General features: G+C 59.2%; 56 protein-coding genes (2 of these 56 cut by a window edge). 36 read left to right on the forward strand and 20 right to left on the reverse strand.

The annotated features are described in order from the left end of the window. From N2601_RS25715 to hppD, 5 genes are all read right to left on the reverse strand, one after another. A protein-coding gene (locus N2601_RS25715) for a beta strand repeat-containing protein (protein WP_260304182.1) crosses the window boundary here: on the reverse strand, window positions 1–1,285 show its 5' end (the start). Its footprint begins 5,984 nt before the window's first position; only the first 1,285 of its 7,269 coding nucleotides appear in the window; the start codon lies at window positions 1,283–1,285; its stop codon lies beyond the left edge, outside the window. 314 nt (window positions 1,286–1,599) lie between these two features. Beyond that, the gene (gene maiA / locus N2601_RS25720) at window positions 1,600–2,232 is read right to left on the reverse strand and encodes a maleylacetoacetate isomerase (RefSeq protein ID WP_260304183.1); all 633 of its coding nucleotides are present in this window, start codon (window positions 2,230–2,232) and stop codon (window positions 1,600–1,602) included. Continuing rightward, the gene (locus N2601_RS25725; RefSeq protein ID WP_260304184.1) at window positions 2,229–3,254 is read right to left on the reverse strand and encodes a fumarylacetoacetate hydrolase family protein; all 1,026 of its coding nucleotides are present in this window, start codon (window positions 3,252–3,254) and stop codon (window positions 2,229–2,231) included. Before N2601_RS25725 ends, maiA begins: the two co-directional genes overlap by 4 nt. A 37-nt stretch (window positions 3,255–3,291) precedes the next feature. Next, entirely contained in the window at window positions 3,292–4,653 is a 1,362-nt protein-coding gene (hmgA, locus tag N2601_RS25730; RefSeq protein ID WP_260304185.1) for a homogentisate 1,2-dioxygenase, read from the reverse strand. A gap of 58 nt (window positions 4,654–4,711) precedes the next feature. Next, on the reverse strand, window positions 4,712–5,821 hold the full coding sequence (hppD, locus tag N2601_RS25735; RefSeq protein WP_260304186.1) for a 4-hydroxyphenylpyruvate dioxygenase: 1,110 nt from the start codon (window positions 5,819–5,821) through the stop codon (window positions 4,712–4,714). Window positions 5,822–5,952: 131 nt separating this feature from the next. Here hppD and N2601_RS25740 point away from each other — a divergent pair, with 131 nt between their 5' ends. Further along, entirely contained in the window at window positions 5,953–6,453 is a 501-nt protein-coding gene (locus N2601_RS25740) for an Lrp/AsnC family transcriptional regulator (RefSeq protein ID WP_260304187.1), read from the forward strand. 34 nt (window positions 6,454–6,487) lie between these two features. On the opposite strand, the gene N2601_RS25745 is transcribed toward N2601_RS25740, so the two are convergent. After that, on the reverse strand, window positions 6,488–6,949 hold the full coding sequence (locus tag N2601_RS25745) for an Lrp/AsnC family transcriptional regulator (RefSeq protein ID WP_260305249.1): 462 nt from the start codon (window positions 6,947–6,949) through the stop codon (window positions 6,488–6,490). A 121-nt stretch (window positions 6,950–7,070) separates the two neighbouring features. Between N2601_RS25745 and N2601_RS25750 the strand changes: the two genes are divergently transcribed. The 6 genes from N2601_RS25750 to ku (N2601_RS25775) all read left to right on the forward strand — a co-directional run bounded on the left by N2601_RS25750 (window position 7,071) and on the right by ku (N2601_RS25775) (window position 15,952). Beyond that, window positions 7,071–7,862 carry a phenylalanine 4-monooxygenase gene (locus N2601_RS25750; RefSeq protein WP_260304188.1) on the forward strand — a complete coding sequence of 264 codons (792 nt, stop codon included), beginning with the start codon at window positions 7,071–7,073 and terminating at the stop codon, window positions 7,860–7,862. A gap of 430 nt (window positions 7,863–8,292) precedes the next feature. Beyond that, window positions 8,293–9,564 carry an MFS transporter gene (locus tag N2601_RS25755; RefSeq protein WP_260304189.1) on the forward strand — a complete coding sequence of 424 codons (1,272 nt, stop codon included), beginning with the start codon at window positions 8,293–8,295 and terminating at the stop codon, window positions 9,562–9,564. Between the two features lie 19 nt (window positions 9,565–9,583). After that, the gene (nirB, locus tag N2601_RS25760) at window positions 9,584–12,034 is read left to right on the forward strand and encodes a nitrite reductase large subunit NirB (RefSeq protein WP_104827223.1); all 2,451 of its coding nucleotides are present in this window, start codon (window positions 9,584–9,586) and stop codon (window positions 12,032–12,034) included. Window positions 12,035–12,038: 4 nt separating this feature from the next. Then, window positions 12,039–12,374, forward strand: a complete 336-nt coding sequence (nirD, locus tag N2601_RS25765; RefSeq protein ID WP_260304190.1) for a nitrite reductase small subunit NirD — start codon at window positions 12,039–12,041, stop codon at window positions 12,372–12,374. 46 nt (window positions 12,375–12,420) lie between these two features. Next, entirely contained in the window at window positions 12,421–15,078 is a 2,658-nt protein-coding gene (locus N2601_RS25770) for a nitrate reductase (RefSeq protein ID WP_260304191.1), read from the forward strand. 70 nt (window positions 15,079–15,148) lie between these two features. Beyond that, window positions 15,149–15,952 (forward strand): non-homologous end joining protein Ku, encoded by an 804-nt coding sequence (gene ku / locus N2601_RS25775; RefSeq protein ID WP_260304192.1) that lies wholly within the window; start codon window positions 15,149–15,151, stop codon window positions 15,950–15,952. Window positions 15,953–16,058: 106 nt separating this feature from the next. Here ku (N2601_RS25775) and N2601_RS25780 read toward each other — a convergent pair whose 3' ends face one another. The 3 genes from N2601_RS25780 to N2601_RS25790 are packed head-to-tail and all read right to left on the reverse strand — an operon-like array spanning window position 16,059 to window position 17,562. Then, window positions 16,059–16,643: a TlpA disulfide reductase family protein gene (locus tag N2601_RS25780; protein WP_260304193.1), complete on the reverse strand. Its 585-nt coding sequence runs from the start codon at window positions 16,641–16,643 to the stop codon at window positions 16,059–16,061. 16 nt (window positions 16,644–16,659) lie between these two features. Then, a complete protein-coding gene (locus N2601_RS25785; protein ID WP_260304194.1) occupies window positions 16,660–17,157 on the reverse strand; it encodes a DsrE family protein in 498 nt (165 codons plus the stop codon). 21 nt (window positions 17,158–17,178) lie between these two features. Beyond that, window positions 17,179–17,562: a DoxX family protein gene (locus N2601_RS25790; RefSeq protein ID WP_311319445.1), complete on the reverse strand. Its 384-nt coding sequence runs from the start codon at window positions 17,560–17,562 to the stop codon at window positions 17,179–17,181. Here N2601_RS25790 and N2601_RS25795 point away from each other — a divergent pair. After that, window positions 17,495–18,550, forward strand: coding sequence for a LysR family transcriptional regulator (locus tag N2601_RS25795; RefSeq protein ID WP_260304196.1), 1,056 nt, complete (start codon window positions 17,495–17,497; stop codon window positions 18,548–18,550). The genes N2601_RS25790 and N2601_RS25795 overlap by 68 nt on opposite strands. Here the strand turns inward: N2601_RS25795 and ligD are convergent. Both ligD and ku (N2601_RS25805) read right to left on the reverse strand, forming a co-directional pair. After that, entirely contained in the window at window positions 18,547–21,087 is a 2,541-nt protein-coding gene (gene ligD, locus N2601_RS25800; protein ID WP_260304197.1) for a DNA ligase D, read from the reverse strand. The genes N2601_RS25795 and ligD overlap by 4 nt on opposite strands. Window positions 21,088–21,090: 3 nt before the next feature. After that, entirely contained in the window at window positions 21,091–21,930 is an 840-nt protein-coding gene (ku, locus tag N2601_RS25805; protein WP_260304198.1) for a non-homologous end joining protein Ku, read from the reverse strand. Between the two features lie 203 nt (window positions 21,931–22,133). Between ku (N2601_RS25805) and N2601_RS25810 the strand changes: the two genes are divergently transcribed. Continuing rightward, entirely contained in the window at window positions 22,134–22,307 is a 174-nt protein-coding gene (locus N2601_RS25810; RefSeq protein ID WP_260304199.1) for a hypothetical protein, read from the forward strand. Between the two features lie 153 nt (window positions 22,308–22,460). Next, window positions 22,461–22,745 (forward strand): Sf3a2-prov protein, encoded by a 285-nt coding sequence (locus N2601_RS25815; protein WP_260304200.1) that lies wholly within the window; start codon window positions 22,461–22,463, stop codon window positions 22,743–22,745. A 169-nt stretch (window positions 22,746–22,914) separates the two neighbouring features. Here N2601_RS25815 and N2601_RS25820 read toward each other — a convergent pair whose 3' ends face one another. The 3 genes from N2601_RS25820 to N2601_RS25830 form a co-directional block, all read right to left on the reverse strand. Next, window positions 22,915–23,889: an alpha/beta hydrolase gene (locus N2601_RS25820; protein WP_260304201.1), complete on the reverse strand. Its 975-nt coding sequence runs from the start codon at window positions 23,887–23,889 to the stop codon at window positions 22,915–22,917. A 208-nt stretch (window positions 23,890–24,097) separates the two neighbouring features. Then, window positions 24,098–24,553 carry a hypothetical protein gene (locus N2601_RS25825; RefSeq protein ID WP_260304202.1) on the reverse strand — a complete coding sequence of 152 codons (456 nt, stop codon included), beginning with the start codon at window positions 24,551–24,553 and terminating at the stop codon, window positions 24,098–24,100. Between the two features lie 117 nt (window positions 24,554–24,670). Next, entirely contained in the window at window positions 24,671–25,360 is a 690-nt protein-coding gene (locus N2601_RS25830) for a DJ-1/PfpI family protein (protein ID WP_260304203.1), read from the reverse strand. Window positions 25,361–25,446: 86 nt separating this feature from the next. On the opposite strand from N2601_RS25830, the gene N2601_RS25835 reads away from it, so the two are divergent. Together N2601_RS25835 and N2601_RS25840 are read left to right on the forward strand one after the other, a co-directional pair. Further along, window positions 25,447–26,397: a GlxA family transcriptional regulator gene (locus tag N2601_RS25835; protein WP_260304204.1), complete on the forward strand. Its 951-nt coding sequence runs from the start codon at window positions 25,447–25,449 to the stop codon at window positions 26,395–26,397. Between the two features lie 261 nt (window positions 26,398–26,658). Further along, on the forward strand, window positions 26,659–27,096 hold the full coding sequence (locus N2601_RS25840) for a hypothetical protein (protein WP_104827235.1): 438 nt from the start codon (window positions 26,659–26,661) through the stop codon (window positions 27,094–27,096). A gap of 446 nt (window positions 27,097–27,542) precedes the next feature. Here N2601_RS25840 and N2601_RS25845 read toward each other — a convergent pair whose 3' ends face one another. Continuing rightward, window positions 27,543–27,767: a DUF982 domain-containing protein gene (locus N2601_RS25845; RefSeq protein ID WP_158704596.1), complete on the reverse strand. Its 225-nt coding sequence runs from the start codon at window positions 27,765–27,767 to the stop codon at window positions 27,543–27,545. Window positions 27,768–28,005: 238 nt separating this feature from the next. Between N2601_RS25845 and N2601_RS25850 the strand changes: the two genes are divergently transcribed. Continuing rightward, window positions 28,006–28,500, forward strand: a complete 495-nt coding sequence (locus N2601_RS25850) for a BON domain-containing protein (RefSeq protein ID WP_260304205.1) — start codon at window positions 28,006–28,008, stop codon at window positions 28,498–28,500. 22 nt (window positions 28,501–28,522) lie between these two features. Here the strand turns inward: N2601_RS25850 and N2601_RS25855 are convergent, their stop codons facing one another. Both N2601_RS25855 and N2601_RS25860 read right to left on the reverse strand, forming a co-directional pair. Continuing rightward, entirely contained in the window at window positions 28,523–29,173 is a 651-nt protein-coding gene (locus N2601_RS25855) for a UdgX family uracil-DNA binding protein (protein ID WP_260304206.1), read from the reverse strand. 112 nt (window positions 29,174–29,285) lie between these two features. After that, complete coding sequence (locus tag N2601_RS25860) at window positions 29,286–29,564, reverse strand: DUF982 domain-containing protein (RefSeq protein ID WP_311319446.1); 279 nt, start codon at window positions 29,562–29,564, stop codon at window positions 29,286–29,288. Window positions 29,565–29,795: 231 nt separating this feature from the next. Here N2601_RS25860 and N2601_RS25865 point away from each other — a divergent pair, with 231 nt between their 5' ends. Then, window positions 29,796–30,197 (forward strand): response regulator, encoded by a 402-nt coding sequence (locus N2601_RS25865; RefSeq protein ID WP_260304207.1) that lies wholly within the window; start codon window positions 29,796–29,798, stop codon window positions 30,195–30,197. Here N2601_RS25865 and N2601_RS25870 read toward each other — a convergent pair. After that, window positions 30,185–30,889 (reverse strand): transcriptional regulator NanR, encoded by a 705-nt coding sequence (locus tag N2601_RS25870; RefSeq protein WP_260304208.1) that lies wholly within the window; start codon window positions 30,887–30,889, stop codon window positions 30,185–30,187. The genes N2601_RS25865 and N2601_RS25870 overlap by 13 nt on opposite strands. 183 nt (window positions 30,890–31,072) lie before the next feature. Between N2601_RS25870 and oiaX the strand changes: the two genes are divergently transcribed. The 16 genes from oiaX (at window position 31,073) to N2601_RS25950 (ending at window position 49,438) form a co-directional block, all read left to right on the forward strand. Continuing rightward, entirely contained in the window at window positions 31,073–32,332 is a 1,260-nt protein-coding gene (gene oiaX / locus N2601_RS25875; RefSeq protein WP_260304209.1) for a 3-oxo-isoapionate-4-phosphate decarboxylase OiaX, read from the forward strand. A gap of 5 nt (window positions 32,333–32,337) precedes the next feature. Next, the gene (locus tag N2601_RS25880; protein ID WP_260304210.1) at window positions 32,338–33,672 is read left to right on the forward strand and encodes a four-carbon acid sugar kinase family protein; all 1,335 of its coding nucleotides are present in this window, start codon (window positions 32,338–32,340) and stop codon (window positions 33,670–33,672) included. Window positions 33,673–33,766: 94 nt separating this feature from the next. Further along, window positions 33,767–34,594, forward strand: a complete 828-nt coding sequence (locus tag N2601_RS25885; RefSeq protein ID WP_260304211.1) for a phosphogluconate dehydrogenase C-terminal domain-containing protein — start codon at window positions 33,767–33,769, stop codon at window positions 34,592–34,594. Window positions 34,595–34,673: 79 nt separating this feature from the next. Beyond that, window positions 34,674–35,615 (forward strand): D-ribose ABC transporter substrate-binding protein, encoded by a 942-nt coding sequence (locus tag N2601_RS25890; protein ID WP_260304212.1) that lies wholly within the window; start codon window positions 34,674–34,676, stop codon window positions 35,613–35,615. A 77-nt stretch (window positions 35,616–35,692) separates the two neighbouring features. Next, window positions 35,693–36,337 carry a DUF2291 family protein gene (locus N2601_RS25895; protein ID WP_260304213.1) on the forward strand — a complete coding sequence of 215 codons (645 nt, stop codon included), beginning with the start codon at window positions 35,693–35,695 and terminating at the stop codon, window positions 36,335–36,337. Continuing rightward, window positions 36,334–37,884, forward strand: a complete 1,551-nt coding sequence (locus N2601_RS25900) for a sugar ABC transporter ATP-binding protein (protein ID WP_260304214.1) — start codon at window positions 36,334–36,336, stop codon at window positions 37,882–37,884. The genes N2601_RS25895 and N2601_RS25900 overlap by 4 nt, the downstream gene beginning before the upstream one ends. Beyond that, the gene (locus N2601_RS25905; protein ID WP_260304215.1) at window positions 37,881–38,945 is read left to right on the forward strand and encodes an ABC transporter permease; all 1,065 of its coding nucleotides are present in this window, start codon (window positions 37,881–37,883) and stop codon (window positions 38,943–38,945) included. The genes N2601_RS25900 and N2601_RS25905 overlap by 4 nt, the downstream gene beginning before the upstream one ends. A gap of 2 nt (window positions 38,946–38,947) precedes the next feature. After that, on the forward strand, window positions 38,948–39,982 hold the full coding sequence (locus N2601_RS25910; protein WP_260304216.1) for a Gfo/Idh/MocA family protein: 1,035 nt from the start codon (window positions 38,948–38,950) through the stop codon (window positions 39,980–39,982). Then, window positions 39,979–41,862, forward strand: a complete 1,884-nt coding sequence (gene apnL, locus N2601_RS25915) for a D-apionate lactonase (protein WP_260304217.1) — start codon at window positions 39,979–39,981, stop codon at window positions 41,860–41,862. Before N2601_RS25910 ends, apnL begins: the two co-directional genes overlap by 4 nt. 58 nt (window positions 41,863–41,920) lie before the next feature. Continuing rightward, a complete protein-coding gene (locus N2601_RS25920) occupies window positions 41,921–42,940 on the forward strand; it encodes a dihydroxyacetone kinase subunit DhaK (protein WP_311319447.1) in 1,020 nt (339 codons plus the stop codon). Next, window positions 42,937–43,581 (forward strand): dihydroxyacetone kinase subunit DhaL, encoded by a 645-nt coding sequence (dhaL, locus tag N2601_RS25925; RefSeq protein ID WP_260304219.1) that lies wholly within the window; start codon window positions 42,937–42,939, stop codon window positions 43,579–43,581. The genes N2601_RS25920 and dhaL overlap by 4 nt, the downstream gene beginning before the upstream one ends. A gap of 84 nt (window positions 43,582–43,665) precedes the next feature. Then, complete coding sequence (locus N2601_RS25930) at window positions 43,666–44,919, forward strand: ABC transporter substrate-binding protein (RefSeq protein WP_260304220.1); 1,254 nt, start codon at window positions 43,666–43,668, stop codon at window positions 44,917–44,919. A gap of 95 nt (window positions 44,920–45,014) precedes the next feature. Further along, window positions 45,015–45,914, forward strand: a complete 900-nt coding sequence (locus tag N2601_RS25935) for a carbohydrate ABC transporter permease (RefSeq protein ID WP_260304221.1) — start codon at window positions 45,015–45,017, stop codon at window positions 45,912–45,914. Further along, complete coding sequence (locus tag N2601_RS25940; protein WP_260304222.1) at window positions 45,911–46,798, forward strand: carbohydrate ABC transporter permease; 888 nt, start codon at window positions 45,911–45,913, stop codon at window positions 46,796–46,798. The genes N2601_RS25935 and N2601_RS25940 overlap by 4 nt, the downstream gene beginning before the upstream one ends. Window positions 46,799–46,836: 38 nt before the next feature. After that, entirely contained in the window at window positions 46,837–48,351 is a 1,515-nt protein-coding gene (locus N2601_RS25945) for a DUF5060 domain-containing protein (protein ID WP_260304223.1), read from the forward strand. 22 nt (window positions 48,352–48,373) lie between these two features. Further along, window positions 48,374–49,438 carry an ABC transporter ATP-binding protein gene (locus tag N2601_RS25950; protein ID WP_260304224.1) on the forward strand — a complete coding sequence of 355 codons (1,065 nt, stop codon included), beginning with the start codon at window positions 48,374–48,376 and terminating at the stop codon, window positions 49,436–49,438. Window positions 49,439–49,462: 24 nt separating this feature from the next. On the opposite strand, the gene N2601_RS25955 is transcribed toward N2601_RS25950, so the two are convergent. After that, window positions 49,463–49,825, reverse strand: coding sequence for a hypothetical protein (locus tag N2601_RS25955; protein WP_260304225.1), 363 nt, complete (start codon window positions 49,823–49,825; stop codon window positions 49,463–49,465). 225 nt (window positions 49,826–50,050) lie between these two features. Between N2601_RS25955 and N2601_RS25960 the strand changes: the two genes are divergently transcribed. The 3 genes from N2601_RS25960 (at window position 50,051) to N2601_RS25970 (ending at window position 52,320) form a co-directional block, all read left to right on the forward strand. Next, a complete protein-coding gene (locus N2601_RS25960) occupies window positions 50,051–50,443 on the forward strand; it encodes a hypothetical protein (RefSeq protein WP_260304226.1) in 393 nt (130 codons plus the stop codon). Window positions 50,444–50,581: 138 nt separating this feature from the next. Next, on the forward strand, window positions 50,582–51,562 hold the full coding sequence (locus tag N2601_RS25965) for a mannonate dehydratase (RefSeq protein ID WP_260304227.1): 981 nt from the start codon (window positions 50,582–50,584) through the stop codon (window positions 51,560–51,562). Window positions 51,563–51,645: 83 nt separating this feature from the next. Beyond that, a complete protein-coding gene (locus N2601_RS25970; protein ID WP_260304228.1) occupies window positions 51,646–52,320 on the forward strand; it encodes an HAD family hydrolase in 675 nt (224 codons plus the stop codon). 19 nt (window positions 52,321–52,339) lie between these two features. On the opposite strand, the gene N2601_RS25975 is transcribed toward N2601_RS25970, so the two are convergent. Continuing rightward, window positions 52,340–53,362 carry a LacI family DNA-binding transcriptional regulator gene (locus tag N2601_RS25975; protein ID WP_260304229.1) on the reverse strand — a complete coding sequence of 341 codons (1,023 nt, stop codon included), beginning with the start codon at window positions 53,360–53,362 and terminating at the stop codon, window positions 52,340–52,342. Between the two features lie 94 nt (window positions 53,363–53,456). Here N2601_RS25975 and N2601_RS25980 point away from each other — a divergent pair, with 94 nt between their 5' ends. The 3 genes from N2601_RS25980 to N2601_RS25990 form a co-directional block, all read left to right on the forward strand. Then, window positions 53,457–54,650 carry a phytanoyl-CoA dioxygenase family protein gene (locus tag N2601_RS25980; protein WP_260304230.1) on the forward strand — a complete coding sequence of 398 codons (1,194 nt, stop codon included), beginning with the start codon at window positions 53,457–53,459 and terminating at the stop codon, window positions 54,648–54,650. Between the two features lie 92 nt (window positions 54,651–54,742). Beyond that, window positions 54,743–55,564 carry an SDR family oxidoreductase gene (locus N2601_RS25985; protein WP_260304231.1) on the forward strand — a complete coding sequence of 274 codons (822 nt, stop codon included), beginning with the start codon at window positions 54,743–54,745 and terminating at the stop codon, window positions 55,562–55,564. Window positions 55,565–55,719: 155 nt separating this feature from the next. After that, window positions 55,720–56,492: the 5' portion of a nickel-binding protein gene (locus N2601_RS25990; RefSeq protein WP_260304232.1), read on the forward strand. The gene runs 55 nt beyond the window's last position; 773 of the gene's 828 nt are visible here — the first part of the coding sequence; it begins with the start codon at window positions 55,720–55,722; its stop codon lies off the right edge, out of view.

The raw sequence follows: 56,492 nt of genomic DNA on the forward strand, positions 1-56,492 counted from the left end.
TGACGTCCGCGCTCAAGCCCGGGATCGCTTTGTTCGTGATTGCCCCGATATCGGCGGAGGAAAAGGTCGCCATGTCCTCCGCACTCAAGGCCGCAAGCTGCGTCGAACTCAATACCTTGACCTGCGCCGATGACAGGGCCTCGACCTGAGCAGTACTCATGGCCGCAATCTGTTCGGTCGTAAGACTTGCGACCGCATTGGTGTTCAAGGCAGCAATCTGATCGGTCGACAGCGCTGCGATCATATCCGTATCCAAGCCGAGAACGGCCCTGTTCGTGATCGCGGCGACATCATCGGTCGAGAATGTCGCTATGTTATCTGCGCCAAGGACCGCAAGCTGCGTCGAGCTCAACACCTTGACCTGCGTCGACGACAGGGCTTCAACCTGATCAGCACTCAAAGCCGCGACCTGATCGGTCGTCAGGCCAGCGACCGCGCTGGTGCTCAGAGCGGCGATCTGGTCGGTGCTCAGACCTCCCACAATGTTGGCAGCCAAGCCCAGGATGCCCTTATTCGTGATCGCCGCCATATCGGCGGTCGAGAATGTGGCTATGTCATCCGCACCAAGGACCGCGAGCTGCGTCGAGCTCAGCGACTTCACCTGTGCCGGCGTCAGAGCCTCGACCTGAGCGGTACTCAAGGCCGCGATCTGATCGGTGCTCAGACCTGCAATCGCGCCGCTGTTCAAGGCAGCAATCTGATCCGTCGACAGGGTCTCGAGCTGATCGGTATCCAAGGCCTGGAGTTGCGTCGTCTTGAGGGCGCTGACCTGGCTTGTCGTCAGCGCGGCAACCTGATCGGTAGAAAGCGCCGCGACGGCGTCGGTGCCCAGACCCGAGACGGCTTTGCTGGCAATCGCCGCAATATCGGCGGTCGAGAACGTTGCTATATCGTCCGCACTCAGGGCTGCGAGTTGCGCCATCTTCAGGGCGCCGACCTGATCCGTTGTCAGAGCCTCAGCCTGATCTGTCGTCAGAGCATGAAGCTGCGTCGTGGTGAGCGCGGAAACCTGGCCTGAACTCAGACTTTCAATAGAAATCTTATCGAGAACGCTCAGTTGATCCAGCGTCAAACCAATTATGGCGCCTTGCGAAATGGCGCTCAATTGCTCGGTATCGAGGACGTCAACATCTTCCGTATCCAAAGCTGCGATCTGAGCCGAAGAAAGCGCTTGGATCTGCGCTGTGGAAAGCGATGCCACATCTTCGGTGGACCACGCCGCGACCGACGCTGTCGAAAGAAGTCTGATTTGATTGACAGTCAGGGAAGAAGCGATCGTAGTCATGCCCGCAAATCCTAAACGTTAAGTCCAGCGTCTCAACAACCAACAGGCGGCATGTTTGCCCAAGCTCTGAATGAGCATCGGCCACTCGATTCCGCCATTCTTTAAATGCTGGGTACGAAAAGGGGCTTGCCTGAACCTGAAGTTGGCTGGCTTCGCAGCCTCTCGTTCAGACGTCCTCTGGAGGATTCTTCATCGCGAAATCAAACGGATGGTGGCATTTCTCGATGCCAGCCCAGCCTTGACCCCTCTGGGCGCGCCAAGAGGCCCTTTAGTTTAGTGATTCTTCAGACTTCGTCATGAGTCGGGATTTGCCGTTATGATCTCACGCGGTCAGGATGCGCCGCCTGAAAGGCGGGCAGTTTGGCGCACTTGCCATCGATATCGGCTATGCGCCTGAAATCGGTCATGTCCACCCCCCAGCGGCGGGCGTTGTAGACCTGCGGAACAAGGCAGAGATCCGCCATCGTCGGCTGATCTCCAAAGCTGAACTCTCCCTTGCTCTCGCCCAGCATTGCTTCCAGTTTGCCAAGTCCGCTCGTGATGAAGTGCTTCATCCACGCGTCGCGGGCGTCAGCGTTGTCCGTTATGGTCATGACATGCGCCGCGACATGCGTGTTGCAGATAGGATGAATGTCCATAGCGATCGCGTAAGCAAGCGCCCGCACGTGCTGCCGGTCCGCAATGTCCTGTGGCATCAATCCGCACCCCGGCCGAAGCTCGGCGAGATATTCGATGATTGCGAGCGACTGCGTCAGCGTCCTTCCATCGATCACCAGCGTCGGCACGAACCCCTGCGGATTGAGCGCCAGATAATCCGGGCTCCTCTGCTCGCCTTCCAGCAAGTTGATCGACACGGTTTTATAGCCGATCCCGAGCATATTGAGCGCAATGCGGACACGGTAGCTCGCCGATGATCTCCAGTAGTCGTAGAGAACGACCTCATTCATGGCCCCTTCGATCCTTCATATTTTTCGACCGTCTGCTCGATCGCTCCGAAGATCGAATGCCCAGTCCGATCCTTCATCTCGATGCGGACCTGGTCTCCGAACTGCATGAATGGAGTTTTCGGCGATCCGGTTTCAATGGTCTCGATCATCCGTATCTCGGCGATGCATGAATAGCCGTCTCCTCCGTCGTCGATCGGCTTGCCCGGCCCACCATCGAGCTTGTTGGAAACCGTTCCCGAGCCGATGATCGTGCCGGCCACCAGATTGCGGGTTTTGGCGGCGTGGGCGATCAGTTGGCCAAAATCAAACGTCATGTCGATACCGGCATTTGCCTTGCCGAACGCCTTGCCGTTCAAGCTCACGAGCAGTGGAAGATGCAGCCTGCCGCCATCCCACGCTTCCCCGAGTTCGTCCGGGGTCACGGCGACCGGAGAAAATGCCGATGCGGGCTTGGACTGGAAGAAACCAAATCCTTTTGCCAGTTCTTCGGGTATGAGGCCGCGCAGCGACACGTCATTGACGAGCATGACCAGGCGGATGGCGCTGCGGGCAGCCTCCGGACTGGACCCCATCGCAACATCGCCGACGATGACGGCAACCTCGCCTTCCATGTCGATCCCATAGGCCTCATCAGCCATCACGATAGGGTCGCGTGGACCAAGGAAACCGTCCGAGCCGCCTTGATACATCAGCGGATCGATCCAGAAGCTGTCCGGCATCACGGCGTTGCGCGCCTTGCGCACCAGCTCGACATGGTTGATATAGGCCGAACCATCAGCCCACTGATAGGCCCGCGGCAAAGGCGACGCGGCGTCATGTTCGTGGAACCGGATCGTCGGCTGCGCTCCCGTCTCGATACCCTCAGCAATCAGCGCGAGCCTCGGGGCCACATGCTCCCAATCGTCGAGCGCTGCCTGCAGCGTTCGGGCAATGTGACCGACCTCGGAGCAGCGCGTAAGGTCGCGGGAGACGACGACAAGCCGACCGTCCCTTGTGGAATCTTTCAAAGTCGCAAGCTTCATGTCCCAATCCCAATGTCAGAGGATGTTCGACCGGACTTCACTTGATGCCGGGAGTACCGTCGAAGCGGCGTTCCAGGCCGTCCCAGCATTCCAGGTAATTGTCCTGCCGCGTTTCGAGCTCGGCCGCGTATTTCGTCACCTGCTGTGGAAACCTCGTCTCGAACATGAACGCCATGGTGTTCTCCAGCTTTACAGGTTTAAGCTCGGAATTGGATGCTTTTTCAAAGCCCGATGCGTCCGGCCCGTGGGGAAGCATCATATTGTGCAGGCTCATGCCACCCGGCACGAAACCCTGCTCCTTCGCATCATATTGGCCATGGATCAGGCCCATGAACTCGCTCATGATGTTGCGATGGTACCAGGGCGGGCGGAAGGTGTGTTCCGCCACCAGCCAGCGCGGCGGAAAGATCACGAAATCGACGTTCGCCGTGCCGGCACTTTCGGTTGGGGCGGTCAGCACAGTGAAGATCGACGGATCGGGATGGTCGAACAGGATCGCGCCGACCGGGGAAAACGTCCGCAGATCATACTTGTAGGGAATATAGTTGCCATGCCAGGCGACCACATCGAGGGGCGAGTGGCCTATTTCCGTGACGTAGTATTTGCCACACCATTTGACATGCACGCGGCAGGGCGTCTCCTTGTCCTCGAAGGCGGCAACCGGGGTCTTGAAGTCGCGCGGGTTTGCCAGGCAGTTTGCGCCTATAGGCCCCCGATCCGGCAGCGTGAATTTCGCGCCGTAGTTCTCACATATATATCCGCGCCAGACTTTCTCATCGCCCTTGCGCGTCACCTTGAACATCATGCCACGCGGGATGACGCAGATTTCCAGGGGCTCGATGTCCATGATGCCCATTTCGGTGAACACCCTGATGGCACCGACCTGGGGCACGATCAGCAGCTCGCCATCGGCATTGAAGGAATAATCGTCCACCATGTCCTCGTTGAAGACATAGGCGTGTGACGCCATGCCTGTCTGGGTCATGACATCGCCGGCGGTCGTGATCGTGCGAATCCCGTCCAGGAAGGTCAACCTCTCGTTTGGCACGGGCACCGGGTCCCAGCGAAGCTGCCCCAAAGGAAGCGAATGTTCGTCAAGGCAGGGTGCGGATTTCCAGAGAGGATAGGAAGCGTTCGAAAAGCGGCGGGTATGACGCACGCTCGGGCGAATGCGATAGAGCCATGATCTTTCATTCGTCCCGCGGGGAGCGGTGAACGGTGAACCCGAAAGCTGTTCGGCATAGAGACCGTAATTGCATTTCTGCGGGCTGTTCTGGCCTTGCGGCAAAGCGCCGGGCAGCGACTCGCTTTCGAAGTCGTTGCCGAAGCCGGGCATATATTGCAGCGTCTCCGCCGCCGCAGACCGGCGATCGGAACCCCGGGTTCTCGTCTGGTCCATCGCTCAATTCCTCCCGAAAATTGGGGCGACCCCACCTGTGCGCAGGGTCGCCGAAAGATCACTCTGCCGCGGTGCCGATGACGCCGCGCTTGATCTGATCCGCCTCGATGGACTCGAAAAGAGCACGGAAGTTGCCTTCTCCGAAGCCTTCATCGCCCTTGCGCTGAATGAACTCGAAGAAGATCGGACCAATGACGGTTTTGGAGAATATCTGGAGCAGGATTTTCGTCATGCCGCCATTCACCACACCTTCGCCGTCGATGAGGATACCATGTTTCTTCATGCGTTCGATGGGTTCGTCATGGCCGTTCACGCGCTCATAGGACATGTCGTAATAGGTCTCCGGAGGACCCGGCATGAAGCGGAGACCGTTTGCGGCAAGCCTGTCGGTGCCTTCGTAGATGTCTTCCGTTCCGACGGCGATGTGCTGGATGCCTTCGCCCTTGTACTTCTTCAGAAACTCTTCGATCTGACTCGTATCGTCCTTCGATTCATTGAGCGGAATGCGGATCTTGCCGCAGGGTGACGTGATGGCCCGGCTCACCAGACCGGTGATGCGCCCGTCAATATCGAAGAAGTGGATCTGCTTGAAATTGAACAGCTCGCGATAGAAAGCCCACCACTTGTCCATGTTGCCGCGGAAGACATTGTGCGTCAGGTGGTCGAGATAATAGAAACCGACCCCTTCGGGGCGCGGGTCGCGCTGGCCAAACCAGTCGAATTCGGCATCGTAGGCCGATCCCTTCTCACCGTAGGTCTCGATGAAATAAAGCAGCGAGCCGCCAATGCCGACAATCGCCGGGACGTCGAGCGCCTTGTCATCCCCTTCATAGGGAACGGCACCTTTTGCCACCGCATGTTCGAACGCATGCCTGGCGTCCACGACGCGCCAGGCCATCGACGGAGCGCAGGGACCATGATCGGCAACGAAACGAGCGGCATGGCTGCCGGGTTCGGCGTTCAGGAGATAGTTGATATCGCCCTGCCGCCAGACGGTGATGTCTTTCGTCCTGTGCTTGGCGACCGGAACGTACCCCATGCGCGTGAAGAGCTCGCGCAGCTTCTCAGGCTCGGGATGAGCGAATTCAACGAATTCGAAGCCATCGGTGCCGGCCGGATTGTCGGCGGTTATTTCCGAAGGCGGCGCATCGTGCGGGAAAGGACCCATTTTCTTTCTCCTTCAGAGACGATGAATTTGATATGCAAAGTGTGGCCCAAAACACGCGCAAAGTTCTTGCATTCTTCATGCCTGAGGAAGATATTATGCACGGATCGTGAGAGTTTTTGAGATTTTGCGCAATGGATGAACAGCTCGACAAATTGGATTTGCGCCTGCTGCAGGAATTGCAGAAAGACGGTCGGTTGACGAACAACGAATTGGGCGAGCGGATCGCGCTTTCGCCCTCGCAATGCTCGCGAAGGCGGACCAGATTGGAGTCCGAGGGATATATCCGCAGCTACCAGGCCAACCTGGACCGGCAGAAGCTGGGTTTGGATATGCTGGTGGTCATTTCCGTGACCCTCGCAACGCACAACAGAGACAATGCCCGCAGATTTTCCCAACTGATCAACGGACTGCCCGAAGTTCTCGAAGCCTATGCGCTGACGGGTGAAATGGATTATCACCTGAAGGTGGCGACCCGCGGGCTCAATGACCTTTCAAGGTTCGTCAACGATGTCCTGCTGCCCCACGAGTCGGTGCAGCACGTGAAGACCTCGATTGTCCTCGATACGCTGAAGACATTTGAAGGATTTCCGGTCCTCATGCCGCACAGTTGGCATGGCGATAGTGCGCGCTGAGTTGTCAGCATGCGCGAATGCGGCGCGACAAGCGCTAGATCGGCAGTTCGGTCGAGAATTTCAGCTCGCGCAGCACAAAACTTGATACGACCGTGCGCACATGCGGGTTGCGCATGAGGTATCGGGTCATGAAAGCCTCATAACTTTCCACATCCTTGGCCCGGATCTTCAGCATATAGTCGAAGGCGCCGGATAATGCGTAGCACTCCATGATCTCCGGTCGCTCCAGCACCACCGAGGCAAAAGACGCCACCGCCTCTTCGTGATGATCCTCCAGCGTAACATGCGCGATCACGCAGAGCTTGAGATCGAGTTTTCCCGGATCGAGCAGCGTCACACGCTTACGGATGACGCCGTCACCTTCCAGCTCCTGGATCTTCCGCCAGGCCGAACTCTGCGACATCCCGGCTTTTTCCGCCAGGTCTGCCAGCGAAAGGCTGCCATCGGCCTGGATGAGTTGCAGAAGCTTACGATGAAAATTCCCAGGTTCTTTCATTTTCAGCGCCATATTCGAGAATATTTGCCACCAATATGGCAATAGCCAGCATAAAAGAAAAGAAAATCCTCCCCGCTCGGAGCACAATTGCAGGAAAGCCGCACTGGCTGGGAGGATCAGCATGACCAAGGAAAGCAGCTACACCGCCAAACTGCCCGGCCCGGACGGTTTATACGATTACACCGCCGAAGAAGACGCGATCTGGGGCGAACTTTATGAGCGTCAGATGAAGCTGCTGGCCAATATGGCCTGCCGCGAATATCTGGAGGGCGTCAAAACCCTGGGGCTCAAGTCGGGCAAGGTGCCTCAGCTTCTCGATGTCAACCGGCGGCTGAACGAGACCACCGGCTTCGGCGTCGAAGGTGTGCCGGCGCTCATTCCGCCCTCGCGCTTTTATGAACTCCTGTCGCAGGGCAAATTCCCGCTCGCAACTTTCCTGCGCCGTCGCGAGCATATCGACTATATCGAGGAGCCGGACCTGTTCCACGAGGTATTCGGCCATTGCCCGCTGCTGACCAACCAGAGCTATGCCAATTTCGTTCGACATTTCGGCGAAACCGCCGTGCGCCTCGGCAAAGGCTATTCGTGGCATCTGTTCCGCATCTTCTGGTTCACCGTCGAATTCGGCCTGATCAATACGCCGCAAGGCCGCCGTTGCTTCGGCGCGGGCATCGTCTCATCGCCAAGTGAAGCGAAGGCGGCAATGGAGGGCAAGGCCTGCGAATTCCGGCCGTTCGATCTACTGACGGTCCTCAGGACGCCCTATCGGATCGATATCGTCCAGCCGATCTACTACGTCATCGACAGCTTCGCCGACCTTGAAGCGATCGTCGAGCAGGATATCGAAGGCTTGATCGTCAAGGCAAAGTCGCTGGGTGATTTTCCGCCCACTTTCGAAGCCAAGGCTTCGTGAACCGTCGAAAGGCGCGTGGGACTGATCGAACGCGTTTAGGCCCCAGCGGCCAAGCAACACAGCGCAACTCGCCCAAAATGCCGCCACCTGGCGGCATTGTTTTATCGGCTTTCGCCAGAGCGCCTTGCTCGATTAATGTGCACCGCAGCAAAGGCCGCCCAAGATTTGACCATGCCGTCAGCGGGTCAACAATTTCCTTCCCCTTTGATAATACTAGATTTTCTTGGCGTCATGAATTTGGCACGCAACTTGCTTCCTTATTTTTGAAGCCGATAAGGCTCACACATTGGCGTCCAACGTGGGGCGCCCCAAGCAAAGCTGCTGATCAGGATTGACGAACGCGCTCCCAGCGTGCGCGAACCCTGGCCGGCAGCTTTTTTGTTTCAACTTGAACCCAGGAAGGCGCGACGTTGTCGCGCACGGAGAAGCTATGCCTGCTTTTGACCAAACGCCGACATCGTCCTCTGACGCACCGCAACGCGCGCTGTGGATATCGACACTCGCATTCACGCTCTGTTTTGCCGTGTGGACGATCTTCGCGATCATCGGCATTCGCATCAAACAAGAACTCGGCCTGAATGAGGCCGAGTTCGGCCTGCTGGTCGGCACTCCGGTTCTCACCGGTTCGATCGTCCGCATTGTTCTTGGCATCTGGACCACGCGTTATGGCGGCCGGCTCGTCTACACGCTCACCATGCTGGCCGCCGCAGTGGCGACCTTCCTGCTCTCCTATGCCCACACCTACACGCAGATGCTGATCGCCGGCCTCGGCGTCGGTCTTGCCGGCGGCTCCTTCGCAGTCGGCGTCGCCTATATCTCGCCCTTCTTCCCGCCCGAAAAGCAGGGAACGGCGCTTGGCATCTTCGGCGCCGGCAATGTCGGTGCCGCGGTGACCAAGTTCGCAGCCCCCTTCGTTCTCCTTGCATGGGGCTGGCAGGCTGTTGCGGAGATCTGGGCGCTGGTGCTTGCAGTCATGGCAATCGTCTTCTGGTTCACCACGACGGACGATCCGGCCTTCCGCGCCCGTCGCAACGGCGGTGGCGCATCCAAGAGCCTCCTGCAGGAATTCGCGCCGTTGAAAAACGTGCAGGTATGGCGCTTCTCGCTCTATTACTTCTTCGCGTTCGGCGGCTTCGTCGCCCTGTCGCTGTGGCTGCCCCGTTATCTGGTCGGCGTCTACGGCTTCAACCTTGAGACTGCCGGCATGGTCGCCGCAGCCTATTCCATTCCCGGCAGCATCTTCCGCGCCTTCGGCGGCATGCTTTCCGACAAGAAGGGCGCACGCAGCGTCATGTACACGATGCTGGCGGTGTCGGCAGTCACCACCTTGATCCTTTCGCTGCCGGCCGCCACCGCGGCAGGCCCGGCCTTCGGCATCACGCCGGCCATCTTCATCGTCGTCATCTTCATCCTGGGTTTCTTCATGAGCCTCGGCAAGGCGGCCGTCTATAAGCACATCCCCGCCTATTATCCCGGCGCCGTCGGCGCTGTCGGCGGTATCGTCGGCATGATGGGCGGCCTTGGCGGCTTCATCCTGCCGATCGCCTTCGGCCTGCTGAAGGATATGACCGGCCTCTGGTCGAGCTGCTTCATGCTGCTCTTCGCGATCGTCGCCATCTCGCTGGTATGGATGCACTTCTCCATCCGGCAATTGCAGCGGAGCAGCGCAGCGACCGCAAACACCAGCGTCTTTGCCCAGTAATTCGGATCGGACTTCCCCTATGACCCAGAAACTTGTCATCATCGGCAACGGCATGGCGCCCGGCCGCATGCTGGAACACCTCCTCGAAAAGGCGCCCGGCCAGTATGAAGTGACGATCTTCAACGCCGAGCCCCGCGTCAATTACGACCGCATCATGCTGTCGCCGGTTCTTTCCGGCGAAAAGGACTACGAGCAAATCATCATCCATGGCGATGGCTGGTACATCAAAAACAACATCACGCTCTATAAGGGTCACAGGATCATCAATATCGATAGGGCGGCCAAGACGGTCACCTCCGATCACGGCGTCACCGAGAACTACGACAAGCTGGTGATCGCAACCGGCTCGGTGCCCTTCATCATTCCGGTGCCGGGCAAGGATCTGCCCGGCGTCATCACCTATCGCGACCTCGACGACGTGCAGGCAATGTTGCTTGCCGCCCAGTCGCGCGAAAAGGCAATCGTCATCGGCGGCGGTCTCCTCGGCCTCGAAGCTGCTGCCGGCCTTGCCTCCCGCGGGATGGATGTCACCGTTCTGCATGTCATGCCGACGCTGATGGAACGCCAGCTCGACCCGGCTGCAGGCTATCTGCTGCAAAAGGCGGTGGAAGAGCGCGGCATCAAAGTCATTACCAAGGCCAATACCAAAGCGATTGTCGGGAACGGCAAAGTCGAAGGCATCGAGCTTGAAGACGGCCGCATCATTCCCGCGACCCTCGTCGTCATGGCAGTCGGCATCCGCCCAAGCGTCGGGCTCGCGAAGGACGCCGGTATCGCCGTCAACCGCGGCATCGTCGTCGACGATGGCATGAACACGTCCGATGGCGACATCATGGCGCTTGGCGAATGCGCCGAGGTCGGCGGCATGGTCTACGGCTTGGTGGCGCCTCTCTATGAAATGGCTCGTGTCGCCGCTTCGCATTTGTCGGGAGACCGCTCCGCCGCCTTCGTGCATTCCGACACGCCGACCAAGCTCAAGGTCACCGGCATCGATCTCTTTTCTCTCGGAGACTTTGCAGATGGCGACGATCGCGAGGAAATCGTTCTGCGCGACGCTGCAGCCGGCGTCTACAAGCGCGTGATCCTCAAGGACAATCGCGTCATCGGCACCGTGCTATACGGCGAGACTGCTGACGGCGCATGGTTCAACGACCTGAAGAAGAAGGCGACCGATATTTCGGAGATGCGCGAGACGCTGATCTTCGGCCAGGCCTACCAGGGAGGGTCCCCGCTGGACCCTATGGCGGCCGTTGCAGCCTTGCCGGATGATGCGGAAATCTGCGGCTGCAACGGCGTCTGTAAGGGCAAGATCACCTCGACGATCACTGCCAAGGGTCTGACGTCCCTGGATGAGGTGCGCGCCCATACCAAGGCGTCCGCCTCGTGCGGCTCCTGTACCGGGCTCGTCGAACAACTGATGACGATCACGCTTGGCGACAGCTACAATCCGAAGGCCGTGCAGCCGATGTGCGCCTGCACCGAGCTTGGCCATGACGATGTGCGCCGGCTGATCAAGGCCAAGGGGCTGAAGAGTATCCCCGCCGTCATGCAGGAGCTAGAGTGGAAGACCTCGTGCGGCTGCGCGAAATGCCGGCCGGCGTTGAACTACTACCTCGTCTGCGACTGGCCGGATGAATATGCCGACGACTATCAGTCGCGCTTCATCAATGAGCGCGTTCACGCCAATATTCAGAAGGACGGCACCTACTCCGTCGTGCCGCGCATGTGGGGCGGCGTGACCAGTTCGAACGAGCTGCGCGCTATTGCCGATGTCGTCGACAAATTCGAGATTCCGATGGTGAAGGTGACCGGCGGCCAGCGCATCGACCTGCTCGGCGTGCAGAAGGAGGATCTTCCCGCCGTTTGGGCCGATCTCGGCAAGGCCGGTTTCATTTCCGGCCAGGCCTATGCCAAGGGCCTGCGCACGGTGAAGACCTGCGTCGGCTCCGACTGGTGCCGCTTCGGCACGCAGGATTCGACCGGCCTGGGCATCCGCATCGAGAAATTCATGTGGGGCTCGTGGACGCCGGCAAAGCTCAAAATGGCGGTTTCCGGCTGTCCGCGCAATTGTGCCGAGGCAACCTGCAAGGACATCGGCGTCATCTGCGTCGACAGCGGCTTCGAGATTCATTTCGCAGGCGCTGCCGGTCTCGACATCAAGGGCACGGAAGTGCTTGGCCTCGTCAAGACTGAGGATGAGGCTCTGGAGCATATCGTGGCGCTGACTCAGATGTACCGCGAACAGGCCCGCTATCTCGAGCGCATCTACAAATGGGCCAAGCGCATCGGTCTCGACGAAATCCGCCGCCAGATCATGGAGGATGCCGAAAAGCGCAAGGCTTACTACGAGCGCTTCGTCTTCAGCCAGAAATTCGCCCAGGTCGACCCCTGGTCGGAGCGCGTCTCCGGCAAGGACAAGCATGAGTTCAAGCCGATGGCGACGATCGGCTACCCGCAGGCCGCCGAGTAAGGAGATGAGCATGAACTGGATTGAAATCGGCGACATTTCGGATATCCCGCTGCGCGGCGCGCGCTGTGTGAAGACGCCGCAAGGCAAGATCGCAGTCTTCCGTACGGCCGAAAACGAAGTCTTCGCCATCGAGGATCATTGCCCGCACAAGGGCGGACCGCTTTCGCAAGGGATCGTGCACGGTGCAGCCGTCACCTGCCCTCTGCACAATTGGGTCATTTCACTTGAAACCGGCAAGGCGCTCGGGGCGGATGAAGGTTCAGTCCGCACCATCCCGGTGCGCAATGAGGACGGAGTGCTATCGATCAGACTCGATAGTCTCATGATGGCGGCGGAATAGATGGTCTTGCGCCCGGCAATATCTTCGGCTCTTGGAGGACGCCTCAATGCCCGCTGAGACCAAAACGACCTGCCCCTATTGCGGCGTCGGCTGCGGCGTCATTGCTAGCATCGACGACGACGGCAAGGTTTCCGTCAAAGGCGATCCGGATCATCCCTCCAATTACGGGCGCCTCTGTTCCAAGGGGTCGGCGCTGGCGGAGACGATCGATCTCGACGGCCGTCTTCTCTATCCGGAAGTCGGCGGTCAACGCGCGAACTGGGACGACGCTCTTGATCTGATGGCAAAGCGCTTTTCCGAAACCGTTGCCGCGCATGGTCCGGATTCGGTTGCCTTCTATGTCTCCGGTCAGCTTCTGACCGAAGATTACTACGTCGCCAACAAGCTGATGAAGGGCTTTATCGGCTCGGCCAACATCGATACCAATTCGCGCCTCTGCATGTCGTCCTCGGTCGCGGGCCACCGCCGTGCCTTCGGTTCCGATACGGTGCCCGGCACCTATGAGGACATCGAATTGGCCGATCTGGTGATCCTGACCGGCTCCAATCTCGCCTGGTGCCATCCGGTCCTCTACCAGCGCCTTGCTGCCGCCAAGGCGGAGCGCCCTGGAATGAAGGTCGTCGTCATCGATCCGCGCCGAACGATGACCTCCGACATTGCCGACCTGCATCTGGCAATCCGTCCGGACGGCGATGTGGCGCTATTCACCGGTCTGCTTGCGCGCCTCGCCCAGAGCTCCGCCATCGACCAGAATTTCATCGCGCTCCACACGGAGGGCTTCTCGGACGCTTTCGCCGAAGCCTCGGCGCTGAGCTTCGGCGACCTGCTCGACAAGACCGGTCTGCCGGCGATGCAACTGCGCGAGTTCTTCCGCCTGTTCGAGACGACGGAAAAGGTGGTGACCTGCTATAGCCAGGGCGTCAACCAATCGTCCTCCGGCACCGACAAAGTCAACGCCATCATCAATTGCCATCTCGCCACGGGGCGCATCGGCCGTCCGGGCATGGGACCGTTCTCCCTGACCGGCCAACCGAATGCCATGGGCGGACGCGAAGTTGGCGGGCTCGCCAATATGCTTGCCGCCCACATGGCGATCGAAAATGCAGGCGATCGCGATCGCGTGCAGCGCTTCTGGAAATCCCCCGTTATCGCCGAACGGCCGGGACTGAAGGCCGTCGACATGTTTCGCGCCGTTGCCGACGGACGTGTCAAAGCCCTGTGGATCATGGCGACAAATCCGGTGGTTTCGATGCCGGATGCCGATGCCGTGGAAGCGGCCATCAAGGCCTGTCCCTTCGTCGTCGTTTCCGATGTCCTGAAACTGACGGATACGGCACGACACGCCGATGTATTACTGCCCTCCGTCGGCTGGGGCGAAAAGGACGGCACCGTCACCAATTCCGAACGCCGGATTTCCCGGCAGCGGGGCTTTCTCCCCTCCCCTGGCGAGGCTAAGCCGGACTGGTGGCAGATGGCCGAAGTCGGTCGTCGGATGGGATTTTCCGAGGCCTTCTCCTTCCGCTCGAGAGCCAGCATTTTTGCCGAACATGCCGCCCTTTCCAGCTTTGAAAATAACGGCAGTCGGGATTTCGATATTGGTGCCTGCGAGGAGATAACGGCCGAGGACTATGACGCGCTCTCGCCGTTCCAGTGGCCGCAGCCTGCGGGATCAGCACCGCAGACGACGCGCTTCTTCGCCGAAGGCGGGTTTTTTCATGCCGATGGCAAGGCCCGTTTCGTGGCCGTCAAGATGCCCGTTTCGGACCGCACGAGCGCGGAATTCCCGTTCACGCTCAATACCGGCCGCATCCGCGACCAATGGCATACGATGACCCGTACCGGCAAAAGCGCCCGGTTGTCGGCGCATATTGCGGAGCCCTTTGCCGAAATCCATCCCCGCGATGCGATCGAAATCGGCGTCAGCGACGCAAGCCTTATCGAGATCGAAAGCCCACAAGGCAAGGTAACCGTCCGGGCATTGGTGACGGAACGACAGGCGCGCGGCAGCCTGTTCGTGCCGATGCATTGGAACGACAGTTTCGCCGCAAGGGCGCGTATCGATACCGTCGTCGCACCGCTGACCGATCCCTTTTCCGGCCAGCCGGCTTCGAAAAATGTCGCTGTTGCGGCACGTCCGTTCAAGGCATCCCGCTATGGCTTTGCCGTTTCCGTGGCAAAGCCGCAGCATCTGGAGGCCGCCTATTGGGCACTCGCCAAGGCCGATGGCGGATGGCGGATGGAGCTGGCTTTCGACGACGCTGCGGAAGACTGGGCGGACTGGTGCCGCGCCACGTTCGACATTCCTGCAGACGCCGAACCGCTCGGTTATGCCGATCAAACCTCTGGCGATCTGCGTCTGGCCTTCTTCGACGGAGACAGGCTGATTGCGGCGCTGTTTCTGGCTCGCCAGCCAGTGGCTGTTGCCCGCAACTGGGCGATTGCGCAACTGTCCGCATCGCACGGCAATATGCGCAAACGCTTTGCGCTCGTCGCCGGCCGGCCGGGCGCCAACACCCCGGATCCCGGCGCAACTGTCTGCTCGTGTTTCGGCGTCGGCGTCAACCAGATCGTCGGTGCGGTTCGCAATGGCTGCCACAGCGTCGAGGCGGTTGGCAAAGCGCTGAACGCCGGAACCAATTGCGGTTCCTGCCGAGCCGAAATCCGCGGGATCATCGATGGATGTCTTGCGACGGCGGCCGAATAGCCGACCCCGAGAATAGCCATGGAACAAAGCGCCATGCTTCCCGTTCGTTTTGGAATCGGGAGATCGATGCATGGCGCCGCGTTCGTTCTGGAAAGGCTATCTCAAACTTTCGCTCGTGACCTGCCCCGTCGCGATGGCGCCGGCCGTCTCCGCGAATGAGAAGATCCGATTCCACACCCTCAATCGCGAGACCCGGAACCGCGTCGTCAGCCAATATGTCGATTCCGTCACCGGCAAGCCCGTGAAGGAGGATGACGAGGTCAAAGGCTATGAGCGTGGCGAGGGCGACTATGTGCTGATCGAAGACGACGAACTGGATTCCGTCGCGCTCGAGAGCACCCGCACGATCGATATCGATGTCTTCGCGCCGCGCGATTCCATCGAATGGATCTGGCTCGACCAGCCGCATTATCTGACCCCGGACGATCCCGTCGGCGAGGAAGCCTTCTGTGTCATCCGCGATGCCATGGCGGCGACCGGGACCGTCGGCATCTCCCGCCTTGTCATGTATCGTCGCGAGCGGGCCGTCATGCTCGAGCCTCGGGACAAAGGCATCGTATTATGGACATTGCGCTACGGCGACGAGGTTCGCGACGAAGCCGCCTATTTCGAAACGATCAAGGCGGACAAGACCGATCCGTCCTTGATGTCGCTTGTCCTGCAATTGATCGACGAGCAGACGAAGCCTTGGACGCCATCGATGGCGAGCGACCCGGTGCAGGACAAGCTGCATGAACTGATTGCCGCGAAAAAGAAGGGCCGCAAACGGCCGCCCAAAACCAAGCCGGAAGCCGAAGCGCAACCGAGCAACGTCATCAACATCCTGGATGCATTGAAAAAGAGCGTGGCCGCTGCCTCGAAAGCCAAGCGCTAACGCAATTCCAAGCAAAGCGCATAGCAGTTTTCTGTCCGGAATTTCGAGTAGACCAGCAATGGCATCCACCTTGTCCGGCAACGCTGCAATCTCCCTGCATAGTAGCTCAAAACGAAGCATAGTAATTTATGAGGGCTTGACCTTCAGGAGAAAGCCAGTCGGACGCCCCTTCAATGAAGCCCGCGATCCGGCCTTTCGGGGTTAGAAGATAGGTGATCGGCATGCCGTATAGCGGCAGCGACGCTTCAGCGGGTGCTCGCGGTTGCGTGAGCGACGCGCTCGGATCGATCAGGACACGAAGATGCTTGATCCCCAGGTCTTGAACAAATTCAGCGACCCGAGCACCGTCTGAGAGATCGACGCAAACGGCAACGACGGTGGCTTGGCTACCCATTTGGCGTGAAAATTTATCAAGTGCCGGCAGATCGATACGGCAGGCGACGCACCAAGTAGCCCAGAGATTAATGAGCGTTACCCGCCCCGGCTCCGGTCGAAAATCGAGCTGGTTTCCACGAAGATCCGCGAGTTTTGTCGGCTGCAGGTTTTTTGCAGGCTCCAGCAACGTGAATTGATGCCGCACGTTTTCAAAGACGGGAGGATCATCCGTCGCCTTCGCAAGATCCGACCGCGACAGGAAGGAAAGCGCGGCGCCTCCGGCCATTCCGTGCAGCAATGTCCGCCGGCTGTACATGGTACGCGATCGACCGCTAGGCATGAATATAGGCCCAACCATGCTCTTCAAGATCGATCAGCCGCCCGACACCGTAGGGCACGACAGTGACCCCTTCGATCAGCGGCAGCGGATGGCCTTCTTTCTGCTCGGCAATCGCCTTCGAAGAACCGCACATGCTGAGCGTGATGCCTGGAACTATCGTGCGCAGGGCCGCTATGGCATCCTTCAGCGGCGACGTGTCGTCTCGAAACATCTCTATTCCAGTAGCGTTCGCAACGATCTCGATCGAAATGCCTTCGTGCTTGGATTTATAATATTGGGCTGCGTTGATGGAACCGCTGATGGCATGTTTCATGGCCGTGACGTCATTGCTGTCCACTTGAAACACGACCTTATGTTCCTGGGGCTTTGATTGCGTTGCGAAAGCGGGCGCGATCGCCGAAGCCCACCCCAGCATCGCAGCGATTGCCAAAGCAAAAAGCGCCAGCGCCGATGTAGATGGCGAGGACTTGATCGGATTACGCTTGTTCATATGTTCACTCGAACCCGACGGTCAGCGGGTTTGTATGAGCTGGCTGCGCTGCATAAAAGCGAGACCGCCTGCGACAGCGCCCAAAATGATCGTGTGTATGACATCGCCGTGCAACGCCAAGAGTTGCGTAAAGAATGCCCCAACGCAAACGCCCGTAAGCAGAATAGCGCCAAGGGCCGACCGGCGTGGCCAGATGGTAAGGCCCGCTCCGGCCAATTCAACAACTGCCGTGAAATAACGAAACCATTGGCCGAGACCGATAGCGTCAAACTCCTGAACCATTTGAGGCACGCCGGCGATTTTTGCGAGCGCTGCGGCAGCAAAGAGAGCCGCGAGAATGACGCGCATGCCGATCAGAGCAGCCGTCTTCGGCGACCATTTTCTTGGCAAAGCATATTCAGACATAGCGAATTCCTTCCGGGGAGATATTGCAAACAAAAAATCATGGTTTACGAATTCGCGTCAGATCTGCATTTCGGAACACATGGTTGCTGATATGGAAACCTTCTCTGGCTCGATCGATGACGTGCGCGCCTTTTGCGCCGTTGTTGACTTTGCAACACTATCGGCGGCGGCTCGGCAATTGAACGAGACCAAAGGCAGCATCAGTCGACGAATTTCGCGGCTTGAGAAGGCGGTTGGCGTCCGGTTGCTTTCACGCTCTCCCCGCTCCGTCTCTTGTACCGCCGAAGGACTGGAATTCTACGATAAGGCCATGCCTGCTTTGGCGCTGCTTGATGACGCCGGAGCGAGTGTCCGGAGGTCCCGGTCGATCGCGCGTGGGACGATCCGAATAACCGCGCCTATTGATATTGCGATCGAGGTATTGCCGGAGATTATCACGTCGTTTCGGCTGGATTATCCGCAGATCGCCATTGAGGTTATCGCAACGGACGCGACACTGGATCCTGTCGCACATCGCATCGATCTCGCGCTCAGAGTGGGCTTGGCGCAAATGCCCGATATGCAGTTTCAAGCATTTCCCATCGCTGAAATGAGAGTCAGCATGTTCGCGGCGCCATCCTATCTGCAAGGGAGCGGTCCGATCGAGGTTCCGGCAGATCTCGAGCGACATGCGCTTGTTCTGCCGCGGGAGCGACCGGGCGTGACCCACCTCTCGCTCTCCAACGGCGCACGAGAAGAGAGGGTCTCTCTGCGCGCCGACGTGCGAGCAAGCGACTTCGCTTGCGTATTAAAACTCGCGGAGGCCGGGGCTGGAATCGCGCCTCTTCCCGAAATTGTCGTCGTCAATTCGGTATCGACCGGGAGGCTCGTTCGCGTCCTGCCCGATTGGAGTTGGTCGGGTCTCACGCTCCACGCAATCAGCGCGCCCGGACGGCAGATGACCGCTCGCGCAAAGGCATTTCGCGATTACATCAAAGCCCGGCTCTAGCGCGCTCTGCTCTTTCTGGATTTTGCTTTTTCCAAAGGCGCTGCGGCTGCCCGAAAATCTTCCCAAGGGTCGGAGCGAAGCGCCGCGAGCCGGTTGGGCGTATTATTGACCGTGAAATAGGCCGGCCCGATCGCGGGACTGAGTTCATCCCAGGCGAGTGGCATCGAGACCGCGGCACCCGGCCGCGCTCGCGTCGAATAGGGCGCCACCGCCGTCGAACCGCGCTGATTGCGCAGATAGTCGACCAAAATTTTGCCCTGACGCTTCGATTTGGTGATGGTGGAAACGTAGCGCTCGGGGCTGTCGGCGGCCATCTGATCGGCAATGGATTTCGTGAAGGCTTTAACGGCCGGCCAGTCTGCCGTTGGTTTCAATGGCGACACGACATGCAGACCCTTGCCGCCTGATGTCTTGATGAAGGCGGCAAGACCAGCCTCTTTCATGCGGTTGCGCGTTTCTTCCGCCGCTTCGATCACCTTCTCCCAAGGCACGCCGGGGCCGGGATCGAGATCCATGATGATCATATCGGGATGCTCCCAATCGGCGATTGTAATGCCCCAGGGGTGGAGTTCCAACGATCCCGCCTGCACGAGACCAAGCAAGCCATCGAGGTCATCGATGCTGACCAAAGGGGCCTCATCCTTTTCCTTCGGATCATGGATAAGAACGATGTTCTTGTTCAGGCCTTTCCACGCATGCTTCTGGAAAAAGCTTTGGCCATTGATGCCATCGGGACAACGCAGCAAAGCCAATGGCCGCTGCACGACGAAAGGCGCCATGTATTTCCAGACATCGGTGTAATAATCGGCGAGGCCTTCCTTCGTAACGCCCTCGTCCGGCCAATAGATACGATCGGGGTGCGTGAGAACGACCGTCCGCTTCGGCAGCTCGGGTTCCGTAGCCGAACTGGCGGAGGTTTCTCGGACAATTTCAGTCGCCTGCTTGTCTTCGCGCAGACCGCGGAATGCGGCGTGCCGGAGCAGGCCATCCGCTGTCCAGGTGCGGAATTCAATTTCAGCGACCAGTTCCGGACGAACGAAACGGACGCCGCGCGCCTCGTCGGCACTAAGACGTTTGTCGAACGGGCTTTCATCCGCCCGCATGCCCTCGAGTTGAGAATAGAGATCCTCGGCAACCTTGTTGGTAAACCCCGTGCCGACGCGGCCGACATGCTGCAGCCTGCCCTTGTCGAAAATGCCGAGCACGAGGGAGCCGATCGCCTTGCGCGCCGTCGATGACGGGACATAACCTGCAATCACGAACTCCTGCCGGAAGGAACATTTCGACTTCAGCCAACCTTTGCCGCGGCCTGAGCGATAGGGTTCATCGGCGCGCTTCGACACGATGCCTTCCAGGCTTAGGCGGCAGGCATGCTCCAGCATGAGGTCGCCGTCGGCGTCGAAATCGCTGCTGAAGCGGAGTTTGCCATTCCCTGAAGGTACGATCCTCTCCAGCATTTTTTTTCGTTCCGTCAGCGGGGCGGCGCGCAGATCATATCCGTCGAGATAAAGGAGATCGAAGACATAAAGGACGAAACGATCGTTCCTGCCGTCGCTCAGATCGGCCTGCAGGGCTGAAAAATCCGATGCGCCGGAACCGGTCTCGACCACCAATTCGCCATCCATAAGCAGCGTCTTGACGGGAAGACGGGCGAGTTCGGTAAGAAGCGGTTTCCCGAACTTTTCCGACCAGTCGAGACCGCTGCGCGTCAGCAACTTGACGCGCCCGTCCTCGATGCGGACCTGCAGGCGATAGCCATCGAACTTGATCTCGTGCAGCCATTGCTTCCCGCTCGGTGGCGTCTTCGTCAGCGTCGCCAAGGTCGGCGGCACGAAATCAGGCAAAGCCGATTTCCCAGCCTTTTTCACGGATGAAGGATCTGCCGAAGTTTTCACCGCGGCCCGTTGAGGTTGCTTGGCCGTGCTCGACCGTTGCTCGATCCTGCCCGTCTTCGAAGACCATCCGGGTTTTTCGCCTTCGAGCTCCTCGATCAGTCGACCGGTCTTCACGGATTCCGGCCGCTCTTCGAGAATGTCATCCGCGCCCTCAGGGCGGGCCGCCTCATCGTCGCCTTTGATGAGCAGCCAATTGTCTTTCTTCTCCCGGGCGCGCCTTGCCATGCGGACCAGATGCCAGCGCCCGTGGAGCTTCTCGCCATGCAGCTCGAGTTCGATGTGACCCTTGTTGAAGCCCTTGTGCGGATCGCCGTCCGGCTCCCAGGTACCGCGATCCCAGACGATCACCGAGCCGCCGCCATATTCGCCCTTGGGAATCGTACCCTCGAAATCACCATAGTCGAGCGGGTGATCTTCTACCTGGACTGCCAGGCGTTTTTCGCTCGGAACCAGGCTCGGACCCTTTGCGACCGCCCAGCTCTTCAAAACACCGTCAAGCTCCAGGCGAAAATCATAGTGCTGCCGGCGCGCTGCATGTTTCTGGATGACGAAGCTGTTCTGCGCGGCTGTCTTGCGCGTGCGTCCCCTCGGCTCGGATGTTTTCGAGAAATCCCGCTTTTCGCGATAGGTCTCAAGCGCCATGGATCAACCTGCCTTTCGCTGCCGGGAAGCATTGGAAGCGGCTCGTTTCGGTGTTTGCTTCTTTTCGCCCTTGAAGCCGGCGCTTTGGCGAAGCGCCTCCATGAGATCGACAACCTTTTCCGGCTTGCGCTCTTTGCGGACAGTAATTTTGCGACCTTCGAGCTTCGCCTTGATCAGCTCGGTGAGTGCCGCCTCATAGCGATCATCAAATGTCTGAGCGTCGAACGTGCCGCTTTTCGTGGTGATGATATGCTTTGCGAGATCAAGCATTTCACCCTTGATCTTGATGTCTGGTATGTCCTCGAAAGCCTTGTCCGCGGAACGGACCTCGTAGTCGAAGTTCAGCGTCGTCGCGAGCAGGCCCTTATCGTAGGGACGGATCAGCAAAGTCCGCAGGCGCCGGAAAAGAACCGTTCGCGCGATGGCTGCCACCTTCTTCTTCTGCATACCGTCCCGGATCAGCGCAAAGGCTTCTTCGCTGCCGCGATCGCTCGGGGCGAGATAGTAGGGCTTGTCGAAATAGACATCGTCGATATCGGAGAATTCAACAAATGCCTGGAGATGAAGGGTCTTGTCGCTTCCGGGGACAACGGCGGCGATTTCGTCCGGCTCAAAGATCACATAGTCGTCCTTACCGACTTCGTAGCCTTTGACTTGATCCTCGCGCCCGACGGGTTTCCCGCTGCTGCTGTCCACGAATTCGCGCCGGACACGATTGCCCGTCGCACGATTGATGGTGTGAAAAGAAACCCGCTCTGATGTCGATGACGCGGTATAAAGCGCCACGGGACAAGTCACCAAACCGAATTGCAAATAACCCTTCCATTGGGCACGCGGCGACATCCGACAAATCTCCGGTGAAACCAATAGACTTGAACGATATCTCGCGGTTTTTGTTCCGGCACGTCAGTCAGTTTTGTTCGCTGGTTCCTTCCTTCAGATGGGAGCTCAATCAACAAGCCGGCTTCCATTTGCGCGAGACTTTATCGTCGGCTTGACTATTGCCCTCCATCATGAGAACATAAAGTGAACAAATGGAGGTATCCATGACGAAAACAGAGCAAGTCATAGAACGCGCCATGATGTTTGTCGCAGTCTCGAAAGCGCTGCGGGAACGTGAACAGGAACGGCGCGCCGCCTGGAAGCGCCGCGTCGATATCAGCCGGCCGCTGCCACCCTTGCCGCGCGGCGTGCAGCTTTCCTTCAAGTTGGATCGATAATGCGGCGAATGAGACCTGGCTTTTCGCAGATGACGAACATCCGCGGCGTAAGTTGTCTTTCGATCGAACAAGCGGCGATATGACGAAGCAGAATTGGGATCGCGCGGGGAACCGCGGCGGGGCGATGGCGTTTTCTTACAGGAGGACAATGCCATGGCAAAATATGATCCGACGTCACCCGTCCCAACTCCGGACGCGGGGCTTCCCAATCCCATCCAGCCACCTTCGGTAGAGCCGCCCAAGATAGATAGTGCGGGAAATGGTGTTGGCGGCGAGGACGATGATGAAGCCGCCTATGCGCGCGGCGTTGAAGCCGGCAAAAGGGAGACTGAGGCGGAGAAAAATCCCTATCCAGAGGAAAGCAGTCGCGCCAAAGCATATGAGCACGGCTATCTGGACGGGCAGAAGATAAGGAGCGACGACAAGCCGCCGCATTGAAATCACACCTATAACCATTTTCACGGACGCGGCAGACTACATTGGCCTGTCGCGAGCCTGCGCACCTAAATGATAGCTGGGAAACACCTTGATATCAGGGCGATTTGATCGAGTTCGTGCTCGGTATTTTCAATGCCTGTAGAACCGTCGCCTCTCAGCCATCGATTACCTATTCGTCAGGCCTGTCGGCAAAATGAGAGACGGCAAACTCGGCGACTTTTTTATTCGATTTGCGCGCATCCTCTATCCAGAACGGGAAGATTTGCCACTGATGGATCATGCCCGGCCAAACCTTCGTAGTAACGTCGACCCCGGCCCCGCGCGCCTTGTCTTCCAGCCGGCGCGTGTCATCGAGCAGCGTTTCGCGCGAACCAACCTGCAGGAGTAAGGGCGGAAAGCCGGTCATATCGGCATAGAGCGGGGACCGCTCGGGAGAGACCGGAGATTTGTCGCCGATGTAGGCGTTGCGGATGATCTCCAGCTCGCCCTTGCCCATGAATGGATCATTCTGAGCATTTGTGGTCATGGAGTCACCCGTTGCAGCGAAATCGGTCACCGGGCTCATCGCGACTACGGCCGCCGGCAAGGATGCCTTGATCCGAAGCTGGTTGAGAGTGGCCTCGATGGCCAGTGTTCCGCCCACCGACTCCCCGGCAATCACCACGTTCTCGGCCTTATATCCTGAGGCAAGAAGCCAACGATAGGCCGCCAGAGTGTCATCGATCTGGGCCGGGTACTTATTCTCTGGCAGCAGGCGATAATCGACCAAGAGCACATCGGCTGACGCAGCCTTTGCAAGAGAGCCCGCTATATTCCGGTGCGTTCTGAGCGAGCCGCTGTAGAACCCTCCTCCGTGGAGATAGAGAATCGCGCGCCGACCAATTGGATGGTGCAGTCGTGCGGGCCATATTAGATCGGCGTCGACCCCGTTGGCATCGACATGACGGATCTGGACGCGCGTCGGATCTGGAGTAGACGCCATAAGCCTTTCGAAAGCGGCCCGCCGCTGGCGAAGGTCCTGCGGGGCATAGGTCTGCCCCAAGACCTCGATGAGTTTCTGGATCTGATTGTCCGAGGCTTTCGTCTGTGAAGCGGCATCAAGCGCATAAGCCGTTGACGTCGGCAGTGCCGGCGAAAGAGCCATGGCGACTGCTGCGATCGAGGTCGTCACAAAAAGGCGCATGAAGCGAAAAAACCAAAATCCGTTCATACGATTAGCCTTTCTGCCGCGGACGCTAGACGCAGTATCATATTCCCACGGTCGCAGAATTGATGCCTGAGTCAAGCGTGGTGCACACGGCAGGAGAGCCGGCCTGAGGCTCCTGGCTCGGCGGAATTCTGAAACTCGAAGCTCAGCTATAGTGGACCCCTTCATACAGCACGTAACCTACGGGATGGTGCGTGAAGTGGAGGACCGGCAATACCGGATTGCTGTTGTCTTCGGTGGGGTAGGCTGACGCAATGGAGATGTACTCGCCCTGCAGCTCGATCGCTTCCCCTGTCTTCAAATCGGGAATCTCGTGATCGAGCCCTTCATTGTCGCCGAAACGCACGGCGACGAATACTGTCTGTCCGGTAATATCATCGTCGCCGCCGTCAAATTTCAGGACGGTTTCGATCTTCACCGTGAAATGCTGGTGGTTTGCGCCGTGGTGGTTCTCTGGAGCCTCGAACACATGCGCTATAACACCCTGAACCCGAGCCAGAGGCGCGCCAAGCGAATGTGAAAACCGATGGTGGGGAAGTATTTTATTTGCCCGATTACTCATCGCAACCTCGATAAATGCAGTGGTAAATCGCCACTTCATTATCTGCAATCGATTGCACTTCGGTGACATCGCCAGCGGTTCCGACTGTCTCATCGACAGGAAGCAACCGCCGGCGTGGAGGCCGAGATGTTCTCGGTTGGTTTCCGCGATGCCCGCCTAAACCGGTTCGCTCTGAGACGCCATCAATCGGGCGATGATCGCCTCTCGTGCAGCCCGCGTGCCGGCAAGGCGTCGCTTCGTCTTCGCGAACACATCGGCTGTCGCCTCTTCCGGCGTGCCCGAATGGAACGGCGGGGCAGGCGCGTATTCCAGCGAGAGCTGAACCATTTCCGCTTCTTCCTGACCAATAAGGGCCGCAACGACCGCCAACCCGAAATCGATGCCGGCCGTTACGCCGCCGGCCGTGATGAGATTGCCGTCCCGGACGATGCGGCCGGCGGTTGGAATAGCGCAGAAGTTCGCCAGGAAATCCTGGGCATTCCAGTGCGTCGTCGCCTTCCTGCCCTTGAGCAGACCGGCGGCGCCCAGCACCAGGGAGCCGGTACAGACTGAGGTGATGAAACGTGCCTGCTCCGCCTGCGCGCGGATAAAGGACAACACGGCCTCATCCTCAAGCAATGCATTGATGCCGCCACCGCCAGGCACGCAGAGGACGTCGAGCTGAGGGCAGTCATCGAAGGTTGTCGTCGGCTGAAGCACCAGTTTCGTGGCAGAGATGATCGGCGAGGTGTCCTTCCAGATCAGATGGACCTCCGCACCCTCCGTCGAGGCAAAGATCTCGTAGGGCCCTGTCAGGTCAAGCTGCTGAATGCCGGGGAAAACGAGCAGTCCGAAGCGAATGGTCATATTTGCATCTCCAGTGGTTGACTCTGGCAAGCTTACGCGATCACCATCTGGCGTGTTTGCCAAACTCCCCTCATTTTGAGCCAACCATGCGCCACATTGAAATTCTCGCTTTCGAAGATGCCCAACTGCTCGATGTAACCGGGCCATTGCAGGTGTTTACGAGCGCCAACGAGGAGGCCTTCGCTGCCGGTCAGCCGAGGCCCTATAACGCGATCGCGGTGGCCATGAACGGGCAGACCGGGACGACCTCGGGGCTGACACTTGCAACGGCATTGCTGCCCCAGGACGATGAACCGATCGATACCCTGATGGTCGCGGGTGGTGTCGGCGTCAATAAAGCGTGCGAGGAAACGGCCCTTGTCAACTGGATCCGCCGGCGGTCAGCTAGCGCGCGGCGGATCGCTTCGGTCTGCAGCGGCGCCTTTCTGCTCGCCGAAGCGGGACTTTTGGATGGGCGGCGCGCCGTGACGCATTGGAACAGATGCAGGGAGTTTTCAAAACGCTTCCCGAATGTGCGGTTGGAACCCGACCCGATCTTTATTCAGGACGGCAATATATGGACGTCGGCAGGGGTCACCGCTGGCATCGATCTGGCACTTGCGCTGGTCGAGGCTGATCTCGGCCGCAAATTGGCGCTCGCCGTCGCGCGCGAACTCGTCGTCTTCCTGAAGCGGCCGGGCGGCCAAGCGCAGTTCAGCACGATGCTCTCGCTGCAGGAGAACGGCGATCGTTTCGACCGGCTGCACGGATGGATCATCGACAATTTGCGCGCCGATCTCTCGCTGCCCGCGCTCGCCGTGCGGGCGAACATGAGCGCACGCAGCTTTTCCCGGCATTATCGCCAGGCAACGGGGCGCACGCCGGCCAGGGCTGTCGAGGATATCCGCGTTGAGGCTGTGCGGCGCCTCCTGGAGCAGGGCTTGTCTGTTCGTCAGGCGCGTATCCGCTGCGGATTCGGTTCGGAAGAGACCATGCGGCGGAGCTTCCTCAGAGCCTTCGGAACCACGCCGCAGGCCTTTCGCGATCATTTCGGATAAGGCGACTGTCGGCAGGGATCGGAACATTGCCGCCCTCCTCGGTTGGCAGGATGCCTCTGCCGGAAAAGATAGGCATCAGCGCCGAGATGCAAACTTTCGATCTTGCCCACACGCGATTGAAGGAGGGACGGACAATTTTTCTCGTTTCGCAGATCGTCCGGCACCCCAAGTTGACTGGACATCTCGTCTCTTTGGGATCACCATCAATCCGGGCTGGAGTTACATCGTAGGGGACCAACTATCGCCAAATAGGAGGCCGAGATGAAGCAGCATGCACGCGATGATTTGCAGAAAATTGCAAAAGTCGATCAGGACTTCCTTAATCGAGAGATGTCGCGAACCCAACGGCTCGAACGTTGGATAGATCTTCTCGAGCGGAGTCCCCGACAGTTTCTTTCCACTTTGCGCGAAACCGAATTTCAGCCTAGTGAAACCAGGGCGGCAATGCGGACGGATAGCTCCCCAATCTCCGTCGCATTTGCGGATCCGGTTCTTCGCGCCGCTGGTTTGGAAAACGACAGCTACGGAGAAGCCAAGCGCTTCTTCGAACTCACGGATCATGAGCTGCACGGAATTGTCTGCTACTGCCATTTCGGCGAGACGGTCAGTTCTGCCGTAGTCGCACGTTCCATTCGTCCGTTGCTCGCCGGGAGGCCTCCGAGCCTGTTTGCCCGTTTGCGCAAGGCGTTGTCGATATAGTCTAGTAGTTTCGGCAATACCGGCTCCGGCTGACGGACGTGGCGATGTGTCCAACTTGGCTGCATCGCGAAAGCAAGACACCGGCGGTCGAGCGTTGGCTTGGCAATCCCTGAGGTCACAGATCCTCAAGGATCGCCTTGCCTGACGCTTGGCGGGCGATCATCGGGGCAGCAATCTACTGCGAGAGAATAAGAAGCCTGCAATGTTGTTGCGAGGAAGCCGGCCTCCGGCCCGAATCCAAGCATAACGAGAAAGGGCGCTCAACCCTTTCGGGGAGCGCCCTTTCCAACCCGGACAGCCTGAAACGCAGCGACAACAAACGTCGAGCAGCAGACCATCAACACGGGAAGTGAAGCCTAAATACGGTTGGACGTTTCCGATTTCAAGTGGCTTTGCATGAAAGTTGCCCGGAACATCCGGTTCCGATTCTTGTATCTGCTTTCGCATCAATCCTTTATCGCTATGCCCGCCGAAACGGCGGCCGCCAAAAAGGCATCGCGCGCTTCATCTACCGACCCTTGACTGTGATAGGTGCTGATCAAGGTTTTCTTGGCCGTGGCATGAATGCGATCGGATTTGCCCGGCGGCCATTCGCGAAGAAGAAATTTAAGGGCCTGTTCGGTGTTGTTGATCGTCAGGTAGTGGCCGCTCTCCTGGGTGACGACCGTCACCGAACGATTCCACAAATATTTGGACATTTAGCTGCTTCCTCCGCCCGTGAAACGGACACTCTCCACCTTGGTTCCAGACGGAGCGAAACAATAAAAAAATAGTCATGCCTGCATGCCCAAAACGCGGTCCAAAAGCTGAACGCCGTCCTCTCGTCGCGAATGTTCGGGTTAAGCAGGGGGATCAATGAAACAAAATCAGCTCTGTCTTGTTTGTCCTTTCATAGGAAAGGAGGTCGACATGACTGAGCCTCGAAAGCCAAAAACGCTCTCGCGCGAGGAAGACTATCGCGATTATGAAGATCGCAATCTTCGTGACGGCTGGCCGTACTCGGACGGGGGTGGAAGTGCCTCTGAAAGTCCCGAGAACCGGGGATATGGCGATACCTCGGCCAATTTCGACGAGGAACGGGATGGCGATTTCATCATAGATTCAGCCGATTCGACCGGCCTCGAACGAGGCGAGGATCAAACCGTCGGACCTCTTCCGAGCGATCGTATCGACAGCGACGAACTTGAAGCGGTCATAACCGAACAGCTCGAACAGAGAGGAGTTGACGTCAACAGCATCGACGTGCACGCCACCGACGGCATTGTGACTCTGGAGGGTAACGTCGAGACGATTCCGCTGGCTCGTCATCTCACAGCGATCGTTCTATCTATTCCCGGCGTTGCGGAAGTTCGAAATAACCTTCGAACGATCGGCGTCGATGCGCATATTCCGAACGACGAATAGCGAATTTGGCGATAGATGTCGGTCAATGCCGCAGGAAGCTTCGGATCTTCTTCAGGTCCTGGATGAAGGCCAACCGGCTTCGCTCCTTTTCGTCCGCCTCCCTGATCCTCAAAAGAGCCGATGGGTGAATGGTGACGAGAAAGTCAAGCTGCCCGGGTGGATGAAGGATGCTGCCGCGGTCGCGCATCACCCGCACCTTCGATCCGAGCAGCGAGGATACGGCCGTCGCACCGAGCGCCACGACGAGTTTCGGTTTCAATAGTTCAAGTTCGGCGCCGAGCCACCAGGCGCAGCGCTGCACCTCGCCGGCATTGGGCCTGGAATGCAGCCGCTTCTTGCCGCGCATTTGATACTTGAAATGCTTGACCGCATTGGTGACGTAACAGCGGTCGCGGTCGACCCCCGCCTCTTCAAGACATAGATCTAGCAAGCGGCCCGCCGGCCCGACAAACGGCCTGCCCGCCAGATCTTCCTTGTCGCCGGGTTGTTCGCCGACCAGCACAACCTCGGCCGTTTCGGGGCCTTCTCCGAAAACGAGATGCGTGGCATCGCGATAGAGGTCGCAACGCGTGCAGGATTCGGCGTCGTGCAGGAGTTCGCCGAGCGTTGCCGCATCAGCATGATCGCGCTGGAGAGAAGGGCCGCTATCGGGCAAGGAGTGTTTTTCGAGCATGGGAGGCGCGCTGCAATTTGAAAGTCACACCCTCGTCAACCGATCGTCGCTCTCTTTGTTCCCTGTTGTTTCGGCGAACGGGGAATCGCCGATCGGATGCAAACGGTAGTTTTCACGATGCCGATCGCTCGTCCCGTATCAGACGTGCTTCGAGACAGGCCATGACAAAAGCTTCGCGCGCAGCCTCCAAGGTGGCGCGATGTGAAATGGCCGCGAGGCACTTTTCCTTTGCCTTCACATAATATGAGCCTCTTTCGGACGGCCATCTGACGGAAAGGAAATGGATTGCGTCTTCCGGTCCGTTCACGCACGAGGCGAAGCGGCCACCTACTGCGACGCAAACCGGTGCGTTCCAGAGCATTTTGAATTTGACGTCGATGATCTCGTTCATCTGCTCCCCCTGTCATTTTCCCACCAAACAAGGCGTCAAGATGATTGTTCCCGCAGGATGGAGCGCTATTTGAAGAGATATGACATTGCATGCGTAGGGTTGGAATATCCCTGAATGCTCGCAAGCAGCAGGATTGCGTTCCTCAGCATCATTGACATCCTCTTGCCGGCTCGGGAACAACCGTTGCCTTTGAATGTTCGTGGGTCTGCGGGACAGTTTCTGGATCGAAAGATGAGCGACTCGGCGGTGACATATAGCCAGATGTTTTCGGGCAAGCGGCTCTTGATCGTCGAGGACGAATATTTCCTCTCGGAAAAGGCGCGCGGGAAATTGCGCGAACTTGGCATTTTCCTAATCGGTCCCGTCGGCAAGGCGGAGGACGCTCTCGAACTGATCGAAGGCAAGAAGGCGGATGCAGTGATCCTTGATCTTCATCTTGACGCCGGATTTGTATTTCCGATCGTGGAAACGCTTCAGAGGCTGAAGCTTCCCTATATATTTGCGATAGGCCATCACCCGCCCATCGTTCGCACCCGATTTACGGGCTTCATCCTCTGTGAAAAAGCCGTTGAGATCGAACACATCGCCAAGGCGCTGTTCGGCAGGCAGAAACGCAAACTCTATTTGGTATAGAGGGCCCTCGACCTCTCCAGATGCTTCAGGACCGCAGCTTCCGTACCGTCGGCATCATGGACGGCAAGCCGCTCCAATATCTCTTCATGTTCGACAAGCGTGAATTTTTCCTTGCCGGTCCAGATGAGCATCTCGGTATGGTAGGTTTTCAGCCATGCCAGCATTGCCTCGCTGACGGCGACAAAGATCGGGTTTCCGGAAATCTGGGCAATCCGGGTATGAAACTGCATGTCGGCCGAGATGAATTCTTCGGCATGCCCCAGAGATGCCCGCTGACGCTCGATAATATCTCTGAGATCGGCAATATCTTTTTCCGTTGCCCGCGGCGCGGCCTCCCGGGCCATGCCGCGCTCGAAGAATATGCGCGCGCTCTTCAGATGCTCGAGAGAGTCCGAAGATTGGGACAACATGATCTTCGCCGTTAGATCAACCTGCCGGAAAATCGATTTCGCGGTCAGTTGAAGCACCTTCGCCCGCTCGCCATGCGAGATGCTGACCAATCCCATATTGGCGAGCGATTGCATCGCCTCGCGGATCGCCGGGCGCCCGACGCCGAAGCGCTCCATGAGAACACGCTCTGACGGCATCTCATCGCCGGGTTTGAGTTCTCCCGACGTGATCAACCGCTCTAATCGGTCGAAGACTTCGTCAGAGAGCTTCCGACGTACAATCTGTTCGATTGGCTGGCTCATGGCATCTCGCTGGCTCAAAGCTTTTCTCCCTTATGCAATGTCAAATAGCGCCGAGAAAGCCCTTCGGCGCGACTTACGGCCTCCCGAACAAAAAAATTCGTTGCACAAATTGGAATACTCATTATACCAGATCACGAGTTGACGCCACGACAAAATCGTCGGCGAGAGGAGCAACGGCTGCTGATGAGCATTACCATCACCTATCGCATCGAGACGCCCGGCCACATCGAAGCGATGGCCGACAAGATCGCCAGCGATCAGTCGACGGGTACGTTCGTGCCGGTTCCCGGCGAAACGGAAGAGCTGAAATCGCGGGTGGCGGCACGGGTCCTCAGCATCCGGCGGCTCGAAGATGCGGATCGGCCGACATGGCCCGAAGTGGCGGCCGGCCATGGTCCCCTTCATCGCGCCGATGTCGATATCGCCTTTCCGCTTGATGCCGTCGGCACCGATCTTTCAGCCCTGATGACGATTGCTATTGGCGGCGTCTATTCGATCAAAGGGATGACGGGCATTCGCATCGTCGACATGAAGCTGCCGGAGGCCTTTCGCGGCGCGCATCCCGGTCCGCAATTCGGTGTTGCCGGCAGCAAGCGCCTGACGGGGGTCGAGGGACGTCCCATCATCGGCACGATCGTCAAGCCGGCGCTCGGCCTTCGCCCCACTGAGACCGCGGAATTGGTCGGCGACCTCATCAGCTCCGGTGTCGATTTCATCAAGGACGACGAAAAGCTGATGAGCCCCGCCTACTCGCCTCTCAAGGAGCGTGTCGAGGCGATCATGCCGCTGATTCTGGATCACGAACAGAAGACCGGGAAGAAGGTGATGTATGCCTTCGGCATTTCCCACGCCGATCCCGACGAGATGATGCGCAACCACGACCTCGTTTTGAAAGCCGGCGGCAATTGTGCCGTCGTCAACATCAATTCCGTCGGTTTTGGCGGCATGAGCTTCCTGCGCAAGCGCTCGGGACTGGTGCTGCACGCCCACCGCAACGGCTGGGATGTGCTGACCCGCCATCCCGGCGCCGGCATGGATTTCAAGGTCTATCAGCAGTTCTGGCGCTTGCTCGGCGTCGATCAATTCCAGATCAACGGTATCCGCGTCAAATATTGGGAACCGGACGAAAGCTTCGTCGAGTCCTTCAAGGCCATCAGCACGCCGCTATTCGATCCGTCCGATTGTCCGCTGCCCGTTGCCGGTTCGGGTCAATGGGGTGGTCAAGCGCCGGAAACCTACCAGCGGACCGGCCGGACTACGGATTTGCTCTATCTCTGCGGCGGCGGCATCGTCAGCCACCCCTTCGGGCCGGCCGCCGGCGTCGGAGCGATCCAACAGGCGTGGCAGGCCGCGGTCACCGACATCCCGCTCGAAGACTATGCCAAGGATCATCCCGAACTCGCCGCCTCGATCGCGAAATTCAGCGACGGCAAGGGCGCGTGACGACGATGGGCAATCTTCTCATCAGCTACTACGGCGACGACTTCACCGGCTCCACCGATGTGATGGAAGCCCTGGCCTCGAACGGCGTTCCGACCGTGCTTTTTCTCGGCATCCCCGATGCGGCACTTCTTGAGCGTTTTAAGCAATGCCGTGCCATCGGCATTGCCGGAACAAGCCGCAGCGAAACGCCGGAATGGATGGAGGAGCATCTTGTTCCGACATTCGAGTGGCTGAAAGGGCGCGGCGCGGCGATATGCCATTACAAGGTCTGCTCCACCTTCGATTCCAGTCCGCGCATCGGCAATATTGGCAAGGCGATCGAGATCGGCAGAGAGCTTTTTGAGCAATCCTCCGTGCCGGTCGTAGTCGGCGCACCGCAGCTCAAACGCTACACCGCCTTCGGCCATCTCTTCGCGGCCTATCAAGGCAAAGTCTATCGCATCGATCGCCATCCGGTGATGAGCCGCCATCCGGTCACGCCGATGGACGAAGCCGATCTGGCGCTGCATCTTGGCAAGCAGACCTCCCTCCCCGTCAGCCTCGTTGATCTCGTGACCCTGGCGGCTCCGGATGCGAACCAACAAGTCGACGAACGCGCGGGCCAGACGGCAGGAATCATGCTGATCGACGTCGACAGCGCCGAAACGCAGGCGGCTGCGGGAACGCAGCTTTGGCGGCGCGCGGCAAAGGACGGGCCTTTCGTCGCCGGGTCCTCCGGTGTCGAATACGCACTTCTCAATGCTTGGCGCCACGAAGGTCTGATTGGCGAACGCCCCGTTTTCGCCCCGCCGGGAAAGGTCGAACGCCTCGCAGTGGTTTCCGGCAGTGTCTCGCCAACGACAGAACGGCAGATACGCACGGCGATGACGGATGGTTTCGACGGCATCGACGTCGATCCCCTGGCACTCATCGGCGAAAGTGCTGACCGGGCGATCGAAGATGCCGTCAATGCCGGCATTACCAGCCTGCAGACGGGCCGCAGCGTCATCCTGCACACGGCGCTTGGCCCCTCGGCCGATCGCGGCAGCGCGATCGACCGTTTTCCGGGTGCCCGGCACCGGCTCGGACAGGGCCTTGGCACCATCCTGCGCCGTATCGTCGAAAGTGAAAAGCTCGGCCGTGCGGTCATCGCCGGCGGCGACACGTCGAGTCATGCGCTCAGGGAATTGCGCGTGGAAGCGCTGACGACGCTGCTCCCCTTGCCCCAGACGCCGGGATCGCCGCTCTGCGTGGCTCACGGCAGCTACGCACCAACCAATGGACTGCAGATCGCGCTGAAAGGCGGACAAGTCGGAACCGACGGATATTTCTCACAGATCCGCGACGGAAGGCGCACTTAGAAACACGTCTCTTACGCACTTCGGATAATGGCGTGATCATTGACTCATTATACCACTTGCGATACCACAATTTGAAATGGACGAGGTAGAAAACATGACTGCAATTGCTCTTTTCGGCGCCGGCGGGAAAATGGGGTACCGGCTCGCCAAAAATCTCAAAGGCTCGCGCTTCGATGTCCGTCACGTCGAGGTGAGCGATGTCGGCAAGGCCCGCCTGAAGAACGATCTCGATCTGTCGTGCGTGCCCGTGGACGAGGCCCTTGATGGCGCCGAAGTCGTCATTCTGGCCGTTCCGGACACCGCCATCGGCAAGGTTGCCGCCGGGATCGTCGACAAGCTGAAGCCGGGAACGATGGTGGTCGCCCTAGACGCCGCGGCACCTTTTGCGGGTCACCTGCCGAAGCGCGACGACCTGACCTATTTCGTCACCCATCCCTGCCATCCGCCGATCTTCAACGACGAAACCGATATGCAAGCGAAGAACGACCACTTCGGCGGCCTGTTCGCCAAGCAGCATATCGTTTCCGCGCTGATGCAGGGGCCGGAAGCTGCCTACGCACTCGGGGAGGAGATCGCCAAGATCATCTGGGCGCCGGTCATGCGCTCGCACCGAGTCACCGTCGAGCAGATGGCGATGCTTGAGCCTGGGCTTTCGGAAACGGTCTGCGCATCGCTGCTCGTTGTGATGCGGCAAGCCATGGACGAGTGCGTCGCGCGCGGCGTGCCGGAACAGGCCGCTCGCGATTTCCTGCTCGGCCACATGAACGTCCTCGGCGCCGTGATCTTCAACCAGGTCGAGGGTGTGTTTTCGGATGCCTGCAACAAGGCGATCGAATTCGGCATCCCGGCGCTGATGCGCGACGACTGGAAGAATGTCTTCGAGCCGCAGGAAATCGCAGAAAGCATCCGCCGCATTACCTGACCGAAATCCCGGGAGGGTTTGGCCCTCCCTTCTTTCGCCCTGCTGGGAACAGGGCCTGTTTCATAATCGGGAGGACACCATGAAACTGACACGCAAACTCACTGTTGCCGCCTTTGCCGGCGCTCTTGCGCTTGGCACCGCAATGCCGGCCTTTTCGGCCGATCTGATCGCCATCATCACACCCGCGCATGACAATCCGTTCTTCAAGGCCGAAGCCGTGGGCGCCCAAGCCAAGGCGAAGGATTTGGGCTATGAGACGCTCGTCATGACGCACGACGACGATGCCAACAAGCAGTCGGAAATCATCGATACGGCGATCGGCCGCGGCGCCAAGGCCATCATTCTCGACAATGCCGGTGCCGATGCGACAGTTGCGGCCGTCAAGAAGGCCAAGGATGCCGGCATCCCCTCCTTCCTCATCGACCGCGAAATCAATGCCACCGGCGTTGCCCTCGCCCAGATCGTTTCCAACAACTATCAGGGTGCCCAGCTCGGCGCGCAGGAATTCGTCAAGCTCATGGGCGAGAAGGGCAATTATGTCGAGCTCGTCGGCAAGGAATCCGACACCAATGCCGGCATCCGCTCGCAGGGCTATCACGACGTCATCGACGACTATCCGGATTTGAAACTGGTCGCCAAGCAATCGGCGAACTGGAGCCAAACCGAAGCCTATGCGAAGATGGAAACCATCCTGCAGGCGAACCCGGACATCAAGGGCGTGATCTCGGGCAACGACACCATGGCGATGGGCGCGATCGCAGCGCTTCAGGCCGCCGGCCGCAAGGATGTGATCGTCGTCGGCTTCGACGGCTCCAACGATGTGCGCGACTCGATCAAGGCCGGCGGCATCAAGGCGACCGTACTGCAGCCCGCCTACGCACAGGCCCAGATGGCGGTTGAGCAGGCCGATGCGTACATCAAGAACAAGACGACCCCGAAGGAAGAAAAGCAGCTCATGGATTGCGTTCTCATCAATGGCGGGAATGCCGACAAGCTTGAGACCTTCGCGCTGAAGAATTGATGGCGGACCGAGCATTGCGGAGGGCGTGGCAGAGCCGCGCTCTCCAGGCTTTTTTCTTTGAGATTGAGGTGCATTGCATGCTGAGGATCAGAGGCGCTGTTGTGGTCATCATACTGGCCGCAGCACTGCCCGGCTGTAAGATCATCAAGACGCCGACCGCCGAAGAGAAGGCGGCGAACGCGGCAAAGAGCGCCTTCGATCCTACGGCCAAGGTCGACGCGATCTGGCAATCGCAGGCGGTACCCGACCTTGAAAAGCGTTCCGGCGATCTCAAAACCGTGATGCAGGCCGCGGCATCGAACCCGGATGAGGCCGGCGCAAAATACGGTAACCCACGCAAGCAGAGCACGTCGCCCTGGACCTATGCCGTGAAGCTCAAGGGCAAGATCGCCGCCGCCGATACGGCGTCCCGTGCCGCAACGCTCGACGTCGATGTCGATGGCGACGGCAAGGCGGATGCGAAGGTTCAGATCGGCCCGGCTATCCGCGGCACGGCGCTGCGCGACGCGTTGGATTTCGTAGACTTCAACGAATTCAAGAACCAGATCGAATGGGCGCAATTCGGCAAAGCGTTCAATGAGAAGGTGAACACGTCCTTTCTCGCTGCTTTGCCCCGAGATGGCCTGACCGGCAAAACGGTCAATGTGACCGGTGCGTTTCCACTGCCGGCATCCGGCCAGTTGCCGCTGATTACCCCTTCGGCGCTGACGTTGGAACAATGACCATGAGCGATACGACAGAGGAAGACATCATCCTTCGTCTCGAGGACGTGTCCAAGGTTTATTCCGGTATCGTCGCGGTCAAGCGCGCCAACCTCGAACTGCGGCGCGGCGCGGTCAATGTGCTGGTGGGAGAAAATGGGGCCGGCAAATCGACGCTGATGAAGATCATCGCTGGCGTCGAACGTCCAACCGCCGGCCGTATCCTCCTGGAGGGCGAAGCCGTCCATTTCGACAGTCCGGCAGATGCGCAGGCACGCGGCATCGGCATGATTTTCCAGGAACTCAATCTCTTCGCCAACATGACTGTCGCCGAAAATATTTTTGCGACACGCGAAATCACGCGCGGCCTTTTCGGCATCGATCACAAGGCGCAGGTCGCAAAGGCCAATGAATTTCTGACGAAGCTGGATGCCGGCATCAATGCCGAGACTATGGTCGAGGATCTGCCGATCGGGCAGCAACAGCTTGTCGAAATCGCCAAGGCCATTTCGCTGAATGCCCGCATTCTGATCATGGATGAGCCGACCTCGGCGCTTTCGGCGGCGGAAGTCGACATCCTTTTCAAGGTGATCGCCGAACTGAAGGCGCAGGGCGTAGCAATCGTCTATATCTCCCACCGGCTGGAAGAGCTGATGCGGATCGGCGATTACATCACCGTGCTGCGCGACGGGCAGATCACCGGCCAGGCGATGGTCCGCGATATCGACACGAAATGGATCGTCCGATCGATGATCGGATCGGATGCCAAGGACTTCGCCAAGGACAGCGGCCATGCGATCGGCAAGGAAGCCTTCCGCGCCGAGGACATCAGCCTGCCGCGACCGACCGGGGGCCTTGCCGTAGATCACGTCTCGCTCTCCGTTCGCGCCGGCGAGATTCTCGGCATCTATGGCTTGATGGGCGCCGGCCGCAGCGAGTTTTTCGAATGCGTCATGGGCCGGCACATGCATTCGACCGGCAGGATTTTCATCAACGGCGTCGAGGTCCGAGAACGCGATACCACCCGGCGGATCCGGAAAGGCTTGGCGCTGATCCCGGAGGATCGGCAGCGCGAGGGGCTGGTGCAGGTGCTCTCGATCGCCAGCAACCTGACGCTTGCGAGTCTTGGCCGCTTCGCTCGCCTCTTCCATATCAATGCCAATGCCGAGAAGAGGGCTATTCGCGACATGATCCGCGATCTCTCGATCAAGGCACCCAACCCCGATTTCGAGGTGACGTCGATGTCCGGCGGCAATCAGCAGAAGGTCGTCATCGGCAAGGCACTGATGACCGATCCCAAGGTCCTTCTGATGGACGAGCCGAGCCGCGGCATCGATGTCGGCGCCAAGGCAGACGTCTTCCGCACCATGCGCAAGCTCGCCGGCAAGGGTCTCGCAATCCTGTTTTCAACCTCCGACCTTGAAGAGGTCATGGCGCTTTCCGACCGCATCGCTGTCTTGAGCAACGGCCAGTTGGTTGCCGTCTTCGACAGAAGCGAGGCGACTGAAGAGGCGATCGTCGCAGCATCGGCCAAGGGACACGGACATACAAGGAAACTCGCGTCATGACCGCGGACACATCTTCTTCTTTTGCGGCCAAGCGGTCGAACGGTTCTGTACTCCTGACGCTGATGAAACTCAGAACCTTCATCGCGCTCTTTGCAGTGATCATCTTCTTCGCCGTCTTCGCGCCGAACTTCACTTCGACGGCCAACATGATCCTGATGTCGAAGCACGTTGCGCTCAATGCCTTCCTGGCGATGGGCATGACCTTCGTCATCATTACCGGCGGCATCGACCTCTCGGTCGGCTCGATCGTCGGCCTGTGCGGAATGGTCACCGGCGCGCTTATCCTCAACGGCGTCGAATTACCGATCGGATATACGGTTTACTTCAATCTTTATGAGATCGTGCTGATCACCCTTGCCGTCGGTATCGTGATCGGGCTGATCAACGGATTGCTCATCACCAAGCTCAACGTCGCGCCCTTCATCGCGACGTTGGGCACGCTCTATATCGCGCGCGGCATGGCATTGCTGTCTTCGGATGGCCAGACCTTTCCGAACCTGGTCGGCAGGCCGGAATTCGACACGACCGGCTTCGACATCTTCGGCGCTGGTCGGCTGCTTGGCCTCCCCGTTTCCATCTGGATCCTCGTCATTCTTGCGCTGCTTGCTGCCTACGTCGCCCGCTCGACGCCCATCGGCCGGTATATCTTTGCCGTCGGCGGCAACGAGCGCGCGGCGCGCATGTCGGGCATTCGCGTCGATCTGGTGAAGATCTTTGTCTACATGTTTTCCGGACTGTGCGCGGCCATCGTCGGCATCGTCATTTCGTCGGAACTGATGGCCGCGCATCCGGCGACCGGCGAAAGCTTCGAACTCAACGCCATCGCCGCGGCCGTCCTTGGCGGCACCTCCATGTCCGGCGGACGTGGCACGATCGGCGGCACGATCATCGGCGCTTTCGTCATCGGCATCCTCTCCGACGGATTGGTGATGATGGGCGTTTCATCCTTCTGGCAGATGGTCATCAAAGGGTTAGTCATCATCATCGCCGTTGTTGTCGATCAGGCGCAGCGCCGTCTCCAGCAGCGCGTGACACTCATGCAAATGGCAAAGGCAGGTTGAGAATGACGGAACTCAAGGGTGCGCTCATCGGCTGCGGCTTCTTCGCGGTCAATCAGATGCATGCGTGGAAGGACGTCAAAGGCGCGGAGATCGTCGCAATCTGCGATCGCGATCCAGAGCGATTGAAAATTGTCGGCGATCAGTTTGGCATCGAGCGCCGGTACAGCGATGCGGCGGCTCTCTTTGCCGACGGCGGCTTCGATTTCGTCGATATCGCGACGACCGTGCAAAGCCACCGCGCGCTGGTGGAAATGGCAGCGGCCCATAAAGTCCCCGCCATCTGCCAAAAGCCGTTTGCCAAGACATTGAGCGACGCCAAAGCCATGGTCAAGGCTTGCGCGGACGCCGCCATTCTCCTGATGGTTCACGAGAATTTCCGTTGGCAGACACCGATACAGACGGTGAAAACCGTTCTTCGATCAGGCGTGATCGGCGAACCGTTCTGGGGCCGTTTTTCCTTCCGCTCCGGTTACGACGTCTTCTCAGGCCAACCCTACCTTGCCGAAGGCGAGCGCTTCATCATCGAGGATCTCGGCATCCACACGCTCGATATTGCGCGCTTCATCCTTGGCGACGTCGCGACGCTCACCGCTCGCACCAAACGGGTCAATCCGAAGATCAAGGGCGAGGACGTCGCGACGATCATGCTCGACCATCAGAATGGCGCGACATCAATCGTCGACGTGAGCTATGCGACCAAGCTTGGTGTGGAGCCCTTTCCCGAGACGCTGCTCGAGATTGACGGAACGCTGGGAACGATCCGGCTCTCGCAGGGATATCGTCTTGAGATCAATAGCCCCGAAGGCGCGACAGTGTCGGATGCTTCGCCCAGGCTTCTCTCCTGGGCTTCCCGCCCATGGCATAATATTCAGGAGAGTGTCCTCGCCATCCAGCAGCACTGGACCGACCGCCTTGCCGATGGCGGCGAGACCTCCACGTCCGGTGCGGACAATCTCAAGACCTTCGCTCTTGTCGAGGCCGCCTATGAGAGTGCCGCCAACGGGTGCCCGGTCGATATCGGAGCGATGCTGCGATGACGGCCAATATCGACCCGTTTCAGCTCTACGGCACGCACGAGACCGAAACGCTGCCGGTGCGGCTGACCGCCGGCAAGCTCGCCGTTGACTTCAAGGACGGCAATCTGCGGACGATCCGCTACGACGGCGCCGAAGTCTTGCGGGCCGTCTCCTATCTGGTTCGCGATCGCGATTGGGGCACGTATGCGCCTGTTATTGACGAGCTGCGGATCAATCAGCTCCAAGACGGCTTTTCCATCAGCTATGTCGCGCGCTGTGCGGGGCCCGAGAATAGCTTGCTTGCAATCGGCGTTCACATAACGGCCGAGGCCGGTGAAGCGCTGATCTTCGAGGCGGAAGCGCTGACGACCACCGGTTTTGAGACGAACCGCTGCGGCTTCTGCATCCTGCATCCGATCGTCGGCGTTGCCGGCAGGCCGGTTTCGGTCGAGCATATCGATGGCAGCCGCGAGGACACGCATCTACCTGACCTCATCGAACCCTGGCAGCCCTTCAAGAATATGCGGGCGATTACACATGGCGTGACGTCAAACGTGACGGCGGAGTGCCGCATGGAAGGCGACACTTTCGAAATGGAGGACCAGCGCAATTGGTCCGATGCCTCCTACAAGACCTATGTTCGCCCACTTGCCTTGCCCTGGCCCTATCGCATCCCCCCCGGCGAGCCCATGCGGCAACGGATCGCTCTCACCGTAGGCGATATGCGACGTTCGCCCACCGCGTCTTCCACGCTTGCTGCGGATATGCCCCCGGTCACGCTGAGCCTCGGAGAGAAGTCCGGCACGATGCCTGCAATCGGGCTCATCGTTACGCCGGAAGAAGCGACCGCAACACTGGCTGCGCGGAACCGGCTGGCCGAAGTCGCGCCGCAGGAATTATTGTTCCACTTCGACCCCGACGCCGGCCACGGCGCTGACGCCTTCAATTCCTTCGCGACCATCGCGGCGCTTCACGCTGGCCGATCGACGTTGGAAATCGCATTGCCGTGCCGCCAGGCTCCGCTTGTCGAAGCACAACAAATGGCTGGTTGGATGCAAGATGCCGGTTTCAAGCCGGACGCAATCGTCATATCGCCTTCGGTCGACCGGCAATCGACGCCACCGGGCAGCAAATGGCCTGAGTGCCCGCCGCTTGAAGAGGTTTATGCCGCCGCTCATGCAGCCTTTCCAGGCGTGCGGCTTGGCGGCGGCATGCTCAGCTATTTCACCGAACTCAACCGCAAGCGCGTTCCTTCCGGATCGCTCGACTTCATCACCCATTGCACCAACCCGATCGTACATGCGGCTGACGATCTCAGTGTGATGCAGACGCTGGAAGCACTGCCGTTTATCACGCGCTCGGTCCGCGCCATATACGGCGACAAGCCCTATCGCATAGGCCCCTCCACCATCCCGATGCGCCAAAACCCCTATGGCAGCCGGACGATGAATAATCTCGCCGACCGCCGCATTCCGATGGCAAACAGGGACCCCCGGCACAATGGCCGTTTCGCCGAAGCCTTCGCGCTTGGCTATGCGGCTACCGTGCTCGACGCCGGATTGGAATGCCTGACGCTTTCAGCATTGGCTGGGCCGTCAGGGTTGATCGCCGGAGGGGGTGAACCATCGCCGGTCGGCGGCAGGCGACCGATCTTCAATACGATCGTCACGCTCGCCCGCCTCGCCGGCAGCCAATGGCAGGAATGCGTCTCCTCAGACCCGACTGCCGTCCTTTCTTTTGTTGCTGCGCCGGCTAACGAGGCACCGCAATTGCTACTGGTGAACATCACGGCTGCGGCCCGGCAGGTGGAACTAGGATGCCTGCGCCCGGCCGGGAAACTAAAAAGCGGAAGCCTCACGCTCGCGCCTTTTGCCGTTGGTTCGATCACGCTGATGGATTGACCTGACACCCGAGAAGCGCAACTTAGTCTTCCGAAGCGAGATGACCGGGAGGACTGACGTGAAGACAAAGAAGCTTATCAATGACGGCGCAGCCGCCGTGGACGAGATGCTGGCAGGCATTCTGGCGGCTCATCCCCGCCACGTGCGCGCCCTCGAAGGATCGCCGCGGTCGATCGTCGCAATCGAGGGGCCGCGGCCCGGCAAGGTCGGCATGGTCGTCGGCGGCGGCTCAGGGCATGAGCCGACCTTCCTGGGTTACGTCGGTAAAGGGCTTGCCGATGCTGCAGCAATCGGAAATGTCTTTGCCTCTCCGCCACCGGATCCGATCATCGAATGCGCCAAGGCGGTCAATGGCGGCGCCGGCGTCCTGTTCCTGTATGGCAATTATGCCGGCGACGTCATGAATTTCGATATGGCATCCGAAATGCTCGCCATGGATGACATCGAGGTCCGCACCGTGCTGACGACGGACGACGTCGCCTCCGCTCCCGTCGACCAACGGGACCGCCGGCGCGGCGTCGCTGGCAATGTTTTTGTCTTCAAGGCAGCGGGTGCCGCCTGCGATCTGATGTACAGCCTGGACGAAGTGGAGCGGATTGCGCGATGGGCGAACGACCGCACCTTCACGATCGGCGTTGCGCTATCGCCCTGCTCGCTGCCTCAGACGCTGAAGCCGAATTTTCAGCTTGGCGAGGATGAGATGGAAATCGGCATGGGCATTCATGGCGAGCCGGGCGTTGCCCGCGGTCCGCTCAAGCCGGCCGATCAGGTGACCGCCGAATTGCTCGATAAAATCCTCGGCGAGATGAAACCTGCACGGGGCGACCGGGTGGCCGTGCTTGTCAACTCGCTCGGCTCGACGCCGCTGATGGAACTCTACATCATGATGCGGAAGGTGAAGATGACGCTCGACGCTGCGGGCATAGAGATGCACTTGTCGCTGGTTGGGAACTACTGCACGTCGCTGGAGATGGCCGGTGCCTCGATCACGTTGATGCATTTGGACGACGAACTGCAACGACTGATCGATCATCCCTGCGATTGCGCGATGTTCCGTTCTGGTGAAGTGCTCCGATGACAAAGACAATCACCGTTGACGATCTGAAGTCCCTTCTAAACCTCATAGCGGCGGCGATGACCCGCGAAAAAGACCGTTTATGCGAGCTTGATGGCGTCATCGGCGATGCCGATCACGGTATCGCCATGGAGCTCGGTTTTTCGGGAGCCGCGAAGGCGGTTGTGCCACTGGATTCGGCAACGGTCGATCCGACACTCGTCTTCAACACGGCGGCAAAGGCTTTCCTGAATGCCGTCGGCGCTTCGTCCGGTCCGCTCTATGGCACCGCCTTGATGCGTGCGGGTGCCGCGGTAAAGGGCAAGCCGTCGCTGACGGATGACGACATGGTGGACGCCTTCGTTGCGCTTGCCAAGGGGATCCAGGACCGCGGCAAGGCCGAGGTCGGGGAGAAGACCATGGTCGACGCCTGGGCGCCCGCCGCCACCGCCTGCCGGGCGGCGCGCGACGAAGGACGGTCGCTGGCGGATTGTCTCTCGGAAGCTCTGATTGCCGCTGAAGCCGGGACGGAAGCAACGAAGCATATGGTGGCCACAAAGGGGCGTTCTTCCAGGCTTGGCGAGCGCGCCTTGGGCCATATCGATCCGGGAGCAGCCTCGGCAACGGTCATCATCTCTTGCTTCAAAGGGTTCTTCTTACCTTAATGATGATGACCTCATCATACCAGTTGACATGTGCCTGTTGATTTGCCAAAACCGCCCTCAGCATTGTTCAGAGGAGGACGGGAAATGCGCATCAACTCCAAATATGCAAGACGATTTGGCGCGATGGCGATTGCTGCGGCGGCCTTTGCGGCGACGAGTGTCCAGGCGCAGGACCTGACACTGTGGACGCTCAATTTCGACAACGGCGCAGCAAACGGTGCCCTCAAGAAGGTGGCGGCGGATTTCGAGGCCGCCAATCCAGGCACCCATATCGAAATCGTCCAGCGCGGCGTCGACGAACACAAGACAGCGCTTCGCGTGGCAGCAGGCTCCAGCAAGGGACCCGATATCTATTTTAGCTGGGCCGGGCTTGGCCTTGGCGGCGAATATGTGAAGGCCGGCCTCTCGCTGCCGCTCGACAAGTACTATACCCAGTACAAGTGGAACGACGAGCTGCTACCGTCCGCCGCCGCCTTTGCCGATCTTTATCCGGGCGGCAAGCATGGCGTGCCCTTCACCTTCAAGGGCGAAGCGATCTATTACAACAAGAAGCTCTTCCAGAAGGCCGGCATCACCGAGGAGCCGAAGACCTATGAGGAACTGCTGGCGGCGGCCGACAAGCTCAAGGCGGCTGGAATTCCGGCCTTCACCTTCGGCGGCTCGGTCAACTGGCACGTCATGCGTCTGATGGACGTGCTGCTCGAAACCAAATGCGGGGCCGACAAACACGACGCGCTGATGGCCATGAAGGCCGACTGGACCAAAGAACCCTGCGCCACCGATGCCTTCACCGAATTTGCCAAGTGGACCAAGGACTACACGCTGAAACCCTTCATGGGCATCAGCAACCAGCAGTCCTACACACTGTTCGTCGCCGGCCGTGCCGCGATGATGCTTGAAGGCGACTGGCTGGTCAGCCAGTTGAGCGGCAGCAAGGTCAACCTCGACGATTACGGCGTTGTGCCGTTCCCGACGAACACCAACCGCCTCTATGGCTTTGCCGAATACAATTACATCAGCACCAAGAGCAAGGATCCGGATCTCGCCGCCAAGTTCCTCGACTACTTCCTGTCGACCAAGGTGCAGCAGGATCTCGTCGGGCAGATCAGCTCGATCTCGGTCAACAAGAATGTCCAGTACACCAACCAGAAGCCGCTCGAGGCGAAATGGCTGGATATCTTCAAGACCTACAGCAAGGTCTACATGAATGGCGACCAGGCATTCCCGCTTGATGTCACCACCGAATACTTCCGGGTAATCAACGACGTCGCTGCCGGCAATATCCAGCCGGCCGATGCTGCCAAGCAGTTGCAGACCTTCATCGCGGGTCGCACGTGATCCCTCGAGGGAGGCCGCCACTCCGATTGCCAATCGCAGCGGACGGCTTCCCCCATTTTATGCCCACGCGTCAGTTGCCGCCGGGAGCAATCAGAATGTCATTCCGCAACCGAACACATGACCCGCGCGTCCAGGCAGCGATCCTGCTCGCCCCGGCCATGCTGATCTACGCGATTTTCGCGCTTTATCCGATGCTGAACGTGGTGGTGTTGAGCTTTCAGAAATGGAATGGCCTCGATCCCCAACGCCCATTCGTCGGCCTGGCGAATTATCAATATATCTTCACGCAGGATCCCGTTTTCTGGGTCGCCTTCCGCAACACGGTGATCTGGACGATTATGTGCGTGATTTTCCCGCCCATGATCGGCCTGCTACTGGCACTGAGCCTCAATCAGAAGCTTTTCGCCCGCAATACCTTCCGCGCCATCTTCTATCTGCCGGTCATTATCGCCCCGATCGCGGTCGCGACCATGTGGAAGTGGATGTACGATCCCTTCTTCGGCCTTTTCACCGAGATCCTGACGTCTGTGGGGCTGCAGGACTGGATTCAGGACTGGCTCGGCAATAAGGACATCGCCCTCTATTCGGTCTTCGTGGCCTATCTCTGGCAATCCGTCGGCTTCTCCATGGTTCTGTTTCTCGCGGGTCTGCAGAATGTTTCGCAGACGCTGGTCGAAGCCGCACGCATTGATGGCGCCGGGCGCTGGAACATCTTCCGATACGTCACCCTGCCCGCGCTACGCACCACGCTGACAATCGTTCTGGTGCTATCGGTCATCTCGTCTCTGAAGGCCTTTGACATCGTCTACGGCCTGACGGGCGGCGGGCCGGCGCAATCAACCCAGATGCTGGCGCTCTGGGCCTTCACGCAGGCCATGCAGATCTTCGATTTCGGCCGCGGCGCTGCGATCTCCGTTGTCCTGCTGCTCATCACCATCGCCATCGTCATTCCCTACCTGCGATGGACGCAGAAGCATGAGGAGGCCGAACAATGACGGTAGCATCGGCATCATCCATGTCGGATGGCTTCGAGACCATCATTCCGGCAAAGCGCAAGCGGGATCCCGTCCTGATCGGCTTGTGGATCGCGCTGCTCCTCGTCGCCGCGATCTGGCTTGCGCCTTTCGTCTTCATTGTCTTCACGTCGCTCAAAACGCAGGCTGATGTGACGACGACGGGCGCCTTCGTGCCACCCCTCAATCCGGCTTTCGAGAATTATTCGAGCGCCTGGGGTCGCGGCAATTTTGCCAACGCCTTCCTGAACAGCACTATCATTACCGTCATCAAGGTGCCGCTCGGGCTCATCCTTTCAGCGATGGCGGCCTATGCGCTCGCCAAGATCCGGCTGAGGTTCAGCAAGATACTGCTGCTTCTCGTCGTCTTCGGCACGATGATCCCCTTCCAGGTCATGCTGGCGCCGCTGTTTACGCTGGTCAACTCTCTTGGCCTGATCGACACTTATCCCGGCGTCATCCTGCCCTACATCGCCTTCGGCGTCCCCTATCAGGTCTTCATCCTGCACGGCTTCTTCAAAGGCATTCCAAAGGAGCTGTCCGAAGCCGCTCTGATCGACGGTGCAAGCCATTTCACCATCTTCCGCCGGATATTCCTGCCGGTTTGCCTGCCGGTGCTCGCCGCGCTGCTCATCCTTGATTTCGTTTCGACCTGGAACGAATTCGCCATGGCGCTCGTGCTCCTGCAGGATCAGCACATGTGGACGCTGCCGCTCGGGCTCATGTCCTTCCAGGGGCAGTTTTCAAACGACTACGGCCAGCTCAATGCCGCGATCGTCATGACCGTGCTGCCGGCAACGCTCGTCTACCTCATCTTTCAGCGATATTTCGTCTCCGGCCTCACCTCCGGCGCCGTCAAGGGCTGATCAATCACCTAATCGGCAAGTCTTTCGAGGAGAATATAATGTCCAGTGCAACCGTCGAAAAATGGGGCGTCTTCGAGGCCGCTTTCAACGGTCCTTCGGGCGGCAATCCCTATCTCGACGCAGCATTCGATGCCGTGTTCAGCCAGAACAGCCGCGAAATCCGCGTGCCCGGTTTCTATGACGGCGACGGCGTCTATCGCGTCCGCTTCATGCCCGACAACGAAGGTGAATGGTCCTTCAGGACGCGTTCGAAGACCCCGGAACTCGACGGCAAGACCGGCTCGCTGACCGCCACCAAACCCTCGCAGGGCAATCACGGCCCAGTGCGCGTGCGTAACAAATTTCATTTCGCCTATGCCGACGGCAAGCCGTTCCTGTCGTTCGGAACGACTTGCTATGCCTGGACGCATCAACCGCTGGAGATGCAGGCGCAGACGCTCGATACGCTGAAGAAGGCGCGCTTCAACAAGATCCGCATGGGCGTGTTTCCAAAGGACTATCCCTATAACGTCAACGAACCTCTCCATCCCTGCTTCGAAAAGGATGCTGATGGCAAAGAGGATTTCGATCGGCCGAACGCGGTCGCCTTCCGGCATTTCGAAAGGCAGGTGGCCGCACTTTGCGAGCTCGGCATCGAGGCCGACATCATCATGTTTCACCCCTACGACCGCTGGGGTTATGCCGACATGTCGGCCGAACAGGATTTTCGCTATGTCGCCTATCTCGCGGCGCGGCTCGCCGCCTACCGGAATGTCTGGTGGGCGCTTGCCAATGAATATGACTTCCTCCTCGACACCAAGCCGATGGCACAGTGGGACCGCTATTTCCACATCCTCGAAGAGAACGACCCCTACGGCCATCTGAAGTCCATCCATAATGGCGAGCCGACGATGAACTTCGATCATCGCAAGCCCTGGGTGACCCACACCTGCATCCAGAACTGGGATGTGAAGCGCACGCAGGAATGGCGCGACGCCTACGGCAAGCCGGTCGTCAACGACGAGCCGGAATATGAAGGCAACATCATCCAATCCTGGGGCAATCTGACGCCGCAGGAACTGGTGCATCGCTTCTGGATCACGATGACTCGCGGCGGTTATGCCGGTCACGGCGAAACCTATTCGCATCCGCAAGACCTCATCTGGTGGGCGAAAGGCGGGGAACTGCGCGGCGAGGCATGGAAGCGCATCGGCTTCCTGCGCGACCTGCTGGAGCAGGATGTCGTCAACGGGCTTGAGCCGCTCGGCGCCAGTGGTGAATGGCCCTGGACGCGCGTCTCAGGCGCCGAGGATGGCGATCTCCGTTATATCTATCTTGGCGAGCACCAGCCCGTCGTCTGGTCCACCGGCCTGCCCAAGGACGGCACTGACTACTATGTCGACATCATCGACACCTGGGAGATGACGATCACCCCCGCAAAGAAAGTGGAAGCCCCGATCCCGCACCCCACCCGGCACGGCGCAATCGTGCGCGGCGGCAAGGCGGATGCGGCCTTTGGCGTCGAACTGCCGGGTAAGCCATACCAGGCCCTTCGCATCCGCAAGAAAAACTGATCGGGTCTACAGGAGGAATTTCATGTCCGGATTGAGCATCAAAAGCGTCAGGAAATCCTACGGAGCGGTGGATATCATCCATGGAGTCGATGTCGATATATCGGACGGCGAATTCGTCATTCTCGTCGGGCCATCGGGCTGCGGCAAGTCGACCCTTCTCCGGATGATTGCCGGGCTGGAGGAAATCACCGGCGGCGAAATCTCGATCGGCGGCCGCGTGGTCAACAACCTGCCGCCCAAGGACCGCGACATCGCTATGGTCTTCCAGAACTATGCGCTTTATCCGCAGATGACGGTCGCCCAGAACATGGGCTTTGCGCTGGAACTGGCCGGCGCAAAGCGGACGGAGATCGACCGAAAAGTCGGCGAGGCGGCGCAGATCCTCGGGCTTCAGCCACTGCTCGGCCGCAAGCCCGCCCAACTTTCCGGCGGCCAGCGCCAGCGCGTCGCCATGGGACGCGCCATCGTGCGCGATCCGAAAGTGTTCCTCTTCGACGAGCCGCTGTCCAACCTCGATGCCAAATTGCGCGTCAAGATGCGGGCCGAAATCAAGGCGTTGCATCAGCGGCTGAAGACAACGATCGTCTATGTCACGCACGACCAGATCGAAGCGATGACGATGGCCGACAAGATCGTCGTGCTGCAGGGCGGGAAAGTCGAGCAGATCGGAACGCCGCTCGAGCTTTACGACCGGCCAAGGAATGTCTTCGTCGCGGGCTTCCTTGGATCCCCCGCAATGAATTTCCTGGAAGGCAGGCTGACGGGCGGCTCGAATCCGAGGCTTACGCTCCCGAGCGGCATTTCAATCGAGCTCCTGGCGGTTCCGGCCCAGGCCGGCGACCGGGATGTCATCGTCGGCATTCGCCCCGAAGACATATCCTTTGCGACGGATGGCGGAGTGCCGGCCAAGGTCACCGTCGTCGAGCCGACCGGCTCGGAAACCCATGTCGCCCTCGATCTGGAAGGGCGCGAACTGACATGGGTCATGCGCGAGCGCGCCGAATTGGTGCCGGACCAGACGGTGAAACTCTCCCTCAAATCGCCGAGCATCCACTTCTTCGACAAGCAGACCCAACAGCGCCTGTAGAAACTGGCGCTGTCATCGTGCCCGTCATCGCGTCGATCGCCGTTCGGCGTCGCTCATGACCGTCAGGACACGTTTTACGAAGGCGGCGCCGTCGAACTGCTTCGGGGCGCCTTCAGTGGAATGATCCGGCCGCTCGAATATGAACGCCTCGACATTGACCACCGGCAGGCGCAAGCGGTTGCGCACCCGTCCGATCATAGCTGTATGCGTCACGACAACCTGGCAGCCCTTCGTTTCGAATTCCGTATCCATGCCGGACGCCGGAACGGCGGCAACCGTCAACCCGCGCGCGGACAGGACCGAGCCGATGCGCGTGGCGACCTGCTGATTGTCGAGGCAGATCAGCACATCCGCCCGACCATGCTGTGAAGGAGAATCCAAAAGCATCTCGTGACCTCTCATTCGAATGCGGGTCAAACATAGAGCTTTTCGATGTAAAGCAGTGTTGTATCTTGTTTCATTTTGTTGCAGCGGCGTGGCGCGTCCTTTGAGCCCGCGCCCAATGGGCTTGACCGCCGCAAACTAAAAGAATTTGCCGTAATACAATGCAACACATGCGGCCGGCGAAAGCTGGTTTCCTTGGCCTGCCTGATTCGAGCAGGGAGGCAGGATATGAAACAAATCCGCTATGCCAGGTGGAGCAATCCAGGACGATTTTTGAATGGATTGAGCGCCTTAAAGCGCTTTCTTGGCAAGCAGCAACGTGTCTACCTTTGCGCCGCCTGTCTGTGCTGCAATCTCATGTTCTGCACTATCGGGGCGAGCCCGCGCCAGTTCATCATATTCAACATTCTCGTGCTTCTGGCTTCCGGCGCCAAAACCCTGGAGGCTGCGCCACTTGCGGCCGAGACCTGCTCCATCGCAACCGACAATCGATCTCGGCCTGCCCGCGACTGGAGACCTGTATTGAGCTTTTCAGCTCAACTAATCGTCGCCTGCTATGCGGCAACGGTGCTTGTCGACAATCTTGCCGCAAGCCCGACAGTGCTCGGTACGATCCACTAAGGAAGCTGAATCGTCTCCCAATGCCGCTTGAAGTCTTTGCCTGCTCCAGCCGCGGCGGATTGCCGCGAACGCGATTTGACGGGAGGAATTCGCCTTCCCGCTGCTTAGCATTGGCGAGATTCGAGGAGAGGATTTCACATGTATGTCGGTACGCAGTTTCAGGCTCGGGACGATGATGACTACCGGGTCATGGCACAGTTGGGCGTCAGGCACGTCAATGCCGATCCCGATGGCAATCCGCACGACTGGACGCTTGATATTCTCAAGGCCCTTCGTGACCGTATCGAGAGCTTCGGCCTCATTCTCGATATGATCCAGCTCCCGATGAGCTCGAACGTGATCGAACGGCAATACAGCCCGGACATTTTGACGGCCGGACCGAACCGTGACCGCCAAATCGATTCCATCTGCCGCCTGATCGAGAATGCCGCCGCAGTCGGCATTCCCTCGGTCAAATACAATCTCAATATCATCGGGATCCCTCGTACGGAGATGGAAACCGGCCGCGGCGGATCGAGAAACGAGGCCTTTCGCTGGGAAAAGGCCGATCACGATGCGCCGCCTTCGATCGCCGGCATCCTCAGCGAGGAGGAGAATTGGGAGCGCATCGATTATTTCCTGTCACGCGTCGTTCCGGTCGCCGAAGCCTGCAAAGTGCGTCTTGCCTGCCATCCGCACGATCCCTATACGCCGCCGGGCTATCGCGGGGTCACACGCGTTCTCGGCAGCGTCGAAGGCCTGAAGAAGTTCGTTCAGATGCATGAGAGCCCCTACCATGGGCTGAATTTCTGCCAGGGCACGGTCGGCGAAATGCTCGACAATCCGGCCGAGGAAATCTTCGACGTCATCCGCTGGTTCGGAGAGCGGGGCAAGCTCTTCAACGTCCACTTCCGCAACATCCGCGGCCGCAAGCTCTCCTTCATGGAGACCTTTCCGGAAGAAGGCGACATGGATATGTGGCGCTCGCTCAAAACCTACGCCGAGGTCGGCTACCAATATATGATCATGCCTGATCATGTGGCGCGCCTCTCCGGGCGCGACCCGGAAAATACCGCCTTTGCTTTCACCTATGGCTACATTGCCGCCATGCTGCAGGTGCTGGAGAGCGATAAGCGGTAGTTGCCCATAGCCGCGGAAGGCTTTTCCGCCAGTTCCCATTGATGCCTTTCGCTCCTCCCCTAGATCTGGGGTAGGAGAGTTCCATGCGCATTGAACATGCCTTTCTATTCGATCTTGACGGCACGTTGGTGGACAGCGTCTATCAGCACGTGCTGGCGTGGAAAGAAGCCTTGGATGCCGAAGGTATCGAGCTCTCGATATGGCGCATCCATCGAAAAATCGGAATGAGCGGCGGACTGTTCACCAACCAATTGCTCCGTGAAACCGGCATCGAGATAACCGACGAGAAAAATGAGCGGTTGCGGCAACTTCATGCCGATGCCTATCACCGTCTCGGCGCCCAGATACGCCCTCTTCCTGGCGCAAGCGAGCTTCTCTGCTGGCTTTCGGACGCCGGAATTCCGTTCGCGATCGCCACAAGCGGCCGCATGGAGACGGCAGCGGTCAATATTGCCGCGTTGGGGATCGACCCGAAGGCATTCCCGATCATCACCCGGGACAAGGTCAAATACGCCAAGCCCGACCCGGACCTGTTTATTGCCGCAGCAGAAGCCCTCGGGGTTGCGATAGAAAATTCGGTGGTCGTCGGGGACGCCATCTGGGACATGCTGGCGGCGACGCGTTGCAAGGCGCTCGGGGTCGGACTGCTGAGCGGCGGCTATGGCCGCGAAGAACTCAAGGATGCCGGGGCGATCCGCGTCTATGAAGATCCGGCCGACCTTCTCTATCACATCGATGAAGTGGGAGGGCGACGCTGAGCGGGAAAACGCCGACGCGTCAGTTGCCCGCAGGCATATTGTAGGGCGTGATAATTTCCACCGCCGACAGCACAGCCGGCGCCACGCGCTCTTTCACCACACCGCTCATAATTGCTCGAAATGCCGAACGCGCATCTGTCCGCAGGTCGTGATGCAATACAAAATCGATTTTACCCGCGGCAAGTAGAGCCCGATTGTCGGCATCGAGATCATGGGCGACAAAAATGCGGATGTCCCTCCCGGCCTCCTCGAAGGCGGCGAGCACGGCCCTGTTTCCGCCGCCAATTGAATAGACCGCATTGATCGTCGCATCCGCCGCGATGGCGCGGGCGGCAAGCATCCCAGTGGCGGCGTCGGCACCGTGACCTTCGCTGATTTCGACAACACCGATCTGCGGATAACGCTCGCGAAAGACGCGGCGAAAGCCGATTTCCCGCTCCTCCTCGCCGCGAAAGCGACCGCTCGACAACGTTACAAGCACCCGGGCGGCGGCCCCGGCGAAGTAATTCCCGACAAGATAGGCCGCCGTCTCGCCGGCTGCACGGTTGTCGGCGCCGGCGTAAACCGCGCGCGAAGAATTTGGCAGATCGGTCACCAGCGTAACGACGGTGATGCCGGCTTTGGCCGCACGCTCGACCGCAGCCGCAATCTCGGGAATGTCAGGAGCTTTCAGCACAATCCCGTGGGTGCCTCGCAGCCGGATTCGATCGAGCAGTTGCACCATTTCAAGCGGCTTCATGACTTCCGCAAAATGAAAACGGCAGCGGAAGACTGTCGGCAGAAAGGTTGCGACCTCTGCTTCGAAGGCGGCGCGCACGGCATCGGAAAAACGCATCGGTGTCTCCATGAGGATGTCGATCGCCAGCGTCCGCCCGCTGACCGCAACACTTGCGTGCTGCTTTTCCAGCTCGGCAATTGCCGCCTTCACCCGCATCTCTGTCTGCCGGCGCACGCCTGCCCGCCCGTTCAGCACCCGGTCGACGGTGGCAGTGCTGAGGCCGGCTTGAAAAGCGATGTCCTTGACGAGAAATGGATGTGACATGCGGTTCGTTCTGATGGTTTTTTGATGGATTTGTGATCTATAACACACCGGCATCTGCCGTATAGTGCCTCCATCAGGGATGGAGGAACATCTGATGAAAACCGACAATCTTCAGAAGCAGCGCGCCGACCGCGTCTGGCTGACCGAGGACGCCTGTGACCTCGACGATTTTCGCGCGCTGGCTGAGAAGACCACCGCGCTTTCAGACTATCCGACCGCCGATCACGTCGAGAAAAACGTCCTCATCTACGACAGCCGCAAGGTTCTGGCTGACATTGCCACCCCGCAAGGTTGTCGCGCCGTGCTCACTGAAATCTGCGAGGCCTTCGGCGAAGGCCCGGGCGTTGTCGTCTTCAAGCACGCCTATAAGGATCTCTCCGTCATCGATCGCGCCAGCACGATTTTTGACGACATCATCGAGGAACAGCATCGCACGGCAACCGGCGGCGGAGACCACTTCGCCAAGCCCGGCGCCAATGACCGCATCTGGAATTCGCTGGAAAAACATTGCCTCGCCGATCCCGCCAACTTCGCGGAATATTACGGCAATGCCGTTGTCGCCATCGCCAGCGAAGCTTGGCTCGGGCCGGGCTACCAGATGACGGCGCAGGTCAATCGCGTCAATCCCGGCGGCGCGGCGCAGTCCGCTCACCGCGATTACCACCTCGGTTTCCAGACATCGAAGGTGATCGAGCAGTTTCCCGCCCATGTGCACAGGCTCTCGCCTGTTCTGACCTTGCAGGGCGCGGTTGCCCATTGCGACATGCCGCTCGAAAGCGGACCGACGCTTTTCCTGCCGCGCAGCCAGACCTATGTGCCCGGCTATCTCGCGCTGAAGCGCCAGGAGTTCCGCGATTATTTCGATCGCAACCATGTTCAGCTTCCGCTCGAAAAAGGCGATGTCGTCTTCTTCAACCCTGCCCTCTTCCACGCGGCCGGCAACAACCGCTCGGCCGATATCAAGCGCGTGGCTAACCTTTTGCAGGTTTCCTCTGCCTTCGGCCGCGCCATGGAAACGGTCAATCGCGAACGCATGAGCGCGCGCCTGTTTCCGGCGCTGAAGGAACTGAAATCAGCAGGTAAGCTCTCCGCGGCGGAAGTGTCGAACGCCATTGCCGCCTGTGCCGAAGGCTATTCCTTCCCCACCAATCTCGACCGCGACCCGCCCATCGGCGGCCTCGCGCCAAAGACGCAGGCGCAACTGATGCATGAGGCGCTGGAGGAAAACTGGAGTGACGAGGCTTTCAGCAAGGCGCTTGCCGAACAGGCGGACAAGAAGCTGACCTGACAGGACCGAAGACGCGTCCAACAAGATGAGGCCTCTCGCATCCGCGAGGGGCTTTCCGCATATCGTAATAGACCATTTCCGGGAGGAACCACATGAGCACAGACCACAGCCGTCTCGACGGCAAGATCGCTATCGTCACCGGCGGCACACAGGGGCTCGGCGCCACCATCGCCCGTCTCTTTGCCGATCGCGGCGCCAAGGGCATCGTCATCTGCGGCCGCAACGAGGTGAAAGGCAAGGCCAAGGCCGAGGAGATCTCGGCTGCAACAGGCGCAAAGGTCATCTACGTCAAAGCTGATCTTAGCAATGTCGACGAGGCACGCAACGTCGTGCATGTCTGCGACCAGACCTTCGGTCGCGTCGACGCGCTGGTCAACGCCGCCGCCATAACCGATCGCGGCACCATTCTGGACACCAGTCTTGAGCTTTTCGACGCCATGTTCGCCGTCAATGTTCGGGCGCCGTTCTTCCTGATGCAGGAAGCCGTCAAGGTTATGCGGCGCGAGAAGATCGAAGGCACGATCGTCAATATCGGCTCGATGTCCGCCAAGGCCGGCCAGCCTTTCATCGTCGCCTATTGCGCCTCCAAGGGCGCGCTGGAAACCCTGACGAAAAACACCGCTTACGCGCTGCTGCGCAACCGTATCCGCGTCAACGGCCTCAACATCGGCTGGATGGCCTCTGAAGGCGAAGACCGGATCCAGAAGGAATATCACGATGCGCCCGCCGACTGGCTGGAAAAGGCAGCGGCGAGCCAGCCCTTCGGCCGTCTGGTCGACCCACAAGAGGTGGCCCGCGCCTGCGCCTACCTTTCGTCGGCCGAATCCGGCCTCATGACCGGTTCGGTCATCTGTTTCGATCAATCGGTCTGGGGCGCTTACGACGGATCGCCGCATCCGGTAGCGGCCCTCTGATAAATCGCCAAACGATCGGCGCGCAGGAATGCGCGCCGTGCCGCGGCGACCGCTCCATCAGATCCTTTCCGTCCGTCACCTGTAAGGATGATATGGGCCACGACAAAGCTTTAGGGTAAACTAATATACATGGGGAGATTCCAGCGGGGCACAGAATGGCTATCTTCATGGACCGGCATGATCTTGCGGGGGTCACAGCGGCCGATATTGCCGAAGCACATCGTAAGGACCTCGACATTCAAGATCAGTATGGGGTTAAGTTCCTCACCTACTGGTTCGACGAGCGGCGCGGAACTGCATTTTGCCTGATGGACGCGCCCGATATGGAAACGGCTCAATGCGTGCACCGCGAGGCACATGGCTTTATCGCCGCAGAAGTTGTCGAAGTCGCGCTGTCGGCGGTCGAGGCATTTCTCGGCCGAATTCACGATCCCGAGCCGGCGTCAGGACAGTCCTCAGTCGCAATGGATGCTGCCCACCGGGCAATTCTCTTCACCGATATCGTCGGCTCGACCGAAATGACATCACGTCTCGGCGACCGCATGGCGACCGAGTTGGTGAGGGCTCATGACGCCATTGTTCGCAGATGCCTTGCCCGTTCTTCAGGCCGCGAGGTGAAACATACCGGCGATGGCATCATGGCGACGTTCGTCTCAACGACCGCAGCCGTCGATTGCGCAATAGCGATCCAGCAGGAATTCGAGCTTTACAATCAGGGCAACCTTGAGCCGCTTCATATACGCATCGGATTGGATTGCGGCGAGCCCGTCGAGGACAGCAATGACTTGTTCGGTTCGACCGTTCAACTTGCTGCACGATTGTGCGCCTCGGCCTCTTCAGACCAGATCCTCGTGTCGGAAAGCATTTTTCGGGAGTACGGCACCGCCGATTTCTTCGCACATGCGGCCCACCGGCGGCTGAAGGGTTT

The sequence above is a fragment of the Rhizobium sp. CB3060 genome (genome assembly GCF_025200735.1).
In the GTDB taxonomy this organism is placed as follows: Bacteria; Pseudomonadota; Alphaproteobacteria; order Rhizobiales; family Rhizobiaceae; genus Rhizobium.

Excerpts from the sequence above, each read along its gene's own strand:
- N2601_RS25835 (WP_260304204.1), top strand. The coding sequence starts at position 25,447 with ATGCGCCACATTGAAATTCTCGCTTTCGAAGATGCCCAACTGCTCGAT.
- N2601_RS25790 (WP_311319445.1), bottom strand. The coding sequence starts at position 17,562 with ATGTCTGAATATGCTTTGCCAAGAAAATGGTCGCCGAAGACGGCTGCT.
- N2601_RS25810 (WP_260304199.1), top strand. The coding sequence starts at position 22,134 with ATGACGAAAACAGAGCAAGTCATAGAACGCGCCATGATGTTTGTCGCA.
- N2601_RS25945 (WP_260304223.1), top strand. The coding sequence starts at position 46,837 with ATGTCCAGTGCAACCGTCGAAAAATGGGGCGTCTTCGAGGCCGCTTTC.
- N2601_RS25985 (WP_260304231.1), top strand. The coding sequence starts at position 54,743 with ATGAGCACAGACCACAGCCGTCTCGACGGCAAGATCGCTATCGTCACC.
- N2601_RS25960 (WP_260304226.1), top strand. The coding sequence starts at position 50,051 with ATGAAACAAATCCGCTATGCCAGGTGGAGCAATCCAGGACGATTTTTG.
- N2601_RS25880 (WP_260304210.1), top strand. The coding sequence starts at position 32,338 with ATGGGCAATCTTCTCATCAGCTACTACGGCGACGACTTCACCGGCTCC.
- N2601_RS25870 (WP_260304208.1), bottom strand. The coding sequence starts at position 30,889 with ATGAGCCAGCCAATCGAACAGATTGTACGTCGGAAGCTCTCTGACGAA.
- N2601_RS25980 (WP_260304230.1), top strand. The coding sequence starts at position 53,457 with ATGAAAACCGACAATCTTCAGAAGCAGCGCGCCGACCGCGTCTGGCTG.
- apnL (WP_260304217.1), top strand. The coding sequence starts at position 39,979 with ATGACGGCCAATATCGACCCGTTTCAGCTCTACGGCACGCACGAGACC.
- dhaL (WP_260304219.1), top strand. The coding sequence starts at position 42,937 with ATGACAAAGACAATCACCGTTGACGATCTGAAGTCCCTTCTAAACCTC.
- N2601_RS25785 (WP_260304194.1), bottom strand. The coding sequence starts at position 17,157 with ATGAACAAGCGTAATCCGATCAAGTCCTCGCCATCTACATCGGCGCTG.
- N2601_RS25795 (WP_260304196.1), top strand. The coding sequence starts at position 17,495 with ATGACGCGCATGCCGATCAGAGCAGCCGTCTTCGGCGACCATTTTCTT.
- oiaX (WP_260304209.1), top strand. The coding sequence starts at position 31,073 with ATGAGCATTACCATCACCTATCGCATCGAGACGCCCGGCCACATCGAA.
- N2601_RS25745 (WP_260305249.1), bottom strand. The coding sequence starts at position 6,949 with ATGAAAGAACCTGGGAATTTTCATCGTAAGCTTCTGCAACTCATCCAG.
- N2601_RS25780 (WP_260304193.1), bottom strand. The coding sequence starts at position 16,643 with ATGTACAGCCGGCGGACATTGCTGCACGGAATGGCCGGAGGCGCCGCG.
- N2601_RS25900 (WP_260304214.1), top strand. The coding sequence starts at position 36,334 with ATGACCATGAGCGATACGACAGAGGAAGACATCATCCTTCGTCTCGAG.
- N2601_RS25750 (WP_260304188.1), top strand. The coding sequence starts at position 7,071 with ATGACCAAGGAAAGCAGCTACACCGCCAAACTGCCCGGCCCGGACGGT.
- N2601_RS25910 (WP_260304216.1), top strand. The coding sequence starts at position 38,948 with ATGACGGAACTCAAGGGTGCGCTCATCGGCTGCGGCTTCTTCGCGGTC.
- N2601_RS25825 (WP_260304202.1), bottom strand. The coding sequence starts at position 24,553 with ATGAAGTGGCGATTTACCACTGCATTTATCGAGGTTGCGATGAGTAAT.
- ligD (WP_260304197.1), bottom strand. The coding sequence starts at position 21,087 with ATGGCGCTTGAGACCTATCGCGAAAAGCGGGATTTCTCGAAAACATCC.
- N2601_RS25755 (WP_260304189.1), top strand. The coding sequence starts at position 8,293 with ATGCCTGCTTTTGACCAAACGCCGACATCGTCCTCTGACGCACCGCAA.
- N2601_RS25855 (WP_260304206.1), bottom strand. The coding sequence starts at position 29,173 with ATGCTCGAAAAACACTCCTTGCCCGATAGCGGCCCTTCTCTCCAGCGC.
- N2601_RS25740 (WP_260304187.1), top strand. The coding sequence starts at position 5,953 with ATGGATGAACAGCTCGACAAATTGGATTTGCGCCTGCTGCAGGAATTG.
- hppD (WP_260304186.1), bottom strand. The coding sequence starts at position 5,821 with ATGGGTCCTTTCCCGCACGATGCGCCGCCTTCGGAAATAACCGCCGAC.
- maiA (WP_260304183.1), bottom strand. The coding sequence starts at position 2,232 with ATGAATGAGGTCGTTCTCTACGACTACTGGAGATCATCGGCGAGCTAC.
- N2601_RS25895 (WP_260304213.1), top strand. The coding sequence starts at position 35,693 with ATGCTGAGGATCAGAGGCGCTGTTGTGGTCATCATACTGGCCGCAGCA.
- ku (WP_260304192.1), top strand. The coding sequence starts at position 15,149 with ATGGCGCCGCGTTCGTTCTGGAAAGGCTATCTCAAACTTTCGCTCGTG.
- N2601_RS25725 (WP_260304184.1), bottom strand. The coding sequence starts at position 3,254 with ATGAAGCTTGCGACTTTGAAAGATTCCACAAGGGACGGTCGGCTTGTC.
- nirB (WP_104827223.1), top strand. The coding sequence starts at position 9,584 with ATGACCCAGAAACTTGTCATCATCGGCAACGGCATGGCGCCCGGCCGC.
- N2601_RS25815 (WP_260304200.1), top strand. The coding sequence starts at position 22,461 with ATGGCAAAATATGATCCGACGTCACCCGTCCCAACTCCGGACGCGGGG.
- N2601_RS25840 (WP_104827235.1), top strand. The coding sequence starts at position 26,659 with ATGAAGCAGCATGCACGCGATGATTTGCAGAAAATTGCAAAAGTCGAT.
- N2601_RS25940 (WP_260304222.1), top strand. The coding sequence starts at position 45,911 with ATGACGGTAGCATCGGCATCATCCATGTCGGATGGCTTCGAGACCATC.
- N2601_RS25950 (WP_260304224.1), top strand. The coding sequence starts at position 48,374 with ATGTCCGGATTGAGCATCAAAAGCGTCAGGAAATCCTACGGAGCGGTG.
- N2601_RS25955 (WP_260304225.1), bottom strand. The coding sequence starts at position 49,825 with ATGCTTTTGGATTCTCCTTCACAGCATGGTCGGGCGGATGTGCTGATC.
- N2601_RS25965 (WP_260304227.1), top strand. The coding sequence starts at position 50,582 with ATGTATGTCGGTACGCAGTTTCAGGCTCGGGACGATGATGACTACCGG.
- N2601_RS25975 (WP_260304229.1), bottom strand. The coding sequence starts at position 53,362 with ATGTCACATCCATTTCTCGTCAAGGACATCGCTTTTCAAGCCGGCCTC.
- N2601_RS25830 (WP_260304203.1), bottom strand. The coding sequence starts at position 25,360 with ATGACCATTCGCTTCGGACTGCTCGTTTTCCCCGGCATTCAGCAGCTT.
- N2601_RS25935 (WP_260304221.1), top strand. The coding sequence starts at position 45,015 with ATGTCATTCCGCAACCGAACACATGACCCGCGCGTCCAGGCAGCGATC.
- hmgA (WP_260304185.1), bottom strand. The coding sequence starts at position 4,653 with ATGGACCAGACGAGAACCCGGGGTTCCGATCGCCGGTCTGCGGCGGCG.
- N2601_RS25930 (WP_260304220.1), top strand. The coding sequence starts at position 43,666 with ATGCGCATCAACTCCAAATATGCAAGACGATTTGGCGCGATGGCGATT.
- N2601_RS25865 (WP_260304207.1), top strand. The coding sequence starts at position 29,796 with ATGAGCGACTCGGCGGTGACATATAGCCAGATGTTTTCGGGCAAGCGG.
- nirD (WP_260304190.1), top strand. The coding sequence starts at position 12,039 with ATGAGCATGAACTGGATTGAAATCGGCGACATTTCGGATATCCCGCTG.
- N2601_RS25905 (WP_260304215.1), top strand. The coding sequence starts at position 37,881 with ATGACCGCGGACACATCTTCTTCTTTTGCGGCCAAGCGGTCGAACGGT.
- N2601_RS25970 (WP_260304228.1), top strand. The coding sequence starts at position 51,646 with ATGCGCATTGAACATGCCTTTCTATTCGATCTTGACGGCACGTTGGTG.
- N2601_RS25820 (WP_260304201.1), bottom strand. The coding sequence starts at position 23,889 with ATGGCTCTTTCGCCGGCACTGCCGACGTCAACGGCTTATGCGCTTGAT.
- N2601_RS25885 (WP_260304211.1), top strand. The coding sequence starts at position 33,767 with ATGACTGCAATTGCTCTTTTCGGCGCCGGCGGGAAAATGGGGTACCGG.
- N2601_RS25890 (WP_260304212.1), top strand. The coding sequence starts at position 34,674 with ATGAAACTGACACGCAAACTCACTGTTGCCGCCTTTGCCGGCGCTCTT.
- N2601_RS25860 (WP_311319446.1), bottom strand. The coding sequence starts at position 29,564 with ATGAACGAGATCATCGACGTCAAATTCAAAATGCTCTGGAACGCACCG.
- N2601_RS25770 (WP_260304191.1), top strand. The coding sequence starts at position 12,421 with ATGCCCGCTGAGACCAAAACGACCTGCCCCTATTGCGGCGTCGGCTGC.
- ku (WP_260304198.1), bottom strand. The coding sequence starts at position 21,930 with ATGTCGCCGCGTGCCCAATGGAAGGGTTATTTGCAATTCGGTTTGGTG.
- N2601_RS25850 (WP_260304205.1), top strand. The coding sequence starts at position 28,006 with ATGACTGAGCCTCGAAAGCCAAAAACGCTCTCGCGCGAGGAAGACTAT.